Genomic DNA, 57,671 nt, shown 5'->3' on the forward strand with positions numbered 1-57,671 from the left:
AGTACGCCGCCGAGCCGTCCTCCTCGCCGTGCCCCTGCTCCTCGGCGCGGCGGAAGCGCTCCGCCGCGCCGGCCACCAGGTCCACCCGTACGCCGGCCGCCTCGGCGGCCTCCGAGATGAGCCGGACGTCCTTGCGCGCCGCGGACACCGTGAAGCTCGCCGGGAAGTCCCCGGACAGGATCATCTCCGCCTTCATCTGCAGATACGGCATGTCGAGCGCCCCGCCGGCGACCGCGGCCAGGAAGTCCCGCGGGTCGACGCCGAGCCCCTCGGCGAGCGCCAGAGCCTCACCCGTGCCGCTGATGACCGTCAGCACCCAGGCGTTGACGACGAGCTTGAGGCGGCTGGCGGCCCCGCCGGTACCGTCCTCGCCGACCCAGTGAGTGCGGCTGCCGACGATGTCGAAGACCCGCCCCGCGCGCTCCCGCAGCTCCTGCGGACCGGCTGCCAGGATGGTCAACTCCCCTTTTTCGGCGGGTGCCTTGGTTCCCACCACAGGGGCGTCGACGAACCGCAGGTCGTGTTCGGCGGCGAACCGGGCGAGCGGGACGAGCGCTTCGGGTCCTACGGTGCTCATCTGGAGCCAGAGGGTGCCGGGGGCGAGCCGCGAAGCGGCCCCCCGCAGGGCGTCCAGGACGGCGGGTCCGTCGAGCAGCATGGTGAGGACGACATCGGCGCCGTCCACCGCCTCCGCCGGGGTGTCGGTGACGCGGGCCCCGTCGGCGGCCAGTGGCTCGGCCTTGGCGCGGGTGCGGTTCCAGGCGCGGACGTCCAGCCCGGCGCGGGCGAGATTGCGGGCCATGGCGGCACCCATGATCCCGGTGCCGAGTACGGCGACTGACGGTGTGTGGGAAGTTTTGTTGTCGGCCATGGCGGCACGCTAGGCCGTGGAGGGCGCTCGAAGGCAACCACGGCCGGATGTCGCCGTCAGACGACCTGATGGAGCCAGCGGACGGGCGCGCCCTCGCCGGCGTACCGGAAGGGCTCCAGTTCGTCGTCCCAGGGCTTGCCGAGCAGCTTGGCGACCTCGTCGGCCAGCTCGGTCTCGCCGCGCGCGGAGCGGTCGACGGCGGCGCGCAGCCGGTCCTCGGGGATGAGGATGTCGCCGTGGATACCCGTGACGGCGTGGAAGATGCCCAGGTCGGGGGTGGAGCTGTAGCGCTCGCCCTCGGCGGTGGCGCAGGGCTCGGCGGTCACCTCGAAGCGGAGCAGGTGCCAGCCGCGCAGCGCGGAGGCGAGCTTGGAGGCGGTGCCGACCTCGCCCTGCCAGGAGAACTCGGCTCTCCATGTGCCGGGCGCCGCCGGCTGGCGGATCCAGTCGAGATTGACGCGCACCCCGAGGACGCCCGCCACTGCCCACTCGACGTGCGGGCACAGCGCGCGCGGAGCGGAGTGGACGTACAGAACTCCACGTGTCGTCACCGGGACCTCCCGTGCGGTTCGAGGTTCGCCTTCCCCAGCGGCCTCGTGCCCGTTCCGGTTACGGCCGGGACAGTTGTCGACATTCTGCCCCAGTGATCACTTCGGCACCAGCATGCCAGGTGACCTACAGTAAACACCATTAGGCGGAATCTGCCACAAAAGGGACAGGAAATGACGTGATGTAATTTGCCTGCACCGACTGCACTTGCCACTTTGGGTCACAGTCCGGCAGTTACGGGGCAAAGCTACCGCGCGGCGCCGGACGGCAGGTGACGTACCGTCGGTACCGGAAGAGATATCACTCGCACGCCGGAGGGGACAGGGGATGACGACGATCGATCGGCCCGTTCGCCCTCGGCGTCACCGCCTCGCGGCCCGCGCGGGGCTCGCCACGGCCACCGCTTCCGCACTGCTGGCCGCGCTCGCCGGCTGTAGCGGCGGCGGTTCCGCCGCGCACGGCGGCCCCAAGACCAAGCGCCCCGCCGCGAAACCGGCACCCGCATGGCGCACGGCCCCCCACTCGATCGCCGCCCTGGGCGACTCCATCACCGTCGGCTTCGACGCCTGCACGGTGCTCTCCGACTGCCCCGAGGTCTCCTGGGCCACCGGCACCGACCCCAGGGTCGGCAGCCTCGCCCGGCGGCTGGTGAAGGCGAACCCCGCCGCGCACAGCTGGAACTACGCCCGGACCGGCGCCCTGATGAGCGATCTGCCGGAGCAGATCACCGAGGCCGCCGCGCGCCGGCCCGAGCTGGTCACGGTCCTGATCGGCGCCAATGACGCCTGCCGCAGCGACGTGCGGGCGATGACCCCCCAGGCCGCCTTCCGCGCCGACTTCGAGCGGTCCATGAAGACGCTGCGGCGCACCCTGCCGCACACCCAGGTGTATGTCGCGGCGGTGCCCGACCTGCTGCGGCTGTGGTCCGAGGGGCGCAAGAACCCGCTCGGCAAACAGGTGTGGAAGCTGGGCATCTGCGGGTCGATGCTGCGCGACCCGGACGATCTGACGAAGCCGGCGCAGGACCGGCGGGTCCGGGTCCGGGAGCGGGTCATGGCGTACAACGAGGCGCTGGCGGAGGTCTGCGCCAAGGACGCGCTGTGCCGGTTCGACCGGTCGGTCTTCGACTACCGCTTCACCGAGCGGCAGTTGAGCACCTGGGACTGGTTCCACCCGGGCGCCCGCGGCCAGCAGCAGCTGGCGGAGCTGGCGTTCCGGACGATCACCCGCCGGGAGAGCCGGTGAGGCACCCGGGAGATCCCCGAGAACGTCAGGGGTACCCCTAGGGGCACCGCGGCGCAGGTCATACCGTGCGGGGACGGGGAAGGTCATACCGTGCGGCGACGAACTCGGGGCGCGGGGGCGGAACGATGAGTGGTGAACGGTTCCGGCGAGGTCCGCACCGCTCCGCTCCGTTCCGACCTGTTCGTCACCTGTCCCGGGGGAAAACGCCATGGCCCGTCTCCGCGCCTCTCATCTCGTGCTGCCGTGCGCGGCACTGACCGTCCTGATGACCGGCTGCTCCATGATCGGCGGCCCGCTGAAGACCGCGGAGCGGACGTACGGCGTGGACGGCAAGGTCGGCGCGCTGTCGGCGACGACCCACGGCGGGAACATCGAGATCGTGCCGATCGACGCCGGCGGATCGGTCAAAGTGACGGAGAAGTACAAGTACAACGGGCAGAAGCCGGACGCCACCCACACGGTCAAGGACGGCAGGCTGACGCTGACGGCCGAGGACTGCCCGGAGACCGGCCGCCGGTGTGAGGTGAACTACCGCGTGCTGCTGCCGCGCAGCGCCTCGGTCGATCTGCACACCAACGGCGGGGACATCACCGTCCACGGCGCGTCGGGCGGTATCACCGCGGAGACCAGCGGCGGCGACATCACCGTCGCGGACTCCGCGGCCCGTACGGCGAAGGTGAAGACCAGCGGCGGCGATGTCGATCTCGCACTGACCGCGGTGCCCGACGAGGTGTCGGGACGGACCAGCGGAGGCAACGTCACCATCCGGCTGCCGAAGGGCCCGTACGCGGTCCAGGCGGTGACGAGCGGCGGGACCCGCAAGGTCTCCGTGCCGACGGATCCCCGCTCGGAGCACAAAATATCGGCGCGCACCAGCGGCGGGGACGTGTCGGTGCTCAGCCAGAAGTGACCTGCGCCGTCAGCCGGATGTCGTCGCTGCTGTGCGCCGCCTCGACGGTGTAGACGCCCGGGATCCGGCGCCACCTCCCGTCCGGTTCCGACCAGATCTCGAACGCGCGCCCCGGCAGCGGGATTTCGGTCTCGGCGCTCTCGCCGGGGCCCGCCTCGACGGCGGCGAAGCCGGCCAGCCAGCGGGCCGGGCGCTCCGGCGCGCCCGGGTCGGCGCCGGCGGTGGGGGCCAGGTAGATCTGGACGACCTCGCGGCCGGGGCGCCGGCCGGTGTTGCGCAGCCGGACCCGGACCGAGTCGGGGGTGGTGTCCAGCGACTCGTACGCCCAGTCGGTGTAGCCGAGCCCGTGGCCGAAGGCGTACGCGGGCGCGGCGGCGGACCGCTGCCAGGCCCGGTAGCCGATGAACAGCCCCTCCTCGTACGGAAGTCGGCCGTCGGCCGGGGTGACGGTGGTGACCGGGGCGTCGGCGAAGCGGGCGGGCCAGGTGGTGGGGAGCCGGCCGCCCGGCTCGTGCGAGCCGAGCAGGACGTCCGCCAGTGCGGCACCCGCTTCCTGGCCGGGGAACCAGCTCAGCAGCACCGCGGGGACCTGCTCCCGCCAGGGCAGCTCCACGGGGGAGCCGGCGTTGACGACCACGACGGTGCGGGGGTTGGCGGCGGCGACCCGGGTGACCAGCTCGTCCTGGCGGCCCGGCAGCGTCAGGTCCGTGCGGTCGAACCCTTCCGACTCGACCTCCTCCGTCGTCGCGACGACGACGATGGCGACATCGGCACCGGTCGCCGCCCGGACCGCCTCCTCGATCTCGGCGTCGGCGTCGAGCTGCGGCTCGCGGTGCCCGAGAGCGAAGTTGAGGGCTTCCATGCCCTCCCCCAGGCCGAGGGCGCCGGGGACGAACCGCAGGGTGAGCGGCACGGCCCGGCCGGCGGTCAGACCGGCGGTGACCCGGTGCTCCGCGGGCTGCATGAGTCCCTCGAACGGGTCGCTGCCGACGGGCGCGCAGTGGTCGTCGAAGAGCACCGCGCCGTCGACGGTCAGCCGGAGGTGGCCGGTGCCCGAGACGGCCAGGGTGTGGGCGCCGGTGCGCTGCGGGGTGTAGCTGCCGGTGAGTTCGACGGCGTGCAGGTTCTGCCGGGTGACGCCGTGGGGGAAGCTGCCCACCGCCTGGACCTGCCCGTCGAACTGCGCGGTCTCGGCCAGCAGTTGCCCGTCGGCGGCCAGGTAGCGGGCGCGCAGGGCGAAGCCGTCACGGGCGTACGGCACCCGGGTGCGCGGGTCGGCGCCGGTCGCGAAGGTGACCTCCACGCCGTCGGGGAGCGCCGCCCGCAGTCCGGCGAGCGGGGAGACGATCTGCTCGGGGAAGACGGTGGCGGAGCCGCCGCCGAGCACCCGGGCGTCGCGGGCAGCCGCCCCGATGACGGCGATACGGCGGACGGCGGAGGCATCGAGGGGAAGGGCACGGCGGCTGCGGCCTGCCGGATCGGCGCCCTGCGCCGGCCCGCCGGTCGGCTGCTCGCCGCCGACGNNNCCCCCGCCCGGCCGTCGATGCCCCGGTGCACGCCGGCCGGCGGCACGGCGGGCGGCACCCCGTCCAGGCAGCCCGTACGGGCGGCGAGCAGCAGCACCCGGCGCACCGCGTCGTCGACCTCCGACTCGGCGACCTCGCCGGCGCGGACGGCCGCCGCGAGCGGGGCGCCGAAGACCGTGCGGGGCCCCGGCATCGCCACGTCCAGGCCGCCGCGCAGCGCGCGTACGGTGTGCCGGGCCGCCACCCAGTCGGAGACGTTGCAGCCGTCGAAGCCCCATTCGCCGCGCAGGACCTCGGTGACGAGCGGGCGGTGTTCGGTCATCGACAGACCATTGACCTGGTTGTAGGCGGTCATGATGCCCCAGGGGCGGGCGGTCTTGACGATGTGCTCGAAGGGGGCGAGATAGAGCTCGCGCAGGGGGCGTGGGGCGATGCGGTTGTCGACCGTGAAGCGGTCGGTCTCGGCGTCGTTGCCGACGAAGTGCTTGACCGTCGCACCGACCCCGCCCTCCTGCACTCCCTGCACATATCCGGCGCCGATCACGCCGGTCAGCAGCGGGTCTTCCGAATAGCACTCGAAGTGCCGGCCGCCGAGCGGCGAGCGGTGCAGGTTGACGGTCGGCGCCAGGAGGACGTGGACGCCCTTGCGGCGGGCCTCCTGGGCGAGCAGTCGGCCGGCGCGGCGGGCGAGTTCGGGGTCCCAGGTGGCGGCCAGGGCCGTGGGGCTGGGCAGGGCGACCGACGGATCTTCGGCGCTCCACTCCCGCCCCCGCACGCCGATCGGGCCGTCCGACATCACCAGCGACCGCAGTCCGATCGCAGGCACGGCGGGCAGGGTCCACATGTCCTGGCCGGAGAGCAGCCGGGCCTTGGTATCCAGGTCGAGTGCGGCGAGCGCCCGCTCCACCGCGGCGGAGTAGTCGTGGGGCCGGGGGTGGCTGCGGTGGGCGTGGGGCTGATCGGTCATCTGCGGCGCTCCCTTGACTGGACGTGCGGGCCCCCTGGCCGAATTCTGACCTCCGCACCGTGCACACAGTAGGGATCGATATCGTTCCGTTATCACATTCGGGTGTAGGGCACTGCGCGGAGGTGCGGGAGTTACGCTCGGCCGGTGAGCGCACGAGATGAGGGCGCCGCCCCCGGACCCCGGAGGGGCGGCGGCGGACGGGAGTTCCAGGGCGCCGAGCGGCGAGCGGCGATCCTGGAAGCCGCCATGGAGCTGATCGCCGACCGCGGCTACCGCCGCACCTCCCTCGCCGCCATCGCCGAGCGCGCCGGGCTGACCCAGCAGGGGCTGCTGCACCACTTTCCGACGAAGGAGCTGCTACTGATCGGTGTCCTGGAGGCGCGCGACCGCTGGGATGCAGCCGCCGCGGCATCCGGCACCTGGCGGACCGGCACCCTCGCCCAGCTCGTCGACTACAACGCCACCCGCCCGGGCATCGTCCAGACGTACACCGTGCTGTCGGCCGACAGCGTCACCGAGGACCATCCGGCGCGCGAGTTCTTCGAGACCCGTTTCCGCGCCGTACGCGAGGCGCTGGCCAGGGCGCTGCGGGCCGAGTTCGGCGACACTCTGCCCTGTGGTCTGACCCCGGAGCAGGCGGCGCCCCTGCTGGTCGCGGTGATGGACGGGCTCCAGCTGCAATGGCTGCTGGACCCGGAGCACGTCGACATGCCGGCGGCGTTCCGGGATTTCCTGACGCTGCTCGGGAGCATGGAGAAGCGGGCCGACGAGCCCGCCGAAGGGGCGGGCGAGGGGCCCGAAGAGAAGCCCGGCGCGGGGCCCGACTAGGACCGGGCAGGGGATCCGGGCAGGGGATCCGGGCAGGGCCCAACGAGGGGTAGGGAGCCAGTCGCACCCTCGCGCGTACTCGCGTACTGCCGTGTCCGGGGCGGGAGTTCAGGGGCGGTGGCGTCGCGTCGGGCGGGGTGCTGGCTCAGCCGGGCAGGGGTGGCGGAGCCTTGCGCGCCGGCGTGTGCGGCAGGGGCCCGGAGCGCGGGTGCCGGAGCGCGGGGGTCGGGAGTTATCCACAGGCCCGGACGCGTCGCGGGCGGGCCGGGCATCATGGGCACATGATCATTGCTGCCGCACAGTTCCCTTCCGTACCAGGCGATATCGCCGCCAACGCCGCTCGGATGGCCGCTCTCATCGCCGAGGCCGGCGAGCGCGGAGCGGGACTCGTGGTCTTCTCCGAACTGGCGCTGACGCACTACGACCTGCATCTGATAGCCGCTGATCCTGCGGGGCTGGCAGTGCGGCCCGACGATGCCCGGCTGGCGCCCGTACGGGAGGCGTGCCGGACGGCCGGTGTCGCGGCGGTGGTGAACGCCGCGGGGCGCGGCGCCGACGTCGGGGCCGCGCCGACCATCGCGACGTTCGTGTACGGGCCGGACGGCGCGCTGCTCACCCGCTACGACAAGCGGCATCTGGCGGACACCGAGAGCACGGTGTTCGCACCGGGGACCGCGCACGGCCGGTTCACACTGGGCGGTATCCGGTTCGCGCTCGCCACCTGCTTCGACAGCAGCTTCCCCGAGGTGCCGCAGCGGGCCGTGGCGGACGGCTGCCGGGTCTATCTCTCCAGCGCCTTCCACGACGGTGCGGAGCGCGTGGCGCGGTATGCGGAACTGGCCCGGGAGCACGGGCTGTATGTGCTGCTCGTCAATGGGATCGAGGTCGGTAGCCCCGGCCCGGCCTGCGGGCTCAGCGGCGGCTGGCTGCCTTCCGGTGAGCGGGTGGCGACGGCGTCCGCGTGGCCGGGGGCCGGCGACGGTGACAGCGATGACGGCGGCGAGCTGGTGCTCAGCGATGTCCGGGAGGCGATCACGCTGATGGCCGACCCGGCAGTGGCCGCGGTGCCGGTCCGGGAGTGCGGTGAGCCGCTGGTGGACCTCCGGGCCGCCGCGCCCGCGCTCCTGGCGGACGGGTTCAAGGGCGAGGGGGACGGCGGGACGGGCGCCTTCGGGTATCTGCGGGAAGGGGTGGTGCGGCGGCTGCTGGCGGCACAGCGGGCGCTGCCGGACGGGCTGCGGCTCCAGGTCGTCGAGGGGTACCGCCCGCCGGCCCTCCAGCGCCGCTACTTCGAGCGGTACGGGGGCGAACTGCGCGCCGCGCACCCCGACTGGGACGTGATGCGGGTCCGTCAGGCCGCCAGCCGCTTCGTTTCGCCACCCGAGATCGCACCGCACAGCGCAGGCGGTGCGGTGGACCTCACCCTGGTCACGACCGACGGCGAATATGTCGACATGGGGACTCCGGTCGACGCGTCCCCGGAGGAGAGCGGCGGCGCCTGCTATACGTCCGCCCCGGACCTGGCGCCTGCCGCCCGCGCCAACCGCCGGGCGCTGGCCGCGGCGCTGCGCGGGGCGGGCCTGGTCAACTACCCGACCGAGTGGTGGCACTGGTCCTACGGCGACCGCTACTGGGCGCTGGCGACCGGCGCGGAGCATGCGCTGTACGGGCCGGCGGAGCCAGGTGAAGAGCCGGCCGGGGAGTCCGGCGCGGCACCGGAGGCACGCGGCACGGAGGCCGGAGCGGAGCCCGCCCTCCTGAGGGAAGGGGCCGAGCGGTGAGGTACGGGCGGGGTGCGGTGAGTGGGCGGGTAACCGTCGTATCGCGCCGCCCCGTTGGGACCGTCGGCGCCCTTGCCCCCGTCAGTCCCCTCCGCCCCTCCGCCAGATCATTTCCCGTCAGATCATTTCCCGCCGGATCAGCTCCCGCCGGATCAGCTCCTTCCGGGTCGAGTCCATCCGGATCGAGTCCATCCGGGTCGAGTCCGTCCAGATCGCTTCCCTCCGGATCGCCTCCCTCCGCGCCGGTGCCCGTCCGATCAGTTCTCGGGCAGCTGCGCCAGGTCGTCCGCCGTGGGGTACGACGGCTGTGCGCCCGGCTTGGTGACGGCCGCGGCCCCGACGCGTACCGCGAAGCGGGCCGCTTCGGGCAGCGTGGCGCCGGCGGCCAGGCGGGTGGCGAGCGCGCCGGTGAAGGCGTCGCCGGCGCCGGTGGTGTCCACGGCCTTGACGCGTACGCCCGGGATCGCCGCTGTCCCGGACGCATCCAGGACCAGGGCGCCGTCCCCGCCGAGGGTGACCACGACCGACCGGGCGCCCTGCTCGCGCAGCGCGGACGCCCAGTCCGCTGCCGTGCCGCCGGTGCGGCCGGACAGCTGCCGCGCCTCGTGCTCGTTGACCACCAACGGGTCGGCCACGGCGAGGAGTTCGCGGTCGAGGGTGTCGGGGGCCGGCGAGGGGTTGAGGACGACCCGGGTGCCGGCGGCCTCGGCGGTCGCGGCGGCGGCCCGCACGGTCTCCATCGGCACCTCCAGTTGGAGGGAGACCACCGACGAGGCCGCGATGACGTCCTTGGCCGCGGTGACATCGTGCGGGGTGAGGGCGGCATTGGCGCCCGGCGAGACGACGATGCTGTTGTCGCCGTCCGGATCGACGATGATCATCGCGGTGCCGGTGCGGGCGCCCTCGTCCACGATCACCGGTGTGACGTCGGTGCCCGCCATGCGCTGGGCGGCGAGCAGCAGTTCACCGTACGCGTCACCGCCGACCCGCGCGAGCAGCGCGGTGCGCCCGCCGATCCGGGCCGCGGCGGCTGCCTGGTTGGCGCCCTTGCCGCCGGCCGTCTCGACCAGGTCCGTGCCGAGCACGGTCTCACCCGCCCCGGGCCGCCGGGCCACCCGTACCGTCAGATCCGCGTTGGCCGAGCCGACCACCAGGACGTCGTACATGCGCCGTTCTTCTCCCTTGTCCGAGCGCCTGTCCGCGCGTTGCTCCCGCGTGTCCATACGCCGCTTTCCTGTTTCTTCCTGCCTGTTTCCGCCCGGCGGCCGGCCGCTGCCGGGCCGCGCCCTCAGCTGCCGAACCGCGCGGCGTTCGCCGCCGTCACCAGGGCCACCGGCACCTTCACCGTCCGCGGCAACCGCTCGCCGCGGGACGCCTTGAGCGCCCAGTCCACCGCCTGCTTGCCGAGGAGTTCCGGCTGCTGGGCGACGGTGGCGGTCAGGGTCCCGTCGCGGACCGCCCGGACGCCGTCCGGGGTGCCGTCGAAGGCCACCACCTTCACGTCCTTGCCGGAGCGGGCCCCCAGCGCCTTGGAGGCGCCGAGCGCCATCTCGTCGTTGGCGGCGAACACCCCGTCGATGTCGTGGTGCGCCTGGAGCATATTGGACATCACGTCCATGCCCTTGGTGCGGTCGAAGTCGGCGGGCTGCCGGGCGACGACCTGGATACCGGGGTACTGCTTGATGCCCTCCTCGAAGCCCTGGCCGCGTTCGCGCGCGGCCGAAGTGCCGGGCTGGCCTTCGAGGAAGGCCACCTTGCCCTTGCCGCCGAGCGATGCGGCCAGCGTCTTCGCGGCGAGCCGGCCGCCAGCGACGTTGTCCGACGCGATGGTCGAGCCGACCGTGCCGCCGTTGACACCGCGGTCGATGGAGATGACCGGCACCTTCGCCCGGTTGGCGACACCGACGGCCGGGACGGCGGCGTCGGAGTCCACCGGGTTGATGATGGCCGCCTTCACCTGCTGGCTGGTGAACGTCTCCATCTGGTTGACCTGCTGCATGGGGTCGTTCTGCGCGTCGGTGATGTTGATGTGCAGCCCGCGGGCGTCCGCCTCGGCCTGCGCGCCCTCCTTGATACCGACGAAGAACGGGTTGTTCATCGTGGACAGGGCCAGCCCCAGGTCGGTGTTGCCGCCGCGGTCGCAGCCGGAGAGGGCGAGGGCGCCCACCAGAAGTGCCGCGCCGATGAGTGCCGTACGCCGCCTCATCGCGCGCTCCGGCGCCGCAGGGTGTCCAGGAGGACGGCGAGCGCGATCACCAGACCGGTGGCGACCTGCTGCCAGAAGGCGGAGACACTCAGCAGGTTGAGGCCGTTGCGCAGCACGGCGAGGATCAGCGCGCCGATCAGGGTGCCGGACGCCTTGCCGGAGCCGCCGGAGAGGCTGGCGCCGCCGATGACGACGGCGGCGATGGCGTCCAGCTCGTAACCGCTCGCGGCCTGCGGCTGGGAGGAGGTGAGCCGGGCGGCCAGCACGATGCCGGCGACCGCGGCGAACAGCCCGGACAGCGCGTAGATGACGAGCTTGCGGCGCTTGACGTTGATGCCGGAGAGCCGGGCCGCTTCCTCGTTGCCGCCGATCGCGAACATCGCGCGGCCGGAGTACGTACGGGCCAGGATCAGCGCGGCGATCAGCCCCATGGCGATCATCACGAGGACGGGTACCGGCAGCCAGCCGCCCAGGGTGTCGCCGAGCGCGTTGACCGCACCGGGGAAGGGAATCGGCGAACCGCCGGAGATGACCAGGGCCAGGCCGCGGCCGACGGACAGCATCGCCAGGGTGGCGATGAAGGCGGGCAGCCTGCCGTACGCGACCAGGGCGCCGGAGACCAGTCCGGCCGCCACGCCGACCGCGAGACCGAGCAGTACCGCGATCCAGACCGGCAGGCCCTCGCCGGTGGCGGCCCAGGCGACCACGGCGGCGGAGAGCGCGGCGACCGAGCCGACCGACAGGTCGATACCGGCCGAGACGATCACGAAGGTGACGCCGAAGGCCAGGATCGCGGTGACGGACGCCTGGACACCGACGTTGAGGAGGTTCTGGCCGTTGAGGAAGTCCCGGGACAGCACCGCCATCACGACCACCAGGGCGACGAGGCCGCCGAGCGGACCGTTCCTTAGGACGGCCCGGGAGAACCACGGCCCGAATCCGTCCGGGGCCACTGCCCCGCCCGCCGCCTCCGGGGCGGCTGCTGTCTTCACCTCAGCGGACATCGGAGCCCTCCATCGCGCTCTCGTTCGTGTTCCTGCCGTCAGGGGTGCCGTGCGGGGACCGGAGCGCGAGCTCCATCACGGCGTCCTGGGTGGCTTCCTCGGCAGACAGCTCGCCGGTCAGCCGGCCCTGTGCCATCACCAGCACCCGGTCGCTCATCCCGAGCACCTCGGGAAGATCGCTGGAGATCATCAGCACCGCGCAGCCGGCCGCCGTCAGCTCGTTGACGATCTGGTAGATCTCGACCTTGGCACCGACGTCGATGCCGCGCGTCGGCTCGTCCAGGATCAGCAGCCTGGTCTCGGTCAGCAGCCACTTCCCGATGACGATCTTCTGCTGGTTGCCGCCGGAGAGGGTGCGGGCGTGCTGTCCCAGCCCGCTCATCCGGACCCTCAACCGCCCGGCGACCGCCGCCGCTTCGCGCCGCTGGCCACGCCGGTCGACCAGCCCGCCGCGGGTGTCCCGATCGAGCCGGGCCAGCGTCAGGTTGTCCTGAAGTGAGGCGTCCAGCACCAGCCCCTGGCCCTTGCGGTCCTCGGGCACCAGCCCCAGCCCGGCCCGCATCGCCGCGCGGACGTCGCCGCGTACCAGCTCCGCGCCCGCGACCTCGACGGTTCCGGCGTCATAGCGGTCCACACCGAATATCGCCCGGGCGACCTCGGTACGGCCCGCGCCGACCAGTCCGGCGAGACCGACGACCTCGCCGGCCCGGACGTCGAATCCGACGTCCTCGAAGACCGGCCGTGCCGGTGCGCCGTGCGCGCCCTTGGCGCCGTACCGGGTCAGGCCCCGTACCCGCAGCAGCGGCGTACCCGGCTCCTCCGGGTCGGGGCGGCGGCGCGGGTACTGCTCGGCGATGTCCCGGCCGACCATCAGCCGGATCAGCTCGTCCTCGTCGGTACCGGCGGGCACCTCGTCGACCGAGCGGCCGTCGCGCAGCACGGTGACCCGGTCGCCGAGCGCGCCGATCTCGTCGAGGTGGTGGGTGATGAAGATGATGCCGACGCCCGATGCGCGCAGTTCGCGGACGATGCCGAAGAGCGTGTCGACCTCTTCGGAGGTGAGGACCGCGGTCGGCTCGTCCATGATCAGCACCCGGGCGTTCAGGCTGAGCGCCTTGGCGATCTCCACCATCTGGAGCCGGGCGATACCGAGTTCGGCGACCGGGGTGTTCGGGGAGACGTCCAGCCTTACCCGGCGCAGGAGTTCGGCGGCGCGGGCGCGCATGGTCTTCCTGTCGACGAGGCCGAGCGCGGTGCGCGGCTGGCGGCCCAGGAAGATGTTCTCGGCGACGGTCAGCCCGGGGACGAGGTTGAACTCCTGGTAGATGGTGGCGATGCCGAGCCGTTCGGCGTCCTGCGCGGAGCGGATGTGCACCTCGTGGAGCCCGTCGTGCGAACCGTCCGGACCGCCGTCGGCGAGGATCCGGCCGCTGTCGGGCCGGTGGGCGCCGGAGAGCATCTTGATCAGGGTGCTCTTGCCCGCGCCGTTCTCACCGAGCAGGACGTGCACCTCGCCGGTGGTCAGGCTCAGGTCCACACCGCCCAGCGCGCGCACGCCGGGGAATGACTTCGTCACCCCCTCCACGCGCAGCAGTTCGCGGCGGCCCGGTACGTCGTCGTTGACGCCGGTCATGCGCTGCCCCTCTCTTCTCGGGGTGGGTGGTCGGGTTCTTCGGATGGGCGGTGGGGGGCGGTCGGGGTGTCCGGCCAGGCCGGGCGGTCGGTGGGGATCCCGGGGCTGGGGTGAGCCGGGTCGGTGGGCGGGGTGGACCCGGTCGGTGGGCGGGGTGGACCCGTCAGTGGCTCGGCCGCGCGGGGCCGGGGCGGTCGGTGGGCGGGAGCGCGGGCAGGGGTCAGACGGTGGGCGACCCGCCGCGGGGGCGGCCCGTGGTCGGCTCGTCGCAGGATTGCTCGGTGGCCGGTCGGCCGACGTTCCGGCCGGGGGCGGAGCCGTCGGCGGACCGGCCTGCGGCAGGCTCGTCGCCGGGCCGGCCGGAGGCGGGGCCGTCGGCGGACTGCCGGTTGGCCGGTCCGCCGACCGGCTGCTCCGTGACCGGCTCGCCGCAGGAGTGGCGCGTGACAAGTCGGGCGGGCAGCAACACCGTTGCGGCCGGCCGGCCCTCGATACGTTCCAGCAGGGCCTGCACCGCGGCCCTGCCCAGGTCGCGGGTCGGCTGGGCGATGGCGGTCAGCGGCGGATCGGTGTGCGCGAACCACGGCACGTCGTCGTAGACCACCAGCGCCATGTCATCGGGGACGCGCAGCCCGCGCGCCCGCAGTTCGTCCATCGCGCCGAGCGCCATCAGGTTGTCGGTGGCCAGCACCGCGTCCGGCGGTTCGGGGAGGTCGAGGAAGTCGCTCATCACCCGCCGGCCGCCGGTGTGCTGGAGGTCAAGGGAGGCCCCGACACGTTCGTCGGGCAGCGGGATGCCGTGCGCGGCCAGTGCCGCACGGAAGAGCTCCAGGCGCTCGTCGCCGGTGGGGGTGCCGGCCGGGGCGACGATGATCGCGGGGCGGCGGCGGCCGAGGGCGGCGAGGTGGGCGGCGAGGTCGGTGAGCGCGGCACGGCCGTCGGCGCGGACGCAGGGGGCGTCGATACCGGGCACGGTGCGGTCCAGCAGGACCAGCGGGGTGCCGGAGGCGACGACCTCGCGGAGCATCGCCGAACCGGTACCGGCCGAGCTGACCAGCAGGCCGTCGATCCGGCGGTCGAGCAGGGTGCGGATGTAGTCGTCCTGCTGCTCGGGGCGTTCGCCGGCGTTGCCGATGACCAGGCTGTAGCCGAGGCTGCGGGCGGCGTCCTCGACGGCGTCGGCGAGCTCGGTGAAGAACGGGTTGGTGAGGTCGCTGATGACCAGGCCGAGCGCGCCGGTGCGGGCGGTGCGCAGGGCGCGGGCGACGTTGTTGGGGCGGTAGCCCAGCTCCCGTACGGCGGCGAGCACCCGCTCACGGGTCTCCGCGACCGGGCTGTTGCCGTTGAGGACCCGGGAGACGGTGGCGACGGAGACCCCCGCCCGCTCTGCCACATCCTTGATGTTCGCCATGGCGCCGTTGCCGTCCTGTCGGTGAGTGTGCTGGTCGCCGTCGACCTGCCCATGCGATCCGCCCGGAACGCGCGAGGCGGTCCCGGCGACCGGCGCGATCGATACGTACGTGCTCGATGGGTGCGTACTCGTTGCGTGCGTGCTCGTTGCCTGCCTGCTCGGCGAGTTCGGCGAGTACGCGATCAAGGAGCCCGTGTAATCGATTACGCGCGGTTTCGCGAGGCCCTACGTAATCGATTACACGGCGGCCGCGTCAAGACTCCGCGATTGTTGCCTGCGTCACAGAGGGTGCGTCAGGCGTTGTCACGACGGCCACATCGACCGCACGGCTACCGGCTACCGGCTACCGGCTACCGGCTCAGGGGCGCGCCACGGCGGAACGGCCGAGGGCCGCACCCACTGGGGTACGGCCCTCGACTTCTGCACGCTGTACGCGGCGAACGCGGCCACGCGCCCTCACATCAGGCGACGGTCGGCTCGACGCGTCAGGCGACGGTCAGCTTGACGTCGATGTTGCCTCGGGTGGCGTGGGAGTACGGGCACACCTGGTGCGCCTTCTCCACGAGGTCCTTGGCGGTGGCCGCGTCGACGTTGGGAATCGAAGCGGAAATCTCGACCGTAAGGCCGAAGCCGCCGTCCGGGGTCTTGCCGATGCCGACCTTGGCGGTCACTCGGGAGCCGGAGACATCCGCGTTCTCCCGGCGGGCGACGACGCTGAGCGCGCCCTGGAAGCAGGCGCTGTAGCCCGCCGCGAAGAGCTGCTCCGGGTTGGTGCCGGCGCCGCTGCCACCCTGCTCCTTGGGCGGGTTGACGACGACGTCGAGCTTGCCGTCGTCGCTGGCGACGCGGCCGTCGCGGCCGTTCTCAGCGGTGGCGACGGCGGTGTAGACGACGTCGACGGTCTGGATGGACATACCGAATCCTCCTGTAGTTCGCCGCGACTCGCGCCCACGGATCGCGACGGCTTGCCGCTGAGCCTAACGGGCGGGGAGGAGGGAGGCGAGGCTCACAGAGTCGCAGGCAGACTTCTTGCCTCCCCCCGCCCACCAACCCCACCCACCACCCAACAGTCACCACCCAACAAGTCACCAGTCCGCAGTCCGCAGTCCGCAGTCCGCGGAATCAGCAGCCGACAGCGGGCAACGGCAATCGGTAGCCGGTAGCCGGTAGCCGGTAGCCGGTAGCCGGTAGCCGGTAGCCGGTAGCCGGCAACGACAGCCGGTGGTCAGCAGCAGGCAACCGGCAGTCGGACCCGGTAACCGGAGCCGCTAGCCGGTGGCAGGCCACCGACGGGCAGCGGGCAGCGCTGTGCGGACCGTGGTCAGCGGAACGTCGGCAGTCGGCACTCGACGGACAGCCCGCCGTGAGTCGTCGGCTTCTCCTCACCTTCGCGTGCTGCATGCCGCGCGCCGCATGCCGCTTCCCGCCGCCTCCCATTCGGCCGTCCAACGCCCGTCCGGTGACGGGCTGTTGGGTCCGGCCCCGCCCGGCGGCGAGGCGCCGGGCGGCGGACAGAGCCAACAGCCGAGGACGCACGGCTCGCGGCTCGCGGCCGGCGGAAGGAGTCTCAGTCGGCGAGGCTCACGATCATCTTTCCGGTGTTGTCGCCGCGGAGCAGGCCCAGGAATGCCTCGGCACCGTTCTCGATGCCCTGCACCTTGGTCTCGTCGTACTTCAGGTCGCCGGAGCGGATCCAGGCGGAGACCTCCTCGACGAACTGGGGGCGCAGCGCGGAGTGGTCGCTGACCAGGAGCCCCTGGAGGCGCAGGCGCTTGCCGATGACCATGGCGAGGTTGCGCGGGGCGGGGCTGGGCTCCGTGGCGTTGTACATGGAGATCATGCCGCAGACGGCCACTCGGCCATGGACGTTGAGCGCGCTGATGGCGGCTTCGAGGTGGTCACCGCCGACGTTGTCGAAGTAGACGTCGATGCCGTCGGGGGCGGCTTCCTTGAGCTGCCGGGTGACATCGCCGTTCTTGTAGTTGAAGGCGGCGTCGAAGCCGTACTCCTCCACCAGGAGCTTGACCTTCTCGTCGGTGCCGGCGGAGCCGATGACCCGGGAGGCGCCCTTGAGGCGGGCGATCTGGCCGACCTCGCTGCCCACCGCACCGGCCGCGCCGGAGACGAAGACGGCTTCGCCCTCCTTGAACGAGCCGACCTCCAGCAGGCCCGCGTACGCGGTCAGGCCGGGCATGCCCAGGACGCCGAGGTAAGCCGTCAGCGGGGCGAGCGACGGGTCCACCTTGGCGGCGCGGCTGCCGTCGACGACCGCGTACTCGCGCCAGCCGAGGCCGTGCAGGACGTGATCGCCGACCGCGATGCCCTCGGCGCGCGAGGCGAGGACCTCGCCGACCGCGCCGCCGTCCATCGGCTGGTCGAGCTGGAAGGGCGGGACATAGGACTTCACGTCGTTCATCCGGCCGCGCATGTACGGGTCGACGGAGAAGTAGGAGTTCTTGACGAGGATCTGGCCGTCGGCGAGCTCGGGCAGCGCGGCCTCGCGGAGCGCGAAGTCGTCGGGGGTGGGCCAGCCCTGCGGGCGGGCGACGAGGTGCCATTCGCGGCTGATCGTGGGCAGCGATGCGGACATGAGCTGATCCTCCAAATGTTTCAGTACCTGAAACAATCATGCGCATCGATATTTCACGCTGTCAAGCAATTGGGTATCCTGGCGTGTATGACCCCGCGCCCAGACCCCTTGACCGTCGACGTCGTCGACCTGATCGGCACCGTCGTCGTCCGCTTCCACGAGGAGTACGAGCACGCCGCGGCCGAGCACTCGCTCACCGGCGCCCAGGCCCGGCTGCTCAGCCTGCTGGCCGCGGAGCCACTGCCCATGCGCCGGCTCGCCCAGCGGCTGAAGTGCGAGCCGTCGAATGTGACCGGCATCGTGGACCGCCTGGAGTCCCGCGGTCTGGTGGAGCGCCGCCCGGACCCGGCCGACCGCCGCGTCAAGCTGGCCGCCCCGACGGCCGAGGGCACGCGGACGGCCGAACGGCTGCGGGCGTCCCTGGACTTCGCCCGCGAGCCACTGGGGCAACTGACCGTCGCCGAGCGCACCCTGCTCAAGCAGCTCCTCCAGCGGATGCTGGGCATCGATCCCGAGCCGTCGCAGAAGACAGGGGAGACGGAGAAGGCAGAGAAGGCAGAGAAGGCAGAGAAGGGGGAGAAGGCAGAGAAGGGGGAGAAGGGGGAGAAGGCTCGGTAGGAGGTGGCGGGGGCGATGTGTTCCTCCCGGTGAGCCCCTGCCGGCCGGAGGTCTCCGGTCGGCAGGGGCTCACCGGGAAGGGCTCACCGGCAGGGGATCGGGGGTGGTGGCCGCGGTCGGCGGTGCGGGAATTGGCCCAGGGTTTCTGCGGTGGAGTGTCCCAGGCGGTTGGGCCGGTGGCGTTCTAATCTGGTCGGCATGACGCTCCAGAGCAACACCCGCCACACTGTTGACTTCTACTTCGACCCCATCTGCCCGTTCGCCTGGATCTCCTCCCGCTGGATCCTGGAGGTCGAGCGCCACCGCGACCTGGATCTGCGTTTCCGGGTCATGAGCCTGTCCGTGCTCAACGAAGGCCGCGAGGACCTTCCCGAGAGGTACCGCGAGCTGCTGGACAAGGGCTGGGGCCCGGTGCGGGTGTGCATCGCGGCTGCCCAGGAGCACGGGGAGGAGGTGCTGCGGGATCTGTACACCGCGCTCGGCACCCGTATCCACAACAACGGCCGCGAGGACACCGCGGCCGTCATCGAGGAGGCGCTGGCCGAGGTCGGGCTCCCCGTCGAGCTGGCGCAGGCAGCCGGTCGGGACACGTACGACGACGCGCTGCGCAAGAGTCACCACGAGGGCATGGACCCGGTCGGCGAGGACGTCGGCACGCCGACGATCCACATCGACGGGGTCGCGTTCTTCGGCCCGGTGCTGATGGCGATCCCGCGGGGTGAGGACGCGGTGCGGGTCTTCGACGGCGCCCGGCTGCTCGCCGGTTACGACAAGTTCTTCGAGCTGAAGCGGACCCGCACCGGGGAGTTCGATTTCAGTTGAGGGGCCGGCGGGGCGGCCCGCCTGAAAGCAGCCAAGTCGAGGAGAGTTGAGGAGACCTGACCTGACCTGACCTGAGCTGAGCTGAGCTGAGGTGAGGTGAGCTGAGCCGAGGTGAGGTGAGGTGAGGTGAGCTCACCTCAGCCGGCTAGTTGAGTTGACTGGTCGTCACATCTGTTGAGTGTGGCGCTTGTTGAGCGTCCCAGAGGTGGGGGCTCCCGTTACGGAAGATGCCGGCCCGGTCGCTCCCGCACCTGCCGGCCCCGTACCTGCCGCTCCCGTCGCTCCCGCACCTGTCGCTCCCGTCCCCGCCGCTCGTGTGCCCACCGCTCGTGTGCCGGTGGCTTTCCCGGCGTCCTCCCCCGACCATCCGGCGCCGTTCCCGGCAGCGCCATCCGCCGCTGGGCCATCCGCCGCTGGGCCGTCTGCCGCTGGGCCGTCCGCCGCAGCTGGATCCCCGGGGGCGCCGTCTCCCGCAACCGCCGCTGTCCGTACGCCCCGTAGGAGGGTCACCGCCAGGACGGCGGCTGCGGCCATCACGGCGGCGGCGCACAGGACGGCGGCGTGCAGGCCGTGGGTGAAGGCCGTGCGGGCGGCGGTCAGCAGGGCCGCGCCGATCCGGCCGGGGAGGTGGGCGGCGACCGCGGTGGCGCCGGCGAGGGTTTCGCGGGCGGCGTCGGCGGCGCGGGCCGGGAGGCCGGGGGGCAGTGCGCCGCCGATGTCGCCGCGGTAGACGGCGCTGCCGATGCTGCCCAGGATCGCCATCCCCAGGGCGCCGCCCAGTTCGGTGCCGGACTCCAGGAGTGCCGAGGCGGAGCCCGCCCGCTCCGGTGGGGCGACGCCGATGGCGAGTTCGTTGCCGAGGGACATGACCATCACCAGTCCGGAGGCGTAGACGGCGGAACCGGCCAGGACCAACCACAGGGGCGAGGCCGGTTCCAACCAGGACAGCCAGATGAAGCCGCCGGCGGCGAGGGCGAAGCCGAGGGTGATGACGTACGCCCGGTCGATGCGTCGGGCGAGTGCGGCGGACAGCGGTGCCATGCCGCCGACGGCGAGGGTCGGGACCAGGTTCCACAGCGCGGCCTCCAGGGGGCTCATGCCCCGTACGGACTGGAGGTACTGGGTGAAGAACACCGCGCAGCCGACGACGGCGAACATCGCCAGCAGGTTCATCAGGATCGAGCCGCTGAAGCCGCGGTGCCGGAAGAGTTCCAGGTCGAGCATCGGGTGGCGGGCGGTGCGCTGCCGGCGGACGAACGCGAGGGCGGCGAGCAGGCCGACGACCAGGGCGGCGACCGGCGGTGCGGTCACGCCGTTGCGGGCGATCTCCTTGATGCCGTAGACGGCGGGGAGCATGGCGGCCAGGGAGAGAGCGCTGCTGGGGAGGTCGAAGCGGCCGGCCGCGGGGTTCCTGAACTCCGGGAGCAGCAGCGGGCCGCAGATCAGGAGCAGCGCCATCGCGGGGGTGTTGACCAGGAAGACCGAGCCCCACCAGAAGTGCTCCAGGAGTACCCCGCTGAGCACCGGGCCGATCGCGATGCCGCCGGTGACCGCCACCGACCAGATGGCGACCGCCTTGCCGCGCTGGGTGGCGTCGTGGAAGAGGTTCCGGATCAGGGCGAGGGTGGAGGGCATCAGGGTCGCGCCGCCGACGCCGAGCAGGGCGCGGGCGGCGATGAGCATGTCGGCGCTCTGCGCATAGGCGGCGAGTCCGGAGGCGAGGGCGAAGAGGGCGGCGCCGGTGAGCAGCAGCCGGCGGCGGCCGATGCGGTCGCCGAGCGCGCCCATGGTGATCAGCAGGCCGGCGAGGACGAATCCGTAGACGTCGAGGATCCACAGCTGCTGGATGCTGCTGGGCTCCAGTTGGGCGGTCAGGAACGGCACCGCGAAGTAGAGGACCGAGACGTCCATGGAGACGAGCAGGCAGGGCAGCAGCAGGACGGCGAGGGCGAGCCATTCGCGGCGTCCTGCCTTCGGGGCGGGTGCGTCCGGCGCCGGAGGCGTGTACGGGGTAAACGTCATGGCGGCCATGCGTAGGCAGGGGGTGTTTACGGCGCAAACGATAGGAGGGGAAGGAGAGTTGGGGGTTCGTCACACTAGTGCACTGCGGGATGGCGGGGCGGTGAGATGGGGGGGCGCTGGTAGGCTCGGGGGGCCTCAGGACCGTTGGTGCACTAGTACGGAGGTTGCCTCGTGGACCAGTCCGCTCCGCCGCCCTACCGCCGGATCGTCGAGGAGATCCGGGGCCGTATCGACGCCGGTGAACTGGCGCCGGGCGACCGGGTGCCGTCGACCCGGCGGATCACCCGGGAGTGGGGGGTCGCGATGGCGACCGCGACGAAGGTGCTGACCGCCCTGCGGCAGGAGGGAGTTGTCCGGACCGTCCCCGGCGTGGGCACGGTGGTCGCCGAACCGCAGCGGGCCGCGCGCGGTGACGCCCCGAGGGAGCGGCGGGCACGGGAGACGGACAGCGGGCTGAACCGCGAGCGAGTCGTGCGGGCCGGGCTCAAGGTCGCCGACGCGGAGGGGCTGCGGGCACTGTCGATGCGCCGGGTGGCGGCGGAGTTCGGGGTGTCCTCGATGGCGCTCTACCGCCATGTGGCCAACAAGGACGAGCTGGTGCTGCTGATGGCGGAGGCCGCGTTCGCCGGCGTACGGCTTCCGGAGCCCGCCCCGATGGGCTGGCGGGAGCGGATGGAGGCGGGCGCGCGGTTGCAGTGGGCGCTCTACCACCGGCACCCGTGGCTGGCGCAGTACCTGTCGATCAGCCGGCCGCAGCCGATGCCGCGGGCGATGGCGCTGATCGAGTGGACCATGGCGCGGGTCGAGGGGGTCGATCCGCTGACGCTGATCCACATGGCGGTGACGCTGCTGAACCATGTGCGGGCCACCGCCGCCGGGTTCGAGGACGATCTGGAGGCCGAGCAGGAGACCGGGATGGACCAGGGCCAGTGGATGGCGGCCATGGAGCCGGCGTTCGAGAGCATCGTGCGGTCCGGTGCGTACCCCATGTACGCGGGCGTCGACGGGGCCGCGGAGAACGCGGTGACGCTGGACACGATCTTCGAGTTCGGGCTGGCGCGGATGCTGGACGGGATGGGGATGCTGATCGAGCGGGGGAAGTAGGGCGGGGTGGGGGCCGGTGGGGTGCCGGGTCAGCCGAGTTCGCCGCGGAGGCGCCGGGCCCGTAGCACCAGTTCCAGTTCGAAGCGGCGGTCCGGGTCGTCGACGTCCGTGCCCCACAACTCCCTTATCTGGCGCAGCCGGTAGCGCACGGTCTGCGGGTGGACCCCGAGCCGGGCGGCGACCTCGGGGGCGCCGCCGCGGGTCTCCAGCCAGGCCAGCAGGGTCTCCGCGAGCCGCCGGCCGTGGGTGGGGCCGCACCGCTCCAGGGGGGCGAGCCGGCGGCGGGTCAGGTCCTCGATCAGCTCCTCGGGCGGCAGCAGGACCAGCGCCTCGGTGTGCTCGGTGCACTGGAGCAGTGCGCCCGTGGGCAGCAGTCCGCGCTCCATCAGGTCGACCGCGGCGGTGGCCCAGCGCAGCGACTTCGCGGCGTCGGTCAGCGGTACGGCGGGGCCGATGGCGCCCGACCAGCCGGCCGCCGCCCGGGCGAGGAGCTCCCGCCGGCCGGGGGCGTCCGGTTCCGGCACCACCATCCTGGGCCGTTCGCATTCCATGTCGAGCAGCACGCCGTCGGCCACGGCGGGCGCCACCGCGTCCCGGGCGGGACGCAGCAGCACCGCCACGGCGACCCGTTCGGGCAGCGGCCAGCCGATCCGCGCGGCGCATTCGGCGAGCAGTGCGTGGGGATGCCCCTGGTCGTGGAGGTTCCCCCTGCCCGGGAGATGCCGGGAGCCCGGTGGCGGAAGGGAGACGGGGGGAGGGTCGCCGGCGGCCGGGGCCGGCGGCCGGTGCCCGGGTGTGCCGCCGCCCGGCCCGCGGTACCGCCGGCCGATGCCGGTGCCCGGAGGTGCGCCGGCGAACAGCTGCTCCATCAGGCGGCGTTGCAGCCGGAGCCGCTCCCCCGCCTGGCGGGCGGCGGCCTCCGCGAATCCGCGGACGGATTCGGCGACCAGGCCGTCGAGGTACTCGAAGCCGGACTCGGCGAGCTCGTACATCGCGGGGGCCGGGATGGCGACCTGCTGGCCGATCTCGGCGAGCCGCCGCCAGGCGAGCCGGACGCCGAGCCGGTAGATCGCCTGGAGGACGTCCAGACTGCGGCCCTGCATGCCCTCGCCGCGGCCGAACTCCTGGAAGACGCGCGGATGGACGTGCGGGCGGTCCAGGCCGACGGTCATATGGGCCACGAAGTGCTCCAGCGACTGCCGGATCCCCACCAGTGCGCGCGGCTCCCCGAACTCATCGTGAACCAGGGGGAGTTGGGGGTACTCCCGGCGGATCTCCCGGAGGATGTCCTGGGCCAGCGCGGGCACCTCTTCCATCGCCAGCGCGGCGAACCGCCGTACCTGGTAGGGCGGCACCTCCCGCCACGCCGAGCGGACAGCGGTCACCACGGCCCGGCCCTCCCCGGTATCCCCGGCTCCCCGGCGGCGCCGGGTCCCGTCGCCGAACTCCCGCCGGCCGGCCGGCGGACGGCGGGAGTTCCACGACAGGAACCGGTCCGCGCCCTGCTCTCCTCCCCGGCCCGCCCTGCCTTCGTCAGCACGCCCGGCCCGCCTATTCGCCGGTCCGGTCGAACGTCACCAGCGGCACGTTCGGCTGCTCGGGGGCGGCCTCCAGGGCGGCGACGAGGCCCAGCGCGGCGCCGACGGCCAGGGCGGCGGCGGCCAGCGCGGTCAGTGCGGCGGCGAGCGTTCGGTGCATGGCGCGGCGATCCCTTCGTCGGCAGCCGAGACGGGAGTACGTCGGTGAGGGGGCACGGCGGGCCACACGGCACGGCACGACCCGGGCGTACGGCCCGGGCCACAGCGGCCCTCAGGGGGCGGCCTCACGGCTCAATCGACCGGCGGCGGCGACGCGTTCCCACAGCGCGGCGCCCCTTCGGTCGGGGTGCCTGCCGAGTGTGGAAGGGCATTGACGCGCTGTCAAGGGTTCGCTTACGTTCCCGCCCCATGGCGCCGCGCCGCGGCGCCGCACGTGCACCAGGGCGTGTTCCCCTCACCGCTTCCAGGAGTGCCCGTATGCGTGAATCCGGCAACCCCGCGGCGGCCACCGCCGCCCCCGGCACCCCCCGCACCGCCTCGCCGCTGTCGCTGATCCTCCTGGGCGTCGGGGTGTTCCTGCTGGTCCTGGCCCCGCTGCTGGTCCGGTACGTCACGCCGCGGGCGGCGGTCACCCCGGTCGACGTCGATGTCACCACCGTCTTCACCGGGACCGGCAGCTACTTCGACACCGGCTCGCTGACCACCAGGAACGGGCAGCGGATCACCATCACCCGGCATGTGCTGGGCGATGTCGCGGCGAGCGAGAAGAGCGGGCGGGCGGTCTGGGACGTGTCCACGACGGTCGACACCCCGCCGACGCTGGCTCTGAAGGACCCGCGCCGGGCGTTCCAGTGGACCACCGGACGCTGGGTCACCGACCGGCGCAGCAACGCCCCGGTGCACTGCTGCGGCGAGGCCCCCGGCCGCTACGACGGGGACGCCTACCTCAAGTTCCCCTTCGACGTGCAGAAGAAGACCTACCGCTGGTGGGACGACACGCTGGGCGCCGCCGTCCCGCTCCGCTTCGCCGGCACGACACGGGTGCAGGGCTACCCCGGCTACCGCTTCACCGGGACCGTGCCGGCCGCCCGGACCGGCAGCCGGCAGGTGCCCGGACGGCTGGTCGGGCGGCCGGAGCAGGGGCAGATCCAGGCCGAGGAGTGGTACGCCAACTCCGGGATCACCCTGGCCGTCGAGCCGCGCACCGGCCGGATCATCGACGCGTCGATCTCCCCTCTGAAGACGCTGCGGGCGCCCGGTTCCCGCAACGACGCGGTCACCCTGCTGCACGGCCACGACCTGGAGTTCACCCCCGCCACACAGCGCGCACAGGTCGGGCTGGCGAAGGCGGACAGCGACAAGCTGGCGCTGGTGAGCCGGACGCTGCCGGCGGGCGCCGCGGTCGCCGGCGGGGTGCTCGCGCTGGCCGGCGGACTGCTGGTCGCACGGGGCAGACGGCCGGGTGGCCGGATCTGAGCGAAGTGATGAACAGGCGGCCTGGATCGGACCGGATTTTGTCATCCCGGTGAGTAGCCGCCGCCGGGCCGTCGGCGAAAACTGTGCCTCCCACACGCTGCACGACCCGCACGACTCAGCAGGCAGTACGTCCCCCCACCGCAGGTACCGCACCCTGAGACGAGTTGGATCGCACATGCCCCAGCATGTCCCCGCCTCCCCCGCCCCGCCCGCTGCTCCCCCCGCGCCGGGCCCGCTCGCACCACCCGCACCCCCCGCCCCCCCCGCATCCCCCGCGCCGGCCGCTGCCCCGTCCGCCGGCGCACCCCCGCTCCCCCGCCGCATCGTCTTCCTGGCCCGCCGCGATATGGGCAACCCCGCCGCCGGCGGCTCCGAACTGCTGGTGCACCGGATCGCCGAAGGGCTCACCGCCTACGGCCACGACGTCACCCTGCTGTGCGGCGGGCCCGCCTCCGAACGCGGCTACCGGGTGGTGTCCGCGGGCGGCGACGCAGCCCACTTCCTGCGCGCACCACGCCAGTTGGCGCGCCGCGTCGGGGACTGCGACCTGCTGGTCGAGGTCTGCAACGGCATGCCGTACCTGGCGCCGCTGTGGCACCGCGGCCCGACGCTGTGCCTGGTCAACCACGTCCACACGGACCTGTGGGGGATGCGCTACCCGGCGCCCGCGGCCCGGCTCGGCCGCCGCCTGGAGCACTGGGCGCTGGCCGGCACCCATCGCCGCAACCTGATGGTCGCCGTCTCCGGCTCCACCGCGTCCGCACTGCACGAACTGGGCGTCGCCCCGGACCGGATCCGGCTCGTCCACAACGGCGTTGCGGAACCGGGACCGCTCGCCCCCAAGGCCCCCGAGCCGCTGTTCCTGGCCATGGGGCGGCTCGTCGAGTACAAGCGGATCGATCTGCTGATGCGGCTGTGGGAACGGGTGCGGCCGGTGACCGGCGGCCGGCTGGTGATCGTCGGCGACGGACCGGAACGGCACCGCCTGGCGGCCCAGGCCGGCCCGGACGTCACCTTCACCGGGCGGATCTCCGAACAGCGCAAACACCAACTGCTGTGCTCCGCCTGGCTGCTGCTGCACCCCTCGCTCGTCGAGGGCTGGGGCCTGGTGGTGATGGAGGCCGCCGCCCGCCGGACACCCGCCGTGGGCTTCGACATCCCCGGGCTGCGGGACTCCGTCGAGGACGGTGTCACCGGGCTGCTGGCGCGCGGCGAGAGCGCCTTCGCCGCGCACTGGTGCACCCTCGCCCTCAGCGCCCGGCGGCGGAACGCCCTCGGCCTGGCCGCGGCGCAGCGCGCCGCCCGCTTCCGATGGAGCCGGACCGTCCGCAGCTTCCGGGCGGTCGCCGCGGAGGCGTTCCTCCACACCCTGCCCGGACGGTGAGGCCCGCCGTGCGCGACCCCTCGCTGCGCAGGTCCTACGCCCTCTTCCGCGCCTTCCTGCGCGAACAGACCGAACCGGAGCACTGCTACCGGCTGCTCGCCCGCGACGCCGCCGACCAGGTCGAACGGTACGTCCCGCTGAACGGCGCGGTGGTCGCCGACGTCGGCGGCGGCAGCGGCCACTTCACCGAGGAGTTCCGCCGCCGCGGCGCCCAGGGCTACCTCTTCGAACCCGACACCGCCGAACTCACCGCCCGCGGGCACGCCCCCGAAGGAGCGGTGGTCGCCGACGGCTACCTGCTGCCGCTGGCCGACGGCGCCGCCGACGTCTGCTTCTCCTCCAACGTCCTGGAACACGTCGCCGACCCTCAGACCTTCCTCAGCGAGCTGGTCCGGGTCACCCGCCCCGGCGGCCTGATCTACGTGGCGTTCACCAACTGGCTGTCCCCCTGGGGCGGCCACGAGACCGCGCCCTGGCACTACCTGGGCGCCGAACGGGCCCGTGCGCGCTACCGGCGGCGCACCGGCAGGCCCGCCAAACACACCCTCGGCGAGAACCTCTTCGCCGTCCACATCGGCACCACCCTGCGCCAGGTACGCGCCCGGGACGACGTCGCCGTCGTCACCGCCCGCTCCCGGTACGCCCCGTTCCTCGCCGAGGCCATCCCCCGCCTCCCGGGCGTCCGCGAGATCGCCACCTGGAACCTCCTCCTCATCCTCCGGCGGTTGCCATGACCCAGACGCTGAAGATGTCCCTGTCACCGGGCACGCCGGACGCCGGAGGCAACCCGGCCACCGCCCCCGCCCCGCCACCCGGCGGGCCCCGGCGGCGCCGCCGGCTCCTCGCGTTCTGGGCCGCCGTCCTGGCGGGCTTCCTGGCCCCCGCCCCCGGCAGGATGACCTTCGAGACCAAACTCGGGGTGACCACCGACCCCTGGGCGTTCCTCGGCGACCTCGGCCAACTCTGGCACGACCGCGCCGGGTTCGGCGGCATCGCCGACCAGTACTTCGGCTACGCCTTCCCCACCCTCCCGTATTACGGCCTGACCCACCTCGTCCACCTGCCCATCTGGATCGCCGAGCGGCTGTGGATGTCGCTGATCGTCACCGCCGCGTTCTGGGGCGCGTTACGCCTCGCCGAACGGCTCCGCTTCGGCACCCCGCTACCGCTGAGTGGGGGTGCCCCCAGAGGTAGCTGGGGGAGTGCCCCCACCCTCGCCGCCGCCTGCTACGCCCTGTGGCCCACCTTCACCCTCGTCATCGGCTCCACCTCGGCCGCCGCCCTGCCCGGCGCACTGCTGCCCTGGGTCCTGCTGCCGCTCACCGACCCGCGCACCGGCGCCCGGATCGCGGCCACCCGCTCGGCACTGCTGATCCCCTTCATGGGTGGCGTCAACGCCGCCTCCACCCTCGCCTCCCTGCTGCCCGCCCTGCTGTACCTGCTCTCCCGGACCGGGCGGCGCCGCCGCGCACTGCTCGCCTGGTGGCTGCCCGGCGTCGTGCTGGCCACCGCCTGGTGGGTGGTCCCGCTGCTCCTGCTCGGCATCCACGGCGAGAACTTCATGCCGTTCATCGAACAGGCCGACACCACCACCGGCACCATGTCCGCCACCGAGATGCTGCGCGGCGCCGGCAACTGGGTCGGCTACCTCAACTTCGGCAAACCCTGGCTGCCCGCCGGCTGGACCCTGACCGCCAACGCCCTCGCCGTCCTCGGCTCCGCACTCGCCGCCGCACTCGGCCTCGCCGGCCTGGCCCGCCGCAACCTGCCCGAACGGCGCTGGCTGCTGCTCACCACCCTGACCGTCGCCCTGATCGCCCTCGCCGGCTACGGCGGGGCGCTCGGCGGCCCCGTCCACGGCGTCTGGCAGGACTGGCTGAACGGCTGGCTCCGCCCGTTCCGCAACATCTACAAATTCACCCCCGGCCTCGCCCTCGCGCTCGCCCTGGGCCTCGCCCACCTGCTGGGCAGCGCCCGGCGGCCCGGCCCCGAACGCCACCGCGCCCGCGGACTCCCCGGCCGCCGCATCCTCCCCGCCGCCGTCGCACTGCTCGTCCTGCCCGCGCTCGCCCTGCCGTACCTGAACGGCACGGTCCTCCAGCCCGGCGCCTTCACCCAACTGCCCGCCTACTGGCGGCAGACCGCCGGCTGGCTGGCCGCCCACACCCCGCACAGCCGCGCCCTGGTCGTCCCCGCCACCGCCCACGGCATCTACACCTGGGGCTCCCCCATCGACGAACCCCTCGACGTCCTCGCCCGCTCCCCCTGGGCACAGCGCGACTTCGTCCCCTTCGGCACCCCCGGCTCCCGCCGCGCCCTGGACGCCGTCGAACAGGCCCTCCTCACCGGCGCCGAAGTCCCCGGCCTGCGCGACTACTTGGACCGCGCCGGCATCCACGACGTCGTCGTACGCAACGACCTCGACCCCGACCAGATCGGCTACGTCCCCCCGCGGACCGTCACCCGCACCCTGGAGGCGTCCGGCTACCGCAAGGTCGCCGCGTTCGGCCCGCTGACGACCAGCGGCCGGATCCCCGCCGAGGCCCCCGTCCAGATCCAGGGCCTCTACCCGCGCCAGCGCTCCGTCGAGATCTACCGGCCCCAGGGCATCCCCGAACCCGGCCCGGTCACCGCCAAAGCCGTCGCCGGCACCGCACAGCTCAGCGGCGGCCCCGAATCCCTGCTCCAGCTGTCCGCCGACCCCACCCTCCGCGACCGGCCCACCGTCCTCACCGGCGACCGCCACCCCGGGCTCGGCACCCCGCCGCTCCAACTGACCGCCGACGGCCTGCGCCGCGCCGACACCCGCTTCGGCCTCGTCAACAGCAACACCTCGTACACGTACACCGCCGACGAGCGCAACCACCCCGACAGCGTCCAGGACCCCGGCCGCCCGCCCCGGCAGATCCTGCCCACCACCGGCATCGAGCACCAGACCACCGCCGTCCTCCGCGGCGCCGCCTCCGTCACCGCCTCCACCAGCGGCAACTGGCTCTTCCACCTGCCCCAGTACGACCCGGTCAACGCCTTCGACGGCAACCCGGACACCGCCTGGGCCGAAGGCAGCGCCGGCAACCCCGTGGGCCAGTGGATCCGCATCGCCTTCACCCAGCCCACCGACATCCCCACCACCCTCTCCGTCACCCCCCTCCCCGGCGACGGCCTGCGCGCCGCCCCCACCTCCGTACGCATCCAGACCGACCGCGGCAGCGCCGACAGCCCGCTCCGCCCCGACGGCACCCGCCAGCAGATCGCCGCCCCACCCGGGAAGGCGACCTGGCTCAAACTCACCATCCTCGGCTCGCAGACCCCGCGCGCCGGACTCTCCGGCGCCGGCTTCTCCGAGATCTCCATCCCCGGCGTCCAGGTCACCCGGCTCCTCCAACTCCCCACCGACGCCACCGCATCCGACTCCCCCTCACAGACCGTGTCCCTCCACCGGGGAAGCGACCCCGGCGGCCTGTCCCCCGTCTCCGCCGAGGTCGGACTCCACCGCCAGTTCCTCACCGACCGCAGCTCCTCGTACACCGTCACCGGCAAGGCACTGGCCGTCCCCGGCCCCGAACTCGACCACCTGCTGGACCGCATCGCCCCCGACCAGAAGGACCGCATCACCGCCACCGCCGACTCCACCAGCTTCGGCTTCGGGCAGTCCCTCAGTCCCCGCAACCTCGTCGACGGCGACCTGACCACCGCCTGGATCGCCGGCGACAGACCCACCGTCCACCTGCGCTGGCCCGGCAAGAAAATAATCGACCAGATCGTGCTGGCCGCGGCCGGCGGCATCTCCACCCGCCCCGAACAGATCCTGATCAACTCCCCCTACGGGGCGGCCACCGCGGGCGTCGACGAGAACGGCCAGGCCCGCTTCGACCCGATCACCACCGACCGCCTCGACATCACCATCAGCAAGGTCAAGGAACTCACCCTCAACAACCCCGTCGCCGGCCAACCCCTGCAACTCCCGGTCGGTCTCAGCGAGATCTACATCCCCGCCCTCGACTCCTACCGCACCCCGCGCCCCGACCCCGGCAAACGCTTCTCCCTCGCCTGCGGCCAGGGCCCGATGCTCGCCGTCGACGGCACCCTGCACGCCACCAAGGCCAGCGGCTACGTCCGCGACCTCACCGATCGCCGCCCCATCACCGTCCGACTCTGCGCCGACGAGGCCCCCGACGGCCGTCTCCTCCTCCCCTCGGGCCGCCACCGCGTGGAGGCCGGCGACCAGGGCCCCCTGGCCCTGACGGACGTGGTGCTGGAGCGAGGGAAGGCCGGTACGGCGATCAAGGGGAGTACGGCCGGGACCGGGGACCGGGCCGCGGACTCGGCTCAGGCCGGGGACAGGGCCGGGGCCGGAGCCGGGGGATCCGCGGACGGAAGCTCCGCCGGTTCCCCGGCGGACCCCTCGTCCGCCACCGATCCCGCACGTCCGGTCACCGCCAAGAAGTGGACGGGAGACCACCGCACCGTCACCATCGGCTCCGGCCAGGCCGCCTACCTCCAGATGCACGAGAACGCCAACGACGGCTGGCACGCCACCCTCAACGGCCACGACCTGACCCCGCTCCGCCTGGACGGCTGGCAGCAGGCGTTCCTCGTCCCGGCCGGCGCCGGCGGCACCGTCGAACTCACCTACGCCCCGGCCACCCTCTACGACCTGGGCCTCATCGGCGGCGCGCTGGGCGTCGCCCTGCTCATCGCCGCCGCCCTCATCCGCCGCACCCCGCACACCCCACCGCCCGCCCCGCAACCACCGCACGACCCCTCCTGGGTCCTGGGTGCCCTCGCCCTGACCGCGGTGGTCGCCATGGCGGCCGGCCCGTACGCGGTGATCGTGCCGCTCCTGGCCCTGGCGGCTCGCTACCGGCCACACGTGCTGACACCCCTCGCCTTCGTGGCCATGCTCGGCGCCGGCATCACCGCGGCCCTCGGCGCCGGCCACCCCGTCGCCGAACACACCGGAGCCTTCAGCACCACCGCCCAGGCCCTCGCCCTGCTCGCCCTGACAGCAGCCGTGGTAACGGTCCCGACCCCGTCAACCGCCTCGCACACACCCAGGCCACCAGTCGGGCCCGCCGGCACTGCGCCCGCCGCACCGTCTGCACCGTCTGCTCCGTCCGATCTGCCAGCGCCGTCTGCGCCGTCTGCACGGTCTGCACCATCAACGGTTCGTCCGCCGCTGCCGCGACGTGAGCGGGGCGGAGAGGCGAGGACGGATGGGGACGTGGATGGGGATGGGGACGTGGGTGCGGGTGCCGATGGGTGGGCGGGGGCGCCCGACGGCAGCCCTGACGGCCAATTGCCCGGCACATCAAGCGAGTTGGGTGAGTTGGGAGAGTTGGGCGGATCAGGTGGGTTGGGCAGGTTGGCCGGATGGGGCGGCCTGAGCGGACCGAGTGGATCGGGCGCGGCAGCGAACGGTGGCCCCGGAAGCGCTCCGGGAGCCGCCGCACAGACCGGCGGGCCAGTCGACCGGCCGACCCACGCATCCTCGACTGGCCCGTCCCCCCGCCCCTCTCCACGTCCACCTGCTACGGCTGCTGCCAGTCCTGACGGTCCCTCAACCACCTCCCCTACGGGTCCGCCCGCCGGCCCGACCGCCCGCGCCGGGCGTCCGATCTCGGCCCGCGGGCGAACTCCCGGCGCCGGCCCCTCCTGGGCCGCCCCGTACCAGCGCCCCGCCCCGGGGCCTGACTCCGCCCCGTCCCCCGGCCCGAACCCGGCGCCCGGCCCCACCCCCGGGCCCGGCAACACGAACCGGAACGGAACCACGAACCGGAAGGGCACCACGAACCGCAAATGGAACCGGAGCGGAAATGCGAACGGGAACGCGCATCGCAACGCGAGCGCCAACGGCAAGGCGGACCGGAACGGGAACGCGAGCACAAACAGGAAAAACGGGGACAGGAGCCGGAACGGGGACCGGAACGGGGACCGGAACAGAAGCCGGAACAGGAACGGGGACAGGAACGGGCCGGGTCGTCCGACAGACCCCGCACGACCGGCCGACAACGGGGAGGACACCGCCCGATGACCGCACTGCAACCGGCCCCGCACGACCCACCCAGCGCCCTGCCCGACGACCCCGGCTGCGCCCCGTCCGACGTCACACACAACGACCCGCCCGGTGAGCCGTCCAGCAGTCCCTCCGCCTCGCCCTCCGAGCCCCCGCACGCCCCGCTCCGTACCCCCGCCGGGCTCTCCCCCGCCCCCGGCCTTCCCACCCCCCAACCCGCCATCGCCCATGTCCCCTTCCCCGTGGTCGACGAGATCTCCCGGCACTGCCTGGCCGACGGCGAACCGGAGACCGTACACATCGAGGTGCATCTCCCCGGCCGGATCGATCACGGCCGGCTGCGTACCGCGTTCCACCAGGCGCTCGCCCGGCATCCCCGCATCCTCATGCGCCAGGCCCCGGCCCGCTGGTGGCACCGCCACTACACCTGGCAGCTCACCGCCACCCCCGACGTCGACCCGGTCGCCTTCCCCCCTCCGGACCCCGACGCCCTCGAACACGCCCGGGCACGCGCCCTGGCCCACTGCCCGCCCCTGCACCTCTCGCCGCCCGTACGCCTGGAGGTCGTCGAGCACACCGCACAACCGGGCGCGACGGCCGGCACCGTGCTGCTCCTCACCATCAACCACACCGCGCTGGACGGCCCGGCCTGCCTCCGCGTACTCGCCACCACCGCCGAGCTGTACGGCGGCGCCGACAACTCCCCCGCCCCACCCCCCGTACGCACACCCGGCCCCACTACACACCACCCCACCCCCGACGACGACATACCGCCGCCCCCAGGCCCCACCCACCCCCTGACCCGCCCCGCCCGCATAACCCCCGACCACACCAACACCACCAGCACCAGCACCAGCACCGACACCGACACCGACAATGGCAATGGCAATGGCAATGGCAATGGCAATGGCTATGGCGCCAACGGCGGCACCGTTAACGGCACCAGCAACGGCATGCTGCTCATCGAACTCCCCGTCCCGGCCCGTCCGCCACGCACCGCCGACGGCCCGCCCGACGCCCCGCCCCCGTACACGGTCAACGACCAACTCCTGGTCGCCACCCACCTGATGACGGCCCGCTGGAACCGGCTGCACGGCCGCCGCACCGCCCCGGTCGTCGTCACCATGCCCGTCGACGACCGGCCACGCGGTACCGATATGCCCATCGGCAACGGCACCAGACTGGTCTCCGTCGGCTTCGGACCGGACGCCGGACACCGCGACACCGGACACCGGGACGCCGGACACGGGAACGCCGGACACCGGGACGCCGCGCTCCTCACCGCCGACCCGCCCGACCCGGCCGCGGTGTCCCGCCTGCTGCGCCATACGGCCGCCCGTACCCGCGCCCTGAAGTCCGCACCCGGCTCCCAACTAGGGCTGTCGGGCACCATTTTGACCACCCCCGCACTCCCCGTCGGCCTACGCGGCGCCCTCACCCGCACACTCCGCTCCGCCGCCGCCCCCTGGACGTCGACCACGCTCCTCTCCAACATCGGCCGCATCCCCTACCCACTGGACTTCGGCGACGCCGGCCGGGCAACCGCCGTATGGTTCTCCGCCCCCGCCCGTATGCCCCGTGGACTGACCGTCACCACCGTCTCGGTCGGCAACCGGATCCAACTGGCGCTGCGCTGGTCCCACGCCCTCCTCGACACTCCGGCCGCCACCCGCCTGGCCGCCCTCTTCCGTTCCTCCCTCGCCGCCACTGCCTGGCCCACGCCCCCCACTCCCGCACCGCCCCCGACCGCGCCCGAAGGAGGCGCCCGATGACCCCGCCACCCCCCACCACCCGCACCGCCCCCTCCACCCCCTCCGCTCCGACCACCTCCCATCCCCCCTCCGGACTGCGGGACTTCTACGAGAACCCCTCCGTCCCGGTCGCCTCCGGCGACGCCCGGAGCCGACGGCAGGCGCTGCTACTGGCGCGCGCCCTGGGCCCCGTACGAGCGGGGCAGCCACCCGCCACCGTCCTGGACATCGGCTGCGGCGACGGCACCGCAGCCGCCACCGCGGCGGCGCCCCTCGCCGGCCACCGCATCATCGGCGTCGACTGGTCCCAGGACGCGCTCCGCCGCGCCGCGACCCGCATTCCCACCGTCGTACGCGGCGAACTCACCGACGGAGGGCTTCCGTTCGCGACCGGGTCCGCCGACGCCGTGCTCTTCAGCGAGGTCATCGAGCACCTCGTCGACCCCGACGCCGCCCTGGACGAACTCCGCCGAGTACTCCGCCCGGGCGGGCACCTGATGCTCTCCACCCCCAACCTCGCCGCCTGGTTCAACCGCGGCCTCCTCCTCGCCGGCGTCCAGCCCGTCTTCTCGGAGGTGAGCCTGCGCGCGATCCACGGCCGCCCCGGCACCCAGGTCGTCGGCCACCTCCGCCTCTACACCGCCCGCGCGCTACGCGGCTTCCTCACCGCCTCCGGCTTCGACGTCATACGCATCGCGGGCGCCCCCTACCACGATGTCCCGCGCCCCCTACGCCCGTTGGACCGCGCCGCCTGCCACATCCCACCCCTCGCCTCCATCCTCCTCGCCCACGCCCGCCGAGCCCCCGCACCCTCACCCTCGCCACGCAAAGTGAGATAGCCTGGGAACCGATTACTCTCCGTAATCGTTGCCGGAGTAAGAGGAGGCCCCACAAGGCAAGGCCACAACCCGCGATCCCCCCCAAAGCACAGAGCCAGAAACCCCAAACCCAAACCCCCAAGACACAGGCTCCCAAGCCCCGGCCCCCGGCCCCCGGCCCCCGGCCCCCGGCCCCCGACAGCCAAGGCACAGCGCACCCAACGCACGCAGGGGCACAGCCAACAGGCCCCACAGGCCCCAAGCCCCCGGGCCGAAGGCCCAGCAGGCGAACGCACCAGGCCCAACGCGCCAAGCGCAGCACACACCGCACGTGCCGCACACCGCACACCGCACACCGCACACCGCACACCGCACACCGCACACCGCACACCGCACAAGCAGCAAAGGCCGAATCCCGGAGAGCTACCGAGCTGGAGCGCCACGAAACCGGCCAACTACCGAGCCGGCGAGCCGAAGACAAGCGAAGAGGAAAGAAGCAAAAGAAGCGAAGCCAAGCCAAGAGAAGCCAAGCGAAGAGAAGAGAAGCCAAGAGAAGGGAGTGGAGCGATGCTCTGGTGGGGCGTGGCATCCGCGCTGCTCGCCAACGTCCTGTACAGCACGGGCTTCGTGCTGGAGAAGCGTGCCCTGTCGGGGCTGCCCGCCCTCAGCACCCGCCAGCCCGCCCGGGTTGTCCGCCACCTCCTCAGCAGCCCTCTGTGGATCGGCGGCTCACTCGCCCTCGCCGCCGGCTTCGCCGCCCAACTCGCCGTCTACCGCACCCTCCCCATAGCCGCCGCACAAGGCATCTTCGTCTCGGGTCTGGTCCTGCTGCTGCTTCTGTCCTCGGTCGTGCTGGGCGAGCGAACCAGCGGTCGGGAGCGGCAGAGCATCGTGGCGATCCTGGTCGCGCTGGTGATGGTCGTCGCCTCGTTACAGGGCCACGATGCGCAGGCCATCGCCCGGACGGCACCGCCCGCGACACTGCTCGCCATAGCCGTGCCGTCGCTGGGCGCGGGGCTGCTGCTGTACCGCTCCGCCGAGCGCCGGGCGCGGCGCCGGCATCGCCTGCCGACCGCGGGCGTCCCCTACGGGGTGGCGGTCGGGCTGCTCTACGGGGTCAGCTCGCTCGCCATCAAGGGCGTGTCCGGGCTGCTCAGCGCCCACAACATCCCGGCCGCGGTCGGAGCGCTCTTCAGGTCGCCGTATCCGTATCTGCTGCTCTTCACCGGAGCGACGGGGCTGATTCTGTCGCAGACGGCCCTGCAACGCTGCCGCGCCTCGGTCATCGTGCCCGTCTGCTCCACCGTGACCTGCGTCTTCACCGTCGCCTGCGGCACGGTCACCTTCGGCGAGCCGCTGCCCGCCAACCCCGTCCGGCTGGCATTACGGCTGGGCGGCACCGTCGTTGCGCTATCCGTTCTCCTCGCCCTGCCCCGTCACGACACCAGCACCTCGATCGGTCACAGCAGCGACGCCTCGCCCGGTCATGACACCAGCACCTCGACCAGCCACGCCGTGGGCACCCCGACCAGCCACACCGTGGACACTCCGACCAACCACACCGTGGACACCCCGACCGGCCACGCCGCGGGCGACTCGACCGGCCACGCCGCGGGCGACTCGACCAGCCGCACCGTTGGCGACTCGACCGGTCTTGGCGTGGGCGCCTCGACCGGCCATGGCGCCAGCACTTCGGCCGCCTTTGCCGCCCCGCCGACTGCCGCCGCCTCCCCGCGCCCTTCGGAAGCACCGGGGGCGGCGATCGGTCGTACCGGGCGTCACACGGTCTCGACCCGCAATCCCCCGCCAAGACAACGGAGTTGAGCCATGAAGCACGATGATCCGCTGCTGAAGATTCTTGCCTGCCCGATCGACAAAGGGCCACTCTGCCTCCTTGCGCCGGACGACGCCCTCTACAACCCGCGGCTGCGGCGCCGATACCCGATCCTCGACGGCATCCCCCAACTCCTTCCGTCTTCCGGTGTGCAGCTCACCGACGCCGAACATGAGCATGTGCTGCGGCAGATCGCGGAGGAGCGCGCGGGCTTCGAGGGGAGTGCGGGGTTCGAGGCGGACCCAGGGTGGGAGGAGAGTACGGGGTTCGAGGAGGGCGCGGCTTACGACGCGGGGGCGGCTTACGGGGATGACGGGGACCCCGAGGGTGACAGCGGCTCCGAGGGCGCACCGGCCTCTGACGGCGACGGGGACTCCGAGCGGGACGTGGTGCGTGCCGGCCATCCCACGGATGAGGCTGCCGGTATCGGGCATCCGGAGGCAGCGGCGGTCAGGGGCCGGGCCGGCCTCCCGCCCGACGAGCACCGCGGTCAGGCAGTCCGCGCCGCCGACGGCGGTCGCCCCGGCGCTCCCGCGGGCACTCCTGCCCGTACGGACCCTGCCGCTCCCGCCCACGACAATGCCGCGACCCCTGGTGCCCCTGGTAGCTCTGGTACCCCTGATGCCCCTGATGCCCCGGGTCTCACGGCTTCCCGCACCCACGCCGTCTCGCCCGGAACCTCTCCCGGAACCTCCCTCGGAACCGCCGCTCCCAGCGACCCCACCGTGCCCGTCGCCCCGGCCGGTGCCTCCGCCCCCGTGGACTCGGAGGCGGCGTCGTGACGTTGGCGGCATGGTTGGGGCCGCGGTTGCCGGGGCGGTGGGTGGCTGCCGTGGCGGCCGGGCTCTATCCGCGGTTCGAGCCGGAGCTCGGGCGGCTGGCGGACTTCTGTCCGGCGGGCGGGACGGCCGTGGACGTCGGCGGGTGGTACGGCCCGTGGACCCGGCGTCTGGCGCGGCGCGCGGACCGGGTCGTCACCATCGAGCCCGTCCCCCATCTGGCCCGGCTGATAGCTTCCGTCGCCCCCGCCCATGTCGATGTCGTCTCCGCGGCGGCCACGGATCACGCCGGTTGCGCCACGCTCTGGCTGCCCCCGGGCGGCCGTGGCGACCGCGGGGTCTCCTCGCTCGTACGCCGTGAGCTGCACACCACCGCCCTGGACGTCCCCTGCCTTCCCCTGGACGCACTGGAGTTGTCGGCCGTCACCCTCATCAAGATCGATGTGGACGGTGGCGAACTGGCAGTACTGCGCGGCGCGGTACGCACCGTCGAGCGTGAACTCCCCGCATTATTCGTCGAGTTGGAGACACGCATTCAGCCGCTCGCGCCCGTACTGGAGTGGACGGCCGCTCGCGGGTATCGCGGCTGGGTCCTGCCGCACGACCGCTGGTTGCCGCTGGCCGACTTCGATCTGCCCGCCCATCAGTCCCGCACCTCCCATGTCGCCGAACACGGCTTGCTGAGGCGCTCCCTCGCCCCGCACCGCCGTTACGTCAATTCCGTGCTCTTCCTCCCCGACGGCGCCCGCCCCGGGCCCGTCGCCTCCGCGCCGGCCGCCGCGTCCGCGGCGTCCTTCCGCGACCATGTCCATCATGAACCCCGCCACTGACAATGACCCGCCCGCCGGCTCCGCCACCCCCTCCGACCTGCCGGGCCCCCTCGCCTTCCAGCTCGTACTGCTGCGCCGGATGGCCGACCACCAGCCCGGTCTCGTCGAGGACGCGCTCCGCGAACTGAGCGTCTCCCGGGCCGAGATGCGCGAGGCAAACCGTCGTTGGCAGGCCCGGATGCACGCCCCGCGGGCGCGGGCCGGCGTCCAGCCGTACCGTGCGCTGCTCGGTGCCCCCGAAGCCGTCACCCGCCGCCGCATCGGCGATCTGAACTGCGAGGCGCTGACCTGGCCGGTCCCCCTCTGGCCGGATCTGCGGTTCGAGGTCCTCACCGCCCCAGGGGGCGCCGTGTGGAACGCGTGGCTGGTACGGGCGCCCGGCGCAGCCGCCCCTGCGCTCCGCACGACGGAGGACCTCGCCCCGTGGTCGTGCACGGTCGACGAGGTCGCCCGCGCCTTCGCCCCGGCCCGCCCGATGGAGGGCAGCGCCCCCAACCGGTGGCAGCTGGCCTGCACCGCCCCCGGACCGGACGGGGAGCGACGGGACATCGTCACGGAGTTCACCTGGGGGCTGTACCAGCGGAGGGTGGACTGATGGGGAGGCCGGCGTGGACGTGAGCGAGCCGACGCACGGGGGATGGCGGGGACGGCCGTGACGCTGGTGTGACGCGACGTCAGAAATGTTGCCCGTGAAGGCGTGGCCCGGGAGGCCGATAGGCCGGAAGACCGGAAACCGGTAAGCCGGTAAGCCGGTAAGCCGGTACGGAGGTGTCCGGTGGGTCGGTGGGTCGGTGGGTCGGTGGGTAGGCAGGCGGGCCGGTGAGCCGGTGAGCCCGTGAGCCGTGAGCACGCGAAATCGCCGAGCCGTACCTCCCCACCGCCTCCCCGCCGGCTCACCAGCGCCCCCGCTGCCTCCCCGCCGGCCCCGTCACCCCTTCGGCGCGCTTCCCCCGCCTCCGTCCCCCGAGCGGACGCGCTCGACGAGCGGGGTGCGAAACGGGCCCGGAGGATGGCGCACGAGCGCTCCCGTGCGGGCGCTTGCGTCCAGTACCGGCCCATCGGGGACGGCAAGACCGGCCCATCGGGGAGGAATTCACCATGACCATCTGCCTCGCCCAACTGCGGCGCTGCTCGGCCGCCGTCGACCTCGGCGCGGCCCGGACCAGGGTGTACGTCAAGAACCAGGGGCTGGTCGTCGACGAACCGACCGTCGCCGCGGTCAACACCCGTACCGGCTCGCTGCTGGCCGTCGGCGCTCAGGCCGAGGTGATGGACGGCCGTACCCCCGACTACATCAAGGTGGTCCGGCCGGTCTCGAACGGGACGGTCGTGGACATCGACATGGCGCAGCGGCTGCTGCGCCACCTGGTCGGCGACAAGCTGCGCAAGACGTGGCGGCGCCGGCCGAGCATGCGGGCGGCGGTCTGCCTGCCGTACGGCAGTGAGCCGCTGGCCCAGCGGGCGGCCGTGGAGACCCTCACCGGGCTCGGTGCCCGGCGGGTCGAACTGGTCGACACGCTGGTCGCCGCCGCCGTCGGCTGCGGGCTGCCGGTGGAGCAGCCGGAGGCGACCATGATCGTGGTGTGCGGTGCGGGCACCACCCAGGTCGCGGTGCTGTCCCTCGGCTCCATCGTGGCCGCCGAGACCGTGCCCGTGGGCGGCAATGCCATCGATCACGCGGTCATCCAGCATCTGCGGCTGCACCACGAGCTGATGCTGCCCGGCCAGTCGGTACGCCCGCTGCATCTGATGTTCGCCGGGAACGGTGAGCTGACGCCGGGCACCACCGAGGTGCACGGGCGGGATGTGGTGAGTGGACTGGCGCGCTCCGTGCACGTCGACACCGAGCGCGTACGGCGCGCGATCATCACGCCGCTGACCGCGATTCTCGACGGTATCGGGGCGGTGCTGCGGCGCTGCCCGCCGGACCTGGTGGCCGACCTCGGGGAGCGCGGCATCATGCTGGCCGGCGGCAGCGCGGTGATCCCGGGCCTGGAGCCGATGATCCACGAGGCGACGACGATGCCGGTGCATATCGCGGACCGGCCCGGCACCTGCGCGGTCCAGGGGCTGGGCGCCATGATCGAGGGCAAGGTGCAGCCCCTGCACCTCGATCCGATGGCTCCCTAGGAGGGGGTCCGGGGTGACCCGACAGCCCCGTAGGCGGAACGAAGACGGCGGCCCGAGACTCCGTGGAGGAAGTCCGACGGCCCGCCCACCGGGGACAGCCCGCCTACCCGGGACGAGCCGTCCATCCACCCAGGACGAGCCATCCCCCAGGACGGGCCATCCACCAGGACGGGCCATCCACCCGGGACAGGCCGTCGCCCGTCCGCCCGGACGGCCACCGTACGCGGGCGGACAGCGGACGGACGTCGGGCGGACAGCGGACGGCTCGGGCGTGCATCGGGCGGACGTAGGGCGCGCGTCGGGCCGACAGGCGTCCCGGTTACAGGCTCCGGGCGTTCCAGGCGACCACGGCGGGGCGGTCGTGTTCGGTCCCCAGGACGCCGACCGCGCCGGTGCCGAACGTGAACAGTCCGCCTGCCGCGGCCGGCAGGCCGAGGCGGCGGGCGGTCAGCACACGCAGGAAGTGGGCATGCGCCACCAGCGCCACATCGCCCTCCTCGGCGTCCAGCTGGAGCGCGATGCGGGCCAGTACGCGGTCGGCGCGCGCGCCGACCTCTTCGGGCGTCTCCCCCGGGTGTTCGGCGGGGCCGGGGGAGACGCCGTCGGTGAACAGATACCAGCCGGGTCTGCTGCGGTGAATCTCGGCGGTGGTGACGCCCTCGTCGCCGCCGTAGTCCCATTCCCGCAGGTCGTCGAGGATCTGCGGCGACGGGAGCCCGGCGAGTTCGGCGGTGCGCAGCGCGCGGGCCATCGGGCTGGCGTAGACCTGCCCGATCTTCCGGCCGGAGAGCACCGGCCGCAGCGCGCGGGCCTGCTCCTCGCCGTCGGCGGTGAGCGGGAGGTCGGTCCAGCTGGTGTGCCGGCCGTCCCGGCTCCACTCGGTCTCGCCGTGCCGGATCAGCAGCAGCTCGCTCACTCGGCCTGCGCCTGCTCTCCCTGCTGAGCCGCCTCCTGGGCCTGGGCTTCGGCGACCGACGCCCGGACCTCGTCCATGTCCAGTCCGCGGGCCTGGCCGATGACGTCCTCCAGGGCGGACTCCGGCAGCGCGCCGGGCTGGGCGAACACCGCGATGTTGTCCCGGACGATCATCAGGGTCGGGATGGACTGGATCTCGAAGGCGGCGGCGAGCTCGGGCTCCGCTTCGGTGTCGACCTTGGCGAACACCAGGTCGTCGTGCTTTTCGGACGACTTCTCGAAGATCGGACCGAACCGCTTGCAGGGCCCGCACCAGTCGGCCCAGAAGTCGATCAGGACGAAATCATTGCCGGAGACGATCTCGTCGAAGTTGTCCTTGGTGAGCTCCACGGTGCTCATACGCGCTTCCCTGCTTCCGGTCTGCTGACGATGTCCGGGTCGGTGTCCCGTCGGTCCGGTCGGTGTCCAGCATCCGTAACGGGATCAACCCGCACCGTATTCCACACCCCGGACCGTCCCGCTCCCCTGCCCACCCCAGCCGCTCCTAGACATCCCGTCCCTCGGGAATCGCAGGCCGCCGTGTGGCGCATCGCACGGCGCCCTGAGAGCAGCGCACGCCCCCACCGAGGCGCGGCCCCGGGGCCGGCTCTCCGGAGGCGCCCTCGGGTCCGCTGCACGCCGGTCCCGTGGGCCCGCCCGGTGTCAGATCCGGTACGGGGCCGGCGGCACCGTACCGCCGCCGGGCACCGAGGGGCCCGTGCCGGCCGTGCTGCGCCCGGTGGGCCATGCCGGCACATCCGCCGGTGCACCCGTGACGACCGGGCCACCACCGGGGCCGAGGCCAAGGGACAGGTCCGTGTCGGTGGCCGCGATCCGCAGGGCCGGGGTGTCGTCCCTCCGGGACAGGCGGGAGGAGGTCGACGGCGGAGCCCTGATGGTCGGTCAAGTCGCCTACACTGCGGGCGAATCGGGTCGTGGTGGCGTCGATGGGGCCCGGCAGCGCGTCGAAGTCCATGCTCATGTCCGTACCGTCGCCTCTTTTGCCATCCCGGCTCCGTCGCTGTCGTGGTTCCGCCTCTGCCTCCGCCTCCGCCTCGACTCCGCTACCCCCTCGACCCCATCGCCGTCTCGACCCCATCGCCATCTCGACTCGGTCGCCATCTCGACTCGGTCGCCGTCTCGACTCGGTCGCCGTCTCGATAGTTCCGTTGAGTGGAACCAGGGTGCCGCATTGCGATAGGGGCGCGGGCTGCGACGGCTCGGATTGCCGCCCTACGATGGACAGGGGGCCTGCCCGGAAGGAGGCGCCGGCACGATGGAGACGCGCGTCGATGAGATCGCCGACGGCATCTACCGGATCTCCACCTACGTTCCCGCGGTGGCCGCACCGGCAGGGTTCACGTTCAACCAGTTCCTCATCGACGCGGAGCAGCCGCTGCTCTTCCATACGGGCATGCGGCAGCTGTTCCCGCTGGTCTCGGAGGCCGTGGGCCGGGTCGTACCGCTGGACCAGCTGCGCTGGCTGGCCTTCGGGCATGTGGAGGCCGACGAGTGCGGGGCGATGAACGAGTTCCTGGCCGCGGCCCCGCATGCGGAGGTGGCGCACGGCCTCCAGGGGTGCCTGGTCTCGCTCAACGACCTGGCCGACCGGCCGCCGCGCCCGATGGCGCACGGTGAAACGCTTGACCTGGGCGGCAAGGAGGTGCTGCGGCGCCAGGTGATGAACCTCAACACGCCGCACGTACCGCACAATTGGGAGGCGCGGGTACTGTTCGAGGAGACCACCGGCACGCTGCTGTGCGGCGATCTCTTCACCCACCTCGGCGACGGCCCGCCGATCACCGACCACGACCTGGTGGGGCCCGCTCTCGACGCGGAGGAGTTGTTCCGTCAGACGTCGTGCCTGACGGCGGCGGTGGCGACGATGCGTTCGCTGGCCCAGCTCTCGCCGAGGACGCTGGCCGTGATGCACGGGTCGTCGTATTACGGGGACGGGGCGGCGGCGCTGCGCGAGTTGGCCGACGGCTTCGAGGACCGGTTCAGCCCGGAGATCACCTTCGCCGGCCGGCCGAGCACCCTCGCCGGCCACGACGCCCCGCAGGGATGACCCACAGGGATGATTCGACGGGATGACGCGGCGGGATGACGCGGCGGGATGACGCGGCGGGATGACGCGGCGGACGGCCCGGCGGGAGTGACTCGGCGGATGACCGGTGGGGATGTCGCCGGGCCTGCGTCGTGGCACGCGGTGGCCGGTGGCGACGGCTAGCATCGCTGGAGAGAAAGCCAAGGACGGAGTGTTCATCTGTGCGTCATCTGCGCGTAGGCGTCGCCATCTTGACCATGGGAAACCGCCCCGCCGAACTCCAGGAACTGCTGGATTCGGTGGCCAAGCAGGACCTCCCGGCGACGCACATCGTGGTCGTCGGCAACGGCTCGCCGCTGCCCCCGCTCCCCGATGGCGTGACCGGCCTGTCGCTGAGCGAAAACCTGGGGGTCTCCGGCGGCCGGAACGTCGCCCTGGACGAGCTGCGCAAGCTCGGCGAGCTGGACGTGGTCGTCGACCTGGACGACGACGGGCTGCTGATCAGCCAGGACGTCTTCAGCCGGCTCGCGGAACTGTACGAGCAGGACCCGCAGTTGGGCATCGTGAGCTTCCGCATCGCCGATGAGCTGGGCCGCACCCAGCGCCGCCACGTCCCCCGGCTGCGGGTCGGCGACCCGCAGCGCGGCGGCCTGGTCACCACCTTCCTCGGCGGCGGGCACGCACTGTCCGTGCCGATGCTGGACCGGACCGGCGACTGGCCGGACGAGTTCTTCTACGCCCATGAGGAAACCGACCTGGCCTGGCGGGCGTTGGACGACGGCTGGCGCATCCGCTACGCGCCGGAGATCGTGCTCCAGCACCCGTACACCTCGCCCACCCGGCATGCGGTCTTCCACCGGATGGTGGCCAGGAACCGCGTCTGGCTGGCGAAGCGCCATCTGCCGGCGGTGCTGGTGCCGGTGTATCTGGGCGTCTGGGCGACGCTGACGGCCCTCCGCAGCCGCTCGGTTGCGGGCATGCGGGCATGGGCCGCCGGGTTCGCGGAGGGTGTGCGGACCCCCTGCGGACGGCGGCGGCCGATGCGCTGGAGCACGGTGTGGCGGATGACGCGACTGGGACGACCGCCGGTCATCTAGGGACCCGTCGTCCGGGGACCCGTTGTCCGGGGACCCGTTGTCCGGGGACCCGTCGCCCAGGGGCCCGTCGTCCAGGGGCCCGCCGCCCGAGGACCGGCGCCCGTCCAGGGGCAGGCCGGACGGTCCGCGGGGACGCCCGTGGCGGCGGCCGGTGCGTCATACGTCCAGGGCGCGGTGGATGCCCTCGTAGGCCAGCCACTGGGCGTGGGTGTGCAGCCCGTAGGTGAGGTCCGTGGCGGGTTTCCAGCCGGGCGGGGCGGAGGGCCAGGGCGCTTCCTCCGTACGGTGCGGGGGCGCGGCGGACGGCGCCGGCGGCGTCTCGGCGATCGGTACGGGGCGGACGGCCGTCCGTACCGCCTCCGCCAGTTCGGAGGCGGAGACCGGGGCGCCGGCGAGCCCGGTCGCCGCTTCCGGCGGCGGCGTACGCAGCATCGCGGACAGCGCGCCGACCAGGTCGCTGACGTGCAGGGGCCGCAGCGGCTCGGCCGACTCCTGGAAGGTCAGCGGGTAGCTGCGCAGCGCGTCCCACACGAGGCGGCCGATCCGCCCGTCGTGCGGGCAGCCGGGGCCGTACAGATCCCCCACGTGGACGGCCACTTCCCTGAACTCCCCCGTGGTGGATGGATACTTCAGGGTGAGGGGGGTACCACGGCCGGTGGCAGTCCCAATCCCAGCCCCAGCCCCAATCCCAGCCCCAATCCCAGTCCCAGTCGCAGTCGCAGTCGCAGTCGCAGTCGCAGTCGCAGTCGCAGTCGCAGGAACCTGCGGGTCCGGTGTCAGGGGTGTCAGGGGTGTCAGGTCGAGCAGTGCGTCGTACGGGCGGCCGGGCGGCTCTTCGGGGGTGGTGGGCGCTTCGGGAACTGTGGGGCGGTCCAGAGGGGTGACGTGGTGTCCGGCGTCGGAGAGTCCCCGTACGAGGTGTTCCGTGAGCGGGGTTCCGGTGCCGAGCACGCCGACCCTGAGCGGGGTTCCGGTGCCGAGGACGCCGACCCTGAGGGGGGCTCCGGTCCGGGGGCGGGCCGGGCGGGTCCGGAGCCGGTCGGCCGCCTCGCGGCCCGCCTCGACGCCGGCGAGGGTGATCTGCGCCAGTTCGTCCCGCAGTTCGGCGATCCGCTCCTCGGGCTGGGCGTAACTGATGCCCCCGGGGCCCACGGTGGCCAGCGCCTCGGCGAGGACCGCGGGGTCGGGGACGGTGCCGCTGCCGGGTGCGCCGGTGCGATCGAGGCCGTCCCGCTGCTGGACGAATCCCATCGTGAAGGCCGTCAGCCAGGTCCCGGTGGCCGCGGCGGGGCCGCTCGCTTCGGCCATTCCCACGATGGCCGGTTGCGGCCTTCCGGGTCGCAGGCCGCAACCCTCCAGATATTGCTCGCAGGTGACATGGAGCCAGTGGCCGGGACCGTCGCCCGGGCCGGGGCCGTCGGCGCGTACCGCGCACTGCGCGACACCGTGTTTGAAGAACGGGAGCACCCGCAGTCCGCTCAGCCGGACGTCTTCGCGACCGGGAACGTCCGAGGGCAGAAAGCAGACCGAACGGCGCGGCCCGCGGAAGGCATTGCCCGAGATGCTGCCGTGGTCCTCGTGTTCGGCGAGGCTGGGTACCGAAACGTACGCAGGGATTCCGTGCGCGCGTAAGTAGCGGTTCATCAGGATGTCGTCGGGCCAGCTGTCAAGATGACGTCGGCCGAAAGCCACGAATCCGGCGGCGACTTCCCTGGGCAGAATGATGGCGACGCACGGAAAATACTCGTTGACGGCGGCCACCCAGCGCGCTCCGGCCAGTGCGCCGAAACGCACCGCGGCACCGTTTCTGGAGTCCCAGAGCGCGAAAAGCGCAAGGGCTGCGTCCGGCATCTCTTGGATCGCCATCCGGGCGCGCGCGAAGAACGTATCGGAGAGGATCATGTCGTCCTGGACGACGAGTTGATGAGTGGCGCCGTCCTCGATCGCCGACCAGGCGCACAGCGCGGTCCGCAATACGGACGGTTTGCCGGCCGGGTCGGGGTCCATGACGACCCGTAATGCCCCCGGCGGGGCGGCCTGCGCCAGCCGCTCCGCTGCCGCGCGGCGTTTCGGGTGGGTCATCACGGCACCGCTCAGCCGATATCGCGTCATCAATTTCCTCCGGCGCTTTTCGCCGTGCCGGGCAATCCGGCACAGGTGAATCCGGACAGTACGGCGGTCGCCGGGAGCGCCGCAAGACTGCCGAAATCGCGCTCTGGTAGCGGCATTCCCCGGCCGACATGCTGACCGCTGGCCCATGTCGGGCGATCTCGTGCACAGGGAGAGGGTTCCATGTCGGCGACGGCGAACGGCAGTGGCAACATCAGTGGTACCGGCACCGGTAATGGCGTGGGAAGTGTTGCGTACGGCGATCCGGGGGAATCCGTGGCGGCGCGGCTGGAGAAACTGCGGGACGCCCGTGTGGTGGTGACCGGCGGCGCCGGATTGGTGGGCAGCCGGCTGGTTGCGCTATTACGCCGGGCGGATGCCGAGGTGACGGTACTGGACCGGCTGGACGCCTATCCCGAATCGGCGCACACCTCGTTGTTCGGGGTGGACGATCTCGGGGTGAAGTTGGTGGTCGGCGATGTCTGCGACCGCGAAGCGGTGCGTACGGTGCTCGCCGACGCCGACTATGTGGTGCACGCCGCGGCGTACGCGGATGTGGCCGCGTGCACCCGGCGGCCCGATATCGCCTTCCGGGCCAATGTGCAGGGCACCCAGGTGGTGCTGGAGGAGGCCGCGGCCTCCGTGGTGCGGCGGCTGGTGCTGGTGTCCTCGGCGGCGGTGTACGGGGACGGCGACCCCTCCGTGCAGGGGCCGCAGGTGTTCCGCGAGGACCAGCGGCTGCTCCCGGTGTCGGTGTACGCCAACTCCAAGCTCTGGGCCGAGCACCAGACCCGGCTGCTGCTGGGCGGGCCGGACACCCCGGAGTACGCGGTGCTGCGCTACTTCTCCGTCTACGGCGATCCGCAGATCCCCAAGCCCGGCAGCCATTCGTGGATGGTGGCCTGGCTGTCCATGCAGGCCCGGCTGGGCCGCCCGATGCGGCTCAACGGGGGCGGGGTGCAGGTGCGGGACCTGGTGCACGTCGAGGATGTCGCGGCGGCCACCGCGCTGGCCCTGATCGAGGAGCGGATGGCCGGGGAGACCGTCAACGTCGGTACCGGCGTGCCGACTTCGGTGCGCGAGGTGGGTGAGCTGATCGCGCCGCACTTCCCCGAGTCGCGGTTCGTCACCACCCCCATGCCGGAGGGCGATCCCCTGGGGGGTTGTGCCGCGACCGAGCACTCCCGTGAACTGCTGCGCTGGCAGCCGCGGATCGACGTCCGGGCGGGTGTGGAGCGCTATGTGCGGTGGCTGTCCGCGACACCCCATGCGGTGCCGGGGTGGCTGGCCGCCGGGCCGACCGCATGACAGCCTGCCGCCGGGAAGGCAGAGCGAGAACCGCGAACCGGGAGCAAGGTGACGTACAGGTGAGTTATGTCGGCTCGTATCTCTGGTCCCTGCGGCAGAAGGTGGGCAGCCGGCCGCTGCTCGTCCCGGGGGCGCAGGTCCTGCTGCTGGACGGGGCCGGCCGGGGTCTGTTCCAGCAGCGCGCCGACACCGGCGTATGGGAGCTGCCGGCCGGGGCGTGCGAGGAGGGCAGCGACTTCGCCGGGACGGCCGTGCGGGAGCTGGCGGAGGAGACCGGTCTGCGGGTGGCGCCGGCCGATCTGGAAGCCTTCGGCTCGCTGTCCGACCCCGAGGTGCACACCCTGACGTACCCCAACGGGGACGTCACGCACTGCTTCGCGCTGTGCTTCTGGGCCCGCCGCTGGTCCGGGGAACTGTCCCCGGGCCGGGACGAGGTGACCCAGGTGCAGTTCCGGGCGCTCGCGGATCCGCCGCGACCGCTGCATCCGCCCACCGCCGTGGTCCTGGAGATGTTCCGGGAGTTCGGCTCGACCGGAAAGTTCCAGGCCCGATGACGATGATGCGAGCGGATCGAGCGGGACGTGCGGCGGTGCCGTGCCGGGCGTGCCTGTCCGGGGAGGACCTGGACTGGCTGGGCGGCCGGTCGGTCGGTCTGGCGCTGGATCTGACGACGTCGGTGGCGGTGCGGGCGCCCGGGGCCCAGCCGCCGGAGGGCGCCGCCGGCGGGGGCGGGGCGGGGAGCTGGGCGGAGGAGGTGTGGGCGTTTCTGCGCCGCCGGCTGCCCGGAGCGGGGCCGCGACCGCCGGCCGTGACGGTGCGCAGCGACGCGCCGGCGGCGAGCGGCCTGTCGTCGTCGACGGCGCTGATCGTGGCGCTGTTCCGGGCGTTCGCCGAGGTGGCGGCGCCGGATGCGCCGCTGTCCGCCCGGACGCTGGCCCAGTGGGCGTACGAGTTCGAGTTCGGGTACTTCAACGGCGGCGGGATGGACCATCTCGCGGTGATCGCGGGCGGTCTGCTGCTGCTCGACGGGCGGACGAGCGGCCTGCCGGAGATCGTGGGCCGGGTGGACTTCCCGGACGACTGGGGGGTGGTGGTGCTCGATTCGGCCACCAAGAAGGACACCGGCGACCACATCCGTACGGTGCGCGCGCAGCTCGCGGCCGGGGATGCCCGGCTCGCGGCGTACCGGGAGCGTGCCGATGCGGCGTCCGGCGCCGTCTGGGAGGCGGTGCACCGCCGCGATCCGGCCGCCCTCGGTGCCGCGATGGGCGAGGCGCATGCCGCGATGCGCGACCTCCAGGGCATGTCCACGCCGCTGCTGGAGGAGTTGCGGGAGGTGGCGCTGCGCTCGGCCGGCCTGCCGCTGAAGCTGAGCGGGGCCGGCGGGGGCGGGGCGCTGGTGGGGGTCTGCCCGGCCGCCGAAGCGGAGGAGGTGGCCGGGCGGCTGCGGCGGGCGCTCGGTGCGGCGCATCCCCGGGCGCGGGTGATCGTGACCCGGGCGGCGGCGGGCCTGGCGCCGGAGCTCGCGGGGGCGCCGGCCCCGTAGGGCGCGGCCGGTTCCCCGGGGCCGTCCGGTACGCCGGCCCCGGGGAACCGGCGGTCCCGGAGGACCGCCGACGCGCCAACCGCCCAGCGGGGAGGGCTAGATGAACGGGTCCTCCTCGCTCCTGGCCTCCGGTACCGCCACGGTCCCCGCCGCCGCCCCGGACCTGATCTTGTCGAGTTCGAGGTTGGAGCGGTGGCGCGCGCAGTGGAAGCGGCAGTCCCGGCTGGGGTCGACGATGCCGCGGTCCGAGGTGCGCCAGATGTCCGCCAGGCTGTCGGTCACCGCGTCCCCGATGCGGGCTCCGGCGTTCCCCCGGTGGTACGAGCAGACGTAGACGCCCGACGGCGTCACCAGGGTGCGCAGTTCGGCGACCCGGCAGCGGTGGTAGTCCTTCTCCTGAACGGGCCCCACCCGGGTCCGCAGGGAGGTCAGGGTCGAGGAGTTGACGATCTCGAAGTGGTCGCCCGTCCACTTCTGCGCCTCGGTGAGCTGCTCCTCCACGGAGGCGAGGATGCCGGCCGGCACCTGGATGACGTGGTGGCCGTCGTCGAACATCGCCTTGGTCTCGAAGTAGTCGCACCCGATGTCGTGGGCGAGTTCGGCGGCCCGTAAGACCTCGTGGTGGTTGCCGACGACGCTCCCGTCCGGCTCCTGGCGGGTCATGACGAGGAACGAGTAGCCGAGCGCGCCCTGTTTGGCCTCGGCGAGCAGCCGCATGTTGCCGATGACCTTGTCGAAGACGCTGCGGCCCTTGCGGTCGGGCCGGAAGAGCCGGTAGGTGTCGCTGGTGCCGGCGTCGACGGAGACCCGTACCCATGAGGCGTAGGCGGCCAGTTCGGCGAGGTTCTGCCGGATCAGGGTGCCGTTGGTGACCACGCCGATGGCGATGCCGGCCTCGCCGAGGACCCGCAGCACCGTGCGGGTGCCGCGGTGGGCGAGCGGTTCACCGCCTCCGATGAGGACCACCGCCCTGACCTTCATCTCCACCAGTTCCCCGGCCAGTTCGGCGAGCCGTTCGGGGGTGAAGCGCCCTTGGTTGAGCAGCTTTCCGCTGATGCACTCCGGGCAGGCCAGGTCGCAGAAGGTCGTCGGGTCCAGGTCCACGACCAGGGGGCCGCTGGAGGGTCCTCCGGAGGCGGCTTCGAGGATCCGCGGCCAGCCGGTCGGCTGGTAGAGCTTGGACACCAGGTCGAGACGGTCGAACGTCACGTGTTCTCCTGCAAGGTCGGGTACGTGCGGAGGGTCCGTCCACCGGGGCAGCGGTGCACCGGTGAGCGCGTACGGCGAAAGTCCGGGTCATCCCTTGACCGCGCCGGTCGCCAGGCCGGCGGCGAGCCGGCGCTGGACGAGCGCGAAGAAGCCCGCCACGGGGAGCGCGGTGAGCGTGGCGCCGGCCATCAGCCCGCCGTAGTCGGTGCCGAAGCCGGTCTGGAAGGACACCAGCCAGATGCTGAGGGGCTGCTTGTCGTTGCTGGACAGCAGGACATAGGCGAGCACGTACTCGTTCCATGCCTGGACCAGGGCGTAGAGGGAGGTGGCCACCAGCCCCGGTGCGAGCAGCGGCAGGACGACTCGGCGGAAGGCGCCCAGCCGGGTGCAGCCGTCGGTCATCGCGGCCTCCTCCAGTTCGACCGGAACGGCGGCGACGAAGCCGCGCAGCAGCCAGACCGTGAAGGGGAGCACGAAGACGAGATAGGTGAGGATCACCCCGGGCAGGCTGTCGGTCAGTCCGGCGTCGCTGAGCAGCAGGTACACCGGAATGATCAGCCCGGCGAGCGGGATCATCTGGACGCCCAGGATCACCATGACCAGGGCTTTGCGCCCGGCGAACGCAAAGCGGGCGAGGGCGAATGCGGCGAGCGTGCCGATGAGCAGGGAGACGGCGACGGTCCCGGCGCCGATGAGGACGCTGGCCCGCACATTGGCCCAGAACGTCGGGGTGCCGAGGGCCCGGCGGAAGTGTTCCAGGGTCAGGTGGTCCGGCCAGAATCGCGGCGGGTCGGCATGGATCTCCTCGGCCGGGCGGAATGCGGTGAGCAGCATCCAGTAGATCGGGAATGCCATCAGCGCGCCGAAGAGCAGGCCCAGCGCATTCAGCCCGGGGCGCCGTTTCCCGCGGTGCGGGGAGTTCGGCCGTTCCCGGAGCCGCAAAACGCCCGAACTCCCGGTGCCGGGTGGTGTGTTCACTCGGTCTCCCCCAGGTGGACGAGCTGGCGGACGTAGACGACCGCGCCGCCCAGCAGCATGAGTACGGTGACGACGGCGATGGCCGCGCCCGCGCTGTAGCGGTTGACGGCGAAGGACTCGGTGAACGAATAGACCCCGAGCAGGTAGTAGTCCTTCTCGGGCTGGCCGCCGCGCATCAGCCAGATCTGGTTGAACACCCCGAAGTCCCAGATCGCGCAGAGCGAGGTGACCAGTACGGCGGTCGGTTTGATCGCCGGGAAGGTGACGTGCCGGAACAGCCGGAATCCGCGGGCGCCGTCGACGAGTGCCGCCTCCTCCCATTCCACGGGGATCTGGAGGAGCGCGGCGTGCAGGGTGATGGCGGCGAAGGGCACGGTGCCCCAGACGACGACGCCGGTGATGACGGCGAATCCCTGCCAGGGGTTCTCGAACCAGTTGTGCTTGCTGAAGTCCAGTCCGGGCAGCAGCCCCAGCAGCCAGTTGACGACGCCGTAGTCGGCGTCCGACAGCCAGCGGAAGATGGACGCCGCGACCATGATCGGCATGGCCCAGACGGCGACCAGCACTCCGGTCATGGCCGTCCGGACCCAGGGCGCCACCCGCCGCATCAGCAGCGCCACCAGCATCGACAGCGCCACTGTCGCGGTCACACAGACCGCCGTGAACAGCGCGGTGCGCCCGACGACCGTCCAGAAGAACCCGTCGGAGAGGATCGACCGGTAGTGCGCCAGTCCGGCCCAGGGCGGCGTGGCCCCGGAGAAGAGTTCGCGGCGGGTCATGTCCTGGAAGGACAGCAGTACGAGGTCGGCGAGCGGGTAGCCGAGGACGGCGGCGAGGGCGAGCACGGTCGGCGCGATCAGCAGGTAGGGCAGTACCCGCCGCCGGGCGGTGCGCCGGGCGCGCGGCTGCGGATCCGTGGTCCCCACGGCCGTCAGTTCTCGTTGATCACGGCGTCGATCCGGCGGTCCGCGGCCCGTGCCGCGTCCGCCACCGGCTGCTTCCCGGTCGCGATGTCCTGGAGCGTCTCCTGGAGGACATTGGACTTCTCCACGGCTGCCCAGCCCGGCGCCAAGGGGGTCACCCAGCCGCGCCCGGCGGCCCGCGCGGCGGGGCCGTTGACGCCGTCGGCGGCCACCTCCCGCAGCTGGGCGGTGTTGTTGGGCAGGGTGTCGGCGGCGATCAGCCGGCGCTGCGAGGTGCGGTCGGTGAACAGCCGGATCCAGTCCCGGGCGCGGTCCTGGTGGGCGGACTTGGCGGGGACGGCCAGGGTGGAGCCGCCCAGGAACGGCGGCAGCAGTCTGCCCGAGGGGCCCGGGAAGGCGAACGTGGCGAATTTTCCGCGCAGTTGCGGGCTGCCGCCCGACCTGCTGTCCGTCGCGGCCTTGGCCTCCCAGGTGTTGCCGTAGAACATGCCGACCCGGCCCTGCCCGACCACCGCCGGCTCGTCGCCGTTGTCCTTGGACCGGTCGCCCACGTAGTACGCGTCGAGCAGGTCCTTCCAGGCGGACAGGCCCTTGACGGACGCGGCGGAGGACAGCGCGCCGTGCCAGCGGCCGTCCTTTTGCACCGCGATGTCGCCGCCCGCGTCCTTGACGAATGCCATTGCCGCGTACCAGTAGCGGCCCGGCATGTAGAACGCGGAGAAATTCTTGTCGGCGGCGCCGAACTTCCGCTTCAGCTTGTCGAGATCCGCCCGCAACTCCGTATAGCTGCGCGGCGCCCGGTCCACGCCGACCTGATGGAGGAGGTCGGTGCGGTAGATACCGACCCGGGGTCCCGCGTAATACGGCACGCAGTAGGTCCTGCCGTCGTTGCGGCAGGCGTCGCGGAGCGCCCCCAGCCATTCCCCGGAATGATCGAATGCCGAGGGATCGAGTGGCGCGAACGCCCCGTTGACGAGGTAATTGGTGGTCTCGCTGTTGCCCATCTCCACCACGTCGGGGACCTGCCGCCCGGCCAGTGCCGCGTCGAGCTTCTGGTTCTTGCTGGTCCACTGCTGGTATTCCACCTTGACCCGGGTCCCGGGGTGTTTCCGGTGGAACCGGTCGTTGACCTCCGAGACCAGATCCGGCCAGCTCTCCTGGGCGTCGACGGTCAGCCACACCGTCAGGTCCCCCGACCGGTCCGCCGCGGCCCCCGGCCTGCCGCCGCCGCAGGCGGTCACCGACCCCAGTACGGCAATTGCCCCGAGCACTGCCGCTGAACGGAAGATGCGTTCGGCCATGATCTCCTCCGTCGGGGTTGTCGGAACCGGCGTGCTATCTACCCCGCGTATCCCGCCCGTCACCCCGGGGATTCTTTCCGGCCAGAAAATCCGCCGCCCCCGAATGACCGGCCGGGGAATGCAGGAACGCCCGTGCGGCAGGCCGGACCGCATTCCGATCCGGGGTTCACCACCGCAAATCCATCGGCGATTTGACGCAAAAACTCCGGTGCTCCGGAGATTCGCTCTTGACGCTGCCGCCCCCACTGCCTCACTTTTGCTCGGGTGTCTCCCACGTCCCCTATCGAAGGGTTTGCACGTGACTGAGTACGGCACGACGGCCGCAGATCCGGCCACCCGGCCGCTGAAGGTCAACTCCTGGAACGGCTGGGACCCGCTGCGGCATGTCGTCGTCGGACGCGCCGACAACACGGTCGTACAGGCCCCCGAACCAGCCGTCCAGCGGGACTTCCCCGACGACGGCTTCCCGCTGGGCACCTACGGGCCGATGCCGGCCGACATGACCGCCGAGGCCAACGAACAGCTGGACAACTTCGCCGAGTTGCTGCGCCGCCGCGGCATCCGCGTCGACCGCCCCACCCCCGTCGACTTCTCTCAGCAGGTCGGCACGCCCGACTGGACGCAGGAGTCGATGTCCGGCTGCATGCCGCCGCGCGACCTGCTGCTGACCGTCGGCAACGAGATCCTCGAAGCGACCATGTCGTACCGCAGCCGCTGGTTCGAGTACCTCTGCTACCGGCCCATCCTCCAGCGCCTCTTCGACACCGACGAGAACATGCGCTGGGAGGCGGCGCCCAAACCGCGGCTGACCGACGCCTCCTACAAGCCCGGCTTCTGGGACACCTACCACACCCTCGGTACCGAGGAGCAGCTGGCGCGGGTGCGCGACTACGACCTGGTGCTGACCGAGGCCGAGCCGCTGTTCGACGCGGCCGACATCGCGCGCTTCGGCAAGGACCTGTTCGTCCAGCTGTCGTTCGTCACCAACCGCAGCGGATACCGGTGGCTCAAGCGCCACTTCCCCGACTTCCGGGTGCACGCGGTGACCTCCACCAACACCCACCCGCTGCACATCGACGCCACCTGGGTGCCGCTCCGCCCCGGACTGGTGCTGCACTGCGGTGAGCGGCTGGCGGACGCCGAGCTGATGGAGTTCTTCCGCCGCAACGACTGGGAGATCATCGAGGCGGTGCAGCCGGCCAGTTGGGAGCACCAGCCGAGGCTGTCGTACTGCAGCCCGTGGCTCGCCGGCAACATGCTCAACCTCGACCCGAACACCCTGTGCATCGAGGAGAAGGAAGTGCCGCTGGCCGACCAGCTCTCCTCGTACGGCTTCGAGATCGTGCCGGTGCCGTTCCGCGCGGTCGGCCCGTTCGGCGGCGGACTGCACTGCGCGACCTTCGACATCGAACGCGACGGGACGTTGGAGGACTACTTCCCGCACCGCTACGGACGGTACTGACGCCGGTGCCGGACGACCGCGGGAACACCGTCCGGGGCGGCATCCGGGCCGTGATCCTCGACTTCTACGGCACCCTGGTGCGGCTGGTCGAACCGCTGCCGCCCAGCCACCGGTCGCTGTTCGCCCGCCGGGGCCTGACCGAGGCCGCCGAAAGGTGGGGCAGCCAGTGGGCGGTCGGGCCCCGGGACGGCGAGCAGCACACCGCCCACTCCGTCAGCGAACAGGCCTACCGCGCCTGGGAGGTGGACCGGCTGCGGCGCCGGGCGCGGGACTGCGGTGTCCCCGAACCGGCGGCCGGCGAACTCGCCGTGGAGCTCGACCGGGCGATGAAGGACCTCCGGCTGGCGCTCTTCGACGACGTACGGGACGCGCTGGCGGAGCTGCGCGCCCGGGGCCTGCACGTGGCGGTCTGCTCCAACTGGTACTGGGACCTGGACCGCGCCATCGAGGACGTCGGCCTGGCCGGGCTGGTGGACACCGCGGTCACCTCGGCCCGCGCCGGCGCCCGCAAACCGCATCCGCTGATCTACCGGGCGGTGCTGGAGCAGTGCCAAGTCACCGCGGGGCAGGCGCTGTTCGTCGGGGACATGTGGGAACCGGACGTCGCGGGCCCGCTGGCGTACGGGATGCGGGCCGCGCATCTGTGGCGGGCCGACCGGGCCGTCGAGGGGGCGGCCCCGCCGCTGCCGGACGGGGCCGTGCGGATCTCCTCGCTGGCCGCGCTCAGCGGTCTGGTGTAGCCGGGCCGGCCAGCCGGTCCAGCACGTTCCGGGTCACCCGGACGACCCCGGGGTCCAGTTCACGGCCGCAGACCACCGGCCAGTCGGTGGTCCCGGCCGTGAACACCGTGCCCCCGGCGGTGTAGAGCCCCATCGTGGCGGCGCGCGGGGAGGTGATCGCCCCCTCGCGCTCCGGGCAGTTCCAGTGCCCCCATTTCAGGTGGTGAAAGTCGTCGTGCACCGGATCCAGGAGGTAGATCCCCAGGATGAGGAAGGACTCCGGAGTGCCGTCCACCCCGGTGGCGCGGGCCACGCCGTCCGCGTCCGTGGCGAAGGCCGCGCCATCGCACTCGTAGCCGATCAGCGCGGTCCCGGCGCCCAGGGCGTCCTGGGTACCGCCGTCCGAGCCGTCCCGCAGGCCGGTCCCCTCGTAGACCCAGTGGTCGGCGTGCTGCACCCGGTACCCCTCGCGGGGCCGGTCGCCGGGCCAGTCCCCCGGCCACATCCCGCCGTTGCGGAAGCTGACGCCGGTGAGCGCGTTTTCCGGCTCCCCGACCCCGTCCGGCGGCGCCGGCCACCACAGGTCGGTCGCCGGAAGATGCGGGTACTCCGTGCCGACATGGTGGTCGGTGTCCGAGACGAACGCGCTGTTGCCGTCCACCGGATGCACCCGCCACCAGCAGGTGTTGGCGCTGAAGAACGCCACGTTCCCGCCGCCGCGCACGAACTCCGCCGCATGGGCGCGCATCGCCGCGCTCCAGTACTCGTCGTGCCCGACGCTCAGCAGCAGCCGGTAGGGGGAGAGCAGCCCCGGCTCCTCGTGGAGGTCGAGGTCGGTGCAGTACTCGACCTCGTAACCGCTGCGTTCCAGCCAGGCGATGAACGGGGCGTCCCAGTAGGCGAGGTCGTTGACGCCGCCGGGCCGGTGCAGGCTGAGCTGATGGCCGCGGGGCCGGTCGGCGCCCCCCTCCTGATAGACGGGGTGGTCGTAGAGGCTGGCGGCCCGCCGGACGTCGGCGCGGTCCCCGCAGTTGTAGGCGTGCCGGGTGTACGTCGACTTCTTGTACAGAATGCGGGCTCCGCTCGCACCGGGATGCCGCGGCCGGACGACGAAGAACTCCCGGCCGAAACCCGCGATCCCCGCATCGGCCGGCAGCGGAACGTCCCGGGCCCGGCGCTCCGCCCCCTCGGCACTCCCCTCCTCCTCGGCACTCCCCTCCTCCTCGACGAACCGGGCGAGATAGATCCCCGGCGGCCAGTCGGCGGGAATTCCGTGCTCGTACGGCGGCCAGTCCCAGTCCACGGCCGGGGAGGCATGCTCCGGGACGCCGTCCGGATGCGGCGGCGGAGCGGCCGGGACGCCCGGATACGGGCC

40 protein-coding genes and 5 pseudogenes (1 of these 45 running past the window's edge) are annotated in these 57,671 nt (G+C 72.7%); 25 read left to right on the forward strand and 20 right to left on the reverse strand.

Annotated elements, in window-relative coordinates; all coding sequences use genetic code 11:
- Together IEZ17_RS10925 and IEZ17_RS10930 are read right to left on the reverse strand one after the other, a co-directional pair.
- A partial coding sequence (locus tag IEZ17_RS10925) for an NAD(P)-dependent oxidoreductase (protein WP_189298974.1) occupies positions 1-871 on the reverse strand: 871 nt, incomplete at its 3' end.
- Between the two features lie 56 nt (positions 872-927).
- Positions 928-1,422 (reverse strand): DUF3145 domain-containing protein, encoded by a 495-nt coding sequence (locus tag IEZ17_RS10930; protein WP_189298975.1) that lies wholly within the window; start codon positions 1,420-1,422, stop codon positions 928-930.
- 325 nt (positions 1,423-1,747) lie between these two features.
- Here IEZ17_RS10930 and IEZ17_RS10935 point away from each other — a divergent pair, with 325 nt between their 5' ends.
- Together IEZ17_RS10935 and IEZ17_RS10940 are read left to right on the forward strand one after the other, a co-directional pair.
- Complete coding sequence (locus IEZ17_RS10935) at positions 1,748-2,665, forward strand: SGNH/GDSL hydrolase family protein (protein WP_189298976.1); 918 nt, start codon at positions 1,748-1,750, stop codon at positions 2,663-2,665.
- A 208-nt stretch (positions 2,666-2,873) separates the two neighbouring features.
- Positions 2,874-3,575 (forward strand): DUF4097 family beta strand repeat-containing protein, encoded by a 702-nt coding sequence (locus IEZ17_RS10940; RefSeq protein WP_189298978.1) that lies wholly within the window; start codon positions 2,874-2,876, stop codon positions 3,573-3,575.
- Here IEZ17_RS10940 and IEZ17_RS10945 read toward each other — a convergent pair.
- Positions 3,562-6,068: pseudogene (locus tag IEZ17_RS10945) on the reverse strand (beta-glucosidase family protein). The gene IEZ17_RS10940 and the pseudogene IEZ17_RS10945 sit on opposite strands and share 14 nt — an antisense overlap.
- A 144-nt stretch (positions 6,069-6,212) precedes the next feature.
- Here IEZ17_RS10945 and IEZ17_RS10950 point away from each other — a divergent pair.
- Entirely contained in the window at positions 6,213-6,896 is a 684-nt protein-coding gene (locus IEZ17_RS10950) for a TetR family transcriptional regulator (RefSeq protein WP_229852144.1), read from the forward strand.
- Between the two features lie 281 nt (positions 6,897-7,177).
- Positions 7,178-8,677 (forward strand): nitrilase-related carbon-nitrogen hydrolase, encoded by a 1,500-nt coding sequence (locus IEZ17_RS10955; protein WP_189298980.1) that lies wholly within the window; start codon positions 7,178-7,180, stop codon positions 8,675-8,677.
- Positions 8,678-8,934: 257 nt separating this feature from the next.
- Here the strand turns inward: IEZ17_RS10955 and rbsK are convergent, their stop codons facing one another.
- From rbsK to IEZ17_RS10990, 6 genes and pseudogenes are all read right to left on the reverse strand, one after another.
- The gene (gene rbsK, locus IEZ17_RS10960; protein WP_189299257.1) at positions 8,935-9,843 is read right to left on the reverse strand and encodes a ribokinase; all 909 of its coding nucleotides are present in this window, start codon (positions 9,841-9,843) and stop codon (positions 8,935-8,937) included.
- Between the two features lie 122 nt (positions 9,844-9,965).
- Positions 9,966-11,887, reverse strand: a pseudogene (locus IEZ17_RS42245) (ABC transporter permease/substrate-binding protein).
- Entirely contained in the window at positions 11,877-13,520 is a 1,644-nt protein-coding gene (locus tag IEZ17_RS10975) for a sugar ABC transporter ATP-binding protein (RefSeq protein WP_189298983.1), read from the reverse strand. Before IEZ17_RS10975 ends, IEZ17_RS42245 begins: the two are co-directional and overlap by 11 nt.
- A 421-nt stretch (positions 13,521-13,941) precedes the next feature.
- A pseudogene (locus IEZ17_RS10980) lies at positions 13,942-14,931 on the reverse strand (LacI family DNA-binding transcriptional regulator); the annotation flags it as partial.
- A gap of 485 nt (positions 14,932-15,416) precedes the next feature.
- Entirely contained in the window at positions 15,417-15,845 is a 429-nt protein-coding gene (locus IEZ17_RS10985) for an organic hydroperoxide resistance protein (protein WP_189298985.1), read from the reverse strand.
- 653 nt (positions 15,846-16,498) lie between these two features.
- Positions 16,499-17,521 (reverse strand): NADP-dependent oxidoreductase, encoded by a 1,023-nt coding sequence (locus IEZ17_RS10990; protein ID WP_189298987.1) that lies wholly within the window; start codon positions 17,519-17,521, stop codon positions 16,499-16,501.
- Between the two features lie 87 nt (positions 17,522-17,608).
- Between IEZ17_RS10990 and IEZ17_RS10995 the strand changes: the two genes are divergently transcribed.
- Both IEZ17_RS10995 and IEZ17_RS11000 read left to right on the forward strand, forming a co-directional pair.
- Entirely contained in the window at positions 17,609-18,139 is a 531-nt protein-coding gene (locus IEZ17_RS10995; protein ID WP_189298989.1) for a MarR family winged helix-turn-helix transcriptional regulator, read from the forward strand.
- Positions 18,140-18,337: 198 nt separating this feature from the next.
- Positions 18,338-18,961 (forward strand): mycothiol-dependent nitroreductase Rv2466c family protein, encoded by a 624-nt coding sequence (locus IEZ17_RS11000; RefSeq protein WP_189298991.1) that lies wholly within the window; start codon positions 18,338-18,340, stop codon positions 18,959-18,961.
- Positions 18,962-19,126: 165 nt separating this feature from the next.
- Here the strand turns inward: IEZ17_RS11000 and IEZ17_RS11005 are convergent, their stop codons facing one another.
- Positions 19,127-20,983, reverse strand: coding sequence for an MFS transporter (locus IEZ17_RS11005; protein ID WP_229852146.1), 1,857 nt, complete (start codon positions 20,981-20,983; stop codon positions 19,127-19,129).
- Positions 20,984-21,154: 171 nt separating this feature from the next.
- Here IEZ17_RS11005 and IEZ17_RS11010 point away from each other — a divergent pair, with 171 nt between their 5' ends.
- Positions 21,155-22,087 carry a TetR/AcrR family transcriptional regulator C-terminal domain-containing protein gene (locus tag IEZ17_RS11010; protein ID WP_189298993.1) on the forward strand — a complete coding sequence of 311 codons (933 nt, stop codon included), beginning with the start codon at positions 21,155-21,157 and terminating at the stop codon, positions 22,085-22,087.
- A gap of 29 nt (positions 22,088-22,116) precedes the next feature.
- Here the strand turns inward: IEZ17_RS11010 and IEZ17_RS11015 are convergent, their stop codons facing one another.
- Both IEZ17_RS11015 and IEZ17_RS11020 read right to left on the reverse strand, forming a co-directional pair.
- On the reverse strand, positions 22,117-23,475 hold the full coding sequence (locus tag IEZ17_RS11015; RefSeq protein WP_189298994.1) for a PucR family transcriptional regulator: 1,359 nt from the start codon (positions 23,473-23,475) through the stop codon (positions 22,117-22,119).
- Between the two features lie 163 nt (positions 23,476-23,638).
- Positions 23,639-23,785, reverse strand: coding sequence for a hypothetical protein (locus tag IEZ17_RS11020; protein ID WP_189298995.1), 147 nt, complete (start codon positions 23,783-23,785; stop codon positions 23,639-23,641).
- A gap of 317 nt (positions 23,786-24,102) precedes the next feature.
- Here IEZ17_RS11020 and pgfA point away from each other — a divergent pair, with 317 nt between their 5' ends.
- The 11 genes and pseudogenes from pgfA to IEZ17_RS11075 all read left to right on the forward strand — a co-directional run bounded on the left by pgfA (position 24,103) and on the right by IEZ17_RS11075 (position 40,643).
- Positions 24,103-25,101 (forward strand): cell envelope lipid trafficking protein PgfA, encoded by a 999-nt coding sequence (gene pgfA / locus IEZ17_RS11025; RefSeq protein ID WP_189298996.1) that lies wholly within the window; start codon positions 24,103-24,105, stop codon positions 25,099-25,101.
- Between the two features lie 175 nt (positions 25,102-25,276).
- The gene (locus IEZ17_RS11030; RefSeq protein WP_189298997.1) at positions 25,277-26,485 is read left to right on the forward strand and encodes a glycosyltransferase family 4 protein; all 1,209 of its coding nucleotides are present in this window, start codon (positions 25,277-25,279) and stop codon (positions 26,483-26,485) included.
- 8 nt (positions 26,486-26,493) lie between these two features.
- Positions 26,494-27,219 carry a class I SAM-dependent methyltransferase gene (locus IEZ17_RS11035; protein WP_189298998.1) on the forward strand — a complete coding sequence of 242 codons (726 nt, stop codon included), beginning with the start codon at positions 26,494-26,496 and terminating at the stop codon, positions 27,217-27,219.
- The gene (locus tag IEZ17_RS11040; RefSeq protein ID WP_229852147.1) at positions 27,216-32,519 is read left to right on the forward strand and encodes an alpha-(1->3)-arabinofuranosyltransferase domain-containing protein; all 5,304 of its coding nucleotides are present in this window, start codon (positions 27,216-27,218) and stop codon (positions 32,517-32,519) included. The genes IEZ17_RS11035 and IEZ17_RS11040 overlap by 4 nt, the downstream gene beginning before the upstream one ends.
- Positions 32,516-34,273 (forward strand): condensation protein, encoded by a 1,758-nt coding sequence (locus tag IEZ17_RS11045; RefSeq protein ID WP_189298999.1) that lies wholly within the window; start codon positions 32,516-32,518, stop codon positions 34,271-34,273. The genes IEZ17_RS11040 and IEZ17_RS11045 overlap by 4 nt, the downstream gene beginning before the upstream one ends.
- A complete protein-coding gene (locus tag IEZ17_RS11050; protein WP_189299000.1) occupies positions 34,270-35,091 on the forward strand; it encodes a class I SAM-dependent methyltransferase in 822 nt (273 codons plus the stop codon). Before IEZ17_RS11045 ends, IEZ17_RS11050 begins: the two co-directional genes overlap by 4 nt.
- 546 nt (positions 35,092-35,637) lie before the next feature.
- Positions 35,638-36,516 (forward strand): annotated as a pseudogene (locus IEZ17_RS11055) (DMT family transporter); the annotation flags it as partial.
- 381 nt (positions 36,517-36,897) lie between these two features.
- Positions 36,898-37,098 (forward strand): annotated as a pseudogene (locus IEZ17_RS11060) (Trm112 family protein); the annotation flags it as partial.
- A gap of 584 nt (positions 37,099-37,682) precedes the next feature.
- Positions 37,683-38,513 carry an FkbM family methyltransferase gene (locus IEZ17_RS11065; RefSeq protein ID WP_189299001.1) on the forward strand — a complete coding sequence of 277 codons (831 nt, stop codon included), beginning with the start codon at positions 37,683-37,685 and terminating at the stop codon, positions 38,511-38,513.
- Positions 38,497-39,108: a hypothetical protein gene (locus IEZ17_RS11070; RefSeq protein ID WP_189299002.1), complete on the forward strand. Its 612-nt coding sequence runs from the start codon at positions 38,497-38,499 to the stop codon at positions 39,106-39,108. The genes IEZ17_RS11065 and IEZ17_RS11070 overlap by 17 nt, the downstream gene beginning before the upstream one ends.
- A gap of 503 nt (positions 39,109-39,611) precedes the next feature.
- Positions 39,612-40,643 (forward strand): rod shape-determining protein, encoded by a 1,032-nt coding sequence (locus IEZ17_RS11075; protein WP_189299004.1) that lies wholly within the window; start codon positions 39,612-39,614, stop codon positions 40,641-40,643.
- Positions 40,644-40,962: 319 nt separating this feature from the next.
- Here the strand turns inward: IEZ17_RS11075 and IEZ17_RS11080 are convergent, their stop codons facing one another.
- On the reverse strand, positions 40,963-41,559 hold the full coding sequence (locus tag IEZ17_RS11080; protein WP_189299006.1) for a histidine phosphatase family protein: 597 nt from the start codon (positions 41,557-41,559) through the stop codon (positions 40,963-40,965).
- Positions 41,556-41,957, reverse strand: a complete 402-nt coding sequence (gene trxA / locus IEZ17_RS11085) for a thioredoxin (protein WP_189299008.1) — start codon at positions 41,955-41,957, stop codon at positions 41,556-41,558. The genes IEZ17_RS11080 and trxA overlap by 4 nt, the downstream gene beginning before the upstream one ends.
- Positions 41,958-42,873: 916 nt before the next feature.
- Between trxA and IEZ17_RS11090 the strand changes: the two genes are divergently transcribed.
- Together IEZ17_RS11090 and IEZ17_RS11095 are read left to right on the forward strand one after the other, a co-directional pair.
- Positions 42,874-43,665, forward strand: a complete 792-nt coding sequence (locus IEZ17_RS11090; protein WP_189299010.1) for an oxygen-binding di-iron domain-containing protein — start codon at positions 42,874-42,876, stop codon at positions 43,663-43,665.
- Positions 43,666-43,865: 200 nt separating this feature from the next.
- Entirely contained in the window at positions 43,866-44,741 is an 876-nt protein-coding gene (locus tag IEZ17_RS11095; protein WP_189299012.1) for a glycosyltransferase family 2 protein, read from the forward strand.
- Positions 44,742-44,897: 156 nt separating this feature from the next.
- Here IEZ17_RS11095 and IEZ17_RS11100 read toward each other — a convergent pair whose 3' ends face one another.
- The gene (locus tag IEZ17_RS11100) at positions 44,898-46,823 is read right to left on the reverse strand and encodes an NAD-dependent epimerase/dehydratase family protein (protein WP_189299014.1); all 1,926 of its coding nucleotides are present in this window, start codon (positions 46,821-46,823) and stop codon (positions 44,898-44,900) included.
- 210 nt (positions 46,824-47,033) lie between these two features.
- Between IEZ17_RS11100 and IEZ17_RS11105 the strand changes: the two genes are divergently transcribed.
- From IEZ17_RS11105 to IEZ17_RS11115, 3 genes are read left to right on the forward strand one after another with little or no spacing between them, the layout of a single operon-like run.
- Positions 47,034-48,158 (forward strand): NAD-dependent epimerase/dehydratase family protein, encoded by a 1,125-nt coding sequence (locus IEZ17_RS11105; RefSeq protein ID WP_189299016.1) that lies wholly within the window; start codon positions 47,034-47,036, stop codon positions 48,156-48,158.
- A gap of 59 nt (positions 48,159-48,217) precedes the next feature.
- Positions 48,218-48,712, forward strand: a complete 495-nt coding sequence (locus IEZ17_RS11110) for an NUDIX domain-containing protein (protein WP_189299018.1) — start codon at positions 48,218-48,220, stop codon at positions 48,710-48,712.
- Positions 48,709-49,704: a mevalonate kinase family protein gene (locus IEZ17_RS11115; RefSeq protein WP_189299020.1), complete on the forward strand. Its 996-nt coding sequence runs from the start codon at positions 48,709-48,711 to the stop codon at positions 49,702-49,704. The genes IEZ17_RS11110 and IEZ17_RS11115 overlap by 4 nt, the downstream gene beginning before the upstream one ends.
- A gap of 96 nt (positions 49,705-49,800) precedes the next feature.
- Here the strand turns inward: IEZ17_RS11115 and IEZ17_RS11120 are convergent, their stop codons facing one another.
- The 4 genes from IEZ17_RS11120 to IEZ17_RS11135 all read right to left on the reverse strand — a co-directional run bounded on the left by IEZ17_RS11120 (position 49,801) and on the right by IEZ17_RS11135 (position 54,115).
- Positions 49,801-50,913: a radical SAM protein gene (locus IEZ17_RS11120; RefSeq protein WP_189299022.1), complete on the reverse strand. Its 1,113-nt coding sequence runs from the start codon at positions 50,911-50,913 to the stop codon at positions 49,801-49,803.
- Between the two features lie 87 nt (positions 50,914-51,000).
- Positions 51,001-51,891 (reverse strand): carbohydrate ABC transporter permease, encoded by an 891-nt coding sequence (locus IEZ17_RS11125; protein WP_373299784.1) that lies wholly within the window; start codon positions 51,889-51,891, stop codon positions 51,001-51,003.
- Complete coding sequence (locus tag IEZ17_RS11130; RefSeq protein ID WP_229852149.1) at positions 51,888-52,817, reverse strand: carbohydrate ABC transporter permease; 930 nt, start codon at positions 52,815-52,817, stop codon at positions 51,888-51,890. Before IEZ17_RS11130 ends, IEZ17_RS11125 begins: the two co-directional genes overlap by 4 nt.
- A 5-nt stretch (positions 52,818-52,822) precedes the next feature.
- Entirely contained in the window at positions 52,823-54,115 is a 1,293-nt protein-coding gene (locus IEZ17_RS11135) for an extracellular solute-binding protein (protein ID WP_189299025.1), read from the reverse strand.
- Between the two features lie 298 nt (positions 54,116-54,413).
- Between IEZ17_RS11135 and IEZ17_RS11140 the strand changes: the two genes are divergently transcribed.
- Positions 54,414-55,577, forward strand: coding sequence for a serine/threonine protein kinase (locus IEZ17_RS11140; protein WP_189299027.1), 1,164 nt, complete (start codon positions 54,414-54,416; stop codon positions 55,575-55,577).
- Between the two features lie 5 nt (positions 55,578-55,582).
- A complete protein-coding gene (locus IEZ17_RS11145; RefSeq protein WP_189299029.1) occupies positions 55,583-56,317 on the forward strand; it encodes an HAD family hydrolase in 735 nt (244 codons plus the stop codon).
- Here IEZ17_RS11145 and IEZ17_RS11150 read toward each other — a convergent pair.
- Positions 56,301-57,671, reverse strand: partial view of a N,N-dimethylformamidase beta subunit family domain-containing protein gene (locus IEZ17_RS11150; RefSeq protein ID WP_229852150.1) — the 3' portion only. It continues 75 nt past the right edge of the window; the window shows 1,371 of its 1,446 coding nt (coding positions 76-1,446); its start codon lies off the right edge, out of view; its stop codon occupies positions 56,301-56,303. The two genes, IEZ17_RS11145 and IEZ17_RS11150, sit on opposite strands and share 17 nt — an antisense overlap.

It is taken from the genome of Streptomyces albospinus (genome assembly GCF_014648695.1).
Taxonomy (GTDB): Bacteria; Actinomycetota; Actinomycetes; order Streptomycetales; family Streptomycetaceae; genus Streptomyces; species Streptomyces albospinus.

Bases quoted from the DNA above. Each gene is read 5' to 3' on its own strand.
- IEZ17_RS11100 (WP_189299014.1), bottom strand. From the start codon at position 46,823: ATGACCCACCCGAAACGCCGCGCGGCAGCGGAGCGGCTGGCGCAGGCC.
- IEZ17_RS11090 (WP_189299010.1), top strand. From the start codon at position 42,874: ATGGAGACGCGCGTCGATGAGATCGCCGACGGCATCTACCGGATCTCC.
- IEZ17_RS11000 (WP_189298991.1), top strand. From the start codon at position 18,338: ATGACGCTCCAGAGCAACACCCGCCACACTGTTGACTTCTACTTCGAC.
- IEZ17_RS11040 (WP_229852147.1), top strand. From the start codon at position 27,216: ATGACCCAGACGCTGAAGATGTCCCTGTCACCGGGCACGCCGGACGCC.
- IEZ17_RS11105 (WP_189299016.1), top strand. From the start codon at position 47,034: ATGTCGGCGACGGCGAACGGCAGTGGCAACATCAGTGGTACCGGCACC.
- IEZ17_RS10940 (WP_189298978.1), top strand. From the start codon at position 2,874: ATGGCCCGTCTCCGCGCCTCTCATCTCGTGCTGCCGTGCGCGGCACTG.
- IEZ17_RS11045 (WP_189298999.1), top strand. From the start codon at position 32,516: ATGACCGCACTGCAACCGGCCCCGCACGACCCACCCAGCGCCCTGCCC.
- IEZ17_RS11020 (WP_189298995.1), bottom strand. From the start codon at position 23,785: ATGCACCGAACGCTCGCCGCCGCACTGACCGCGCTGGCCGCCGCCGCC.
- IEZ17_RS10990 (WP_189298987.1), bottom strand. From the start codon at position 17,521: ATGTCCGCATCGCTGCCCACGATCAGCCGCGAATGGCACCTCGTCGCC.
- IEZ17_RS11005 (WP_229852146.1), bottom strand. From the start codon at position 20,983: ATGACGTTTACCCCGTACACGCCTCCGGCGCCGGACGCACCCGCCCCG.
- IEZ17_RS11050 (WP_189299000.1), top strand. From the start codon at position 34,270: ATGACCCCGCCACCCCCCACCACCCGCACCGCCCCCTCCACCCCCTCC.
- IEZ17_RS10995 (WP_189298989.1), top strand. From the start codon at position 17,609: ATGACCCCGCGCCCAGACCCCTTGACCGTCGACGTCGTCGACCTGATC.
- IEZ17_RS10975 (WP_189298983.1), bottom strand. From the start codon at position 13,520: ATGACCGGCGTCAACGACGACGTACCGGGCCGCCGCGAACTGCTGCGC.
- IEZ17_RS11030 (WP_189298997.1), top strand. From the start codon at position 25,277: ATGCCCCAGCATGTCCCCGCCTCCCCCGCCCCGCCCGCTGCTCCCCCC.
- IEZ17_RS11070 (WP_189299002.1), top strand. From the start codon at position 38,497: ATGAACCCCGCCACTGACAATGACCCGCCCGCCGGCTCCGCCACCCCC.
- pgfA (WP_189298996.1), top strand. From the start codon at position 24,103: ATGCGTGAATCCGGCAACCCCGCGGCGGCCACCGCCGCCCCCGGCACC.
- IEZ17_RS11115 (WP_189299020.1), top strand. From the start codon at position 48,709: ATGACGATGATGCGAGCGGATCGAGCGGGACGTGCGGCGGTGCCGTGC.
- IEZ17_RS10985 (WP_189298985.1), bottom strand. From the start codon at position 15,845: ATGTCCATCCAGACCGTCGACGTCGTCTACACCGCCGTCGCCACCGCT.
- IEZ17_RS10935 (WP_189298976.1), top strand. From the start codon at position 1,748: ATGACGACGATCGATCGGCCCGTTCGCCCTCGGCGTCACCGCCTCGCG.
- rbsK (WP_189299257.1), bottom strand. From the start codon at position 9,843: ATGTACGACGTCCTGGTGGTCGGCTCGGCCAACGCGGATCTGACGGTA.
- IEZ17_RS11135 (WP_189299025.1), bottom strand. From the start codon at position 54,115: ATGGCCGAACGCATCTTCCGTTCAGCGGCAGTGCTCGGGGCAATTGCC.
- IEZ17_RS10955 (WP_189298980.1), top strand. From the start codon at position 7,178: ATGATCATTGCTGCCGCACAGTTCCCTTCCGTACCAGGCGATATCGCC.
- trxA (WP_189299008.1), bottom strand. From the start codon at position 41,957: ATGAGCACCGTGGAGCTCACCAAGGACAACTTCGACGAGATCGTCTCC.
- IEZ17_RS11075 (WP_189299004.1), top strand. From the start codon at position 39,612: ATGACCATCTGCCTCGCCCAACTGCGGCGCTGCTCGGCCGCCGTCGAC.